This is a genomic window from Candidatus Poriferisocius sp., from assembly GCF_965214065.1.
Lineage (GTDB): Bacteria > Actinomycetota > Acidimicrobiia > Acidimicrobiales > Bin134 > Poriferisocius.
The window spans coordinates 1-57,017 of sequence record NZ_CBDCAT010000023.1 but is presented as its reverse complement, the minus strand read 5'-3'; the positions used below and the strand labels follow the sequence as shown (position 1 = coordinate 57,017).

The 57,017-nt window shown below is 66.4% G+C and carries 54 protein-coding genes (1 of these 54 running past the window's edge); 36 read left to right on the top strand and 18 right to left on the bottom strand.

What is annotated here, in order from left to right; genetic code table 11:
• Window positions 1-804: the final stretch of an ATP-binding cassette domain-containing protein gene (locus ACOOGG_RS01675; protein ID WP_420431634.1), read on the top strand. It extends 2,193 nt beyond the left edge of the window; only the last 804 of its 2,997 coding nucleotides appear in the window; the start codon falls outside the window, past its left edge; its stop codon occupies window positions 802-804.
• Between the two features lie 31 nt (window positions 805-835).
• Here the strand turns inward: ACOOGG_RS01675 and ACOOGG_RS01670 are convergent, their stop codons facing one another.
• Window positions 836-1,300 carry a nuclear transport factor 2 family protein gene (locus ACOOGG_RS01670; RefSeq protein ID WP_420431632.1) on the bottom strand — a complete coding sequence of 155 codons (465 nt, stop codon included), beginning with the start codon at window positions 1,298-1,300 and terminating at the stop codon, window positions 836-838.
• Between the two features lie 10 nt (window positions 1,301-1,310).
• Complete coding sequence (locus ACOOGG_RS01665; RefSeq protein ID WP_420431630.1) at window positions 1,311-2,321, bottom strand: NADP-dependent oxidoreductase; 1,011 nt, start codon at window positions 2,319-2,321, stop codon at window positions 1,311-1,313.
• A 73-nt stretch (window positions 2,322-2,394) separates the two neighbouring features.
• Here ACOOGG_RS01665 and ACOOGG_RS01660 point away from each other — a divergent pair, with 73 nt between their 5' ends.
• Both ACOOGG_RS01660 and ACOOGG_RS01655 read left to right on the top strand, forming a co-directional pair.
• Window positions 2,395-4,713, top strand: a complete 2,319-nt coding sequence (locus tag ACOOGG_RS01660; protein ID WP_420431628.1) for an arylsulfatase — start codon at window positions 2,395-2,397, stop codon at window positions 4,711-4,713.
• 171 nt (window positions 4,714-4,884) lie between these two features.
• Window positions 4,885-7,209 (top strand): arylsulfatase, encoded by a 2,325-nt coding sequence (locus ACOOGG_RS01655; RefSeq protein WP_420431626.1) that lies wholly within the window; start codon window positions 4,885-4,887, stop codon window positions 7,207-7,209.
• 213 nt (window positions 7,210-7,422) lie between these two features.
• Here ACOOGG_RS01655 and ACOOGG_RS01650 read toward each other — a convergent pair whose 3' ends face one another.
• Entirely contained in the window at window positions 7,423-8,907 is a 1,485-nt protein-coding gene (locus ACOOGG_RS01650) for a sulfatase-like hydrolase/transferase (protein ID WP_420431624.1), read from the bottom strand.
• A gap of 108 nt (window positions 8,908-9,015) precedes the next feature.
• On the opposite strand from ACOOGG_RS01650, the gene ACOOGG_RS01645 reads away from it, so the two are divergent.
• The 3 genes from ACOOGG_RS01645 to ACOOGG_RS01635 all read left to right on the top strand — a co-directional run bounded on the left by ACOOGG_RS01645 (window position 9,016) and on the right by ACOOGG_RS01635 (window position 12,952).
• Complete coding sequence (locus tag ACOOGG_RS01645; protein WP_420431622.1) at window positions 9,016-11,154, top strand: ABC transporter substrate-binding protein; 2,139 nt, start codon at window positions 9,016-9,018, stop codon at window positions 11,152-11,154.
• Window positions 11,155-11,232: 78 nt separating this feature from the next.
• Window positions 11,233-12,009: an ABC transporter ATP-binding protein gene (locus ACOOGG_RS01640; protein ID WP_420431620.1), complete on the top strand. Its 777-nt coding sequence runs from the start codon at window positions 11,233-11,235 to the stop codon at window positions 12,007-12,009.
• Window positions 11,996-12,952, top strand: coding sequence for an ABC transporter permease (locus ACOOGG_RS01635; protein ID WP_420431618.1), 957 nt, complete (start codon window positions 11,996-11,998; stop codon window positions 12,950-12,952). The genes ACOOGG_RS01640 and ACOOGG_RS01635 overlap by 14 nt, the downstream gene beginning before the upstream one ends.
• 62 nt (window positions 12,953-13,014) lie before the next feature.
• Here ACOOGG_RS01635 and ACOOGG_RS01630 read toward each other — a convergent pair whose 3' ends face one another.
• From ACOOGG_RS01630 to ACOOGG_RS01595, 8 genes are all read right to left on the bottom strand, one after another.
• Entirely contained in the window at window positions 13,015-13,221 is a 207-nt protein-coding gene (locus tag ACOOGG_RS01630; RefSeq protein ID WP_420431616.1) for a hypothetical protein, read from the bottom strand.
• Between the two features lie 48 nt (window positions 13,222-13,269).
• Window positions 13,270-14,655, bottom strand: coding sequence for a DNA-methyltransferase (locus ACOOGG_RS01625; protein WP_420431614.1), 1,386 nt, complete (start codon window positions 14,653-14,655; stop codon window positions 13,270-13,272).
• A 153-nt stretch (window positions 14,656-14,808) separates the two neighbouring features.
• Window positions 14,809-15,096 carry a hypothetical protein gene (locus tag ACOOGG_RS01620; protein ID WP_420431612.1) on the bottom strand — a complete coding sequence of 96 codons (288 nt, stop codon included), beginning with the start codon at window positions 15,094-15,096 and terminating at the stop codon, window positions 14,809-14,811.
• Between the two features lie 144 nt (window positions 15,097-15,240).
• Window positions 15,241-15,957, bottom strand: a complete 717-nt coding sequence (locus ACOOGG_RS01615; RefSeq protein ID WP_420431610.1) for a Uma2 family endonuclease — start codon at window positions 15,955-15,957, stop codon at window positions 15,241-15,243.
• A gap of 153 nt (window positions 15,958-16,110) precedes the next feature.
• Window positions 16,111-16,899, bottom strand: coding sequence for an ABC transporter ATP-binding protein (locus ACOOGG_RS01610; RefSeq protein WP_420431608.1), 789 nt, complete (start codon window positions 16,897-16,899; stop codon window positions 16,111-16,113).
• A 5-nt stretch (window positions 16,900-16,904) separates the two neighbouring features.
• On the bottom strand, window positions 16,905-18,803 hold the full coding sequence (locus ACOOGG_RS01605; protein WP_420431606.1) for an ABC transporter ATP-binding protein: 1,899 nt from the start codon (window positions 18,801-18,803) through the stop codon (window positions 16,905-16,907).
• A complete protein-coding gene (locus ACOOGG_RS01600; protein ID WP_420431604.1) occupies window positions 18,803-20,737 on the bottom strand; it encodes an ABC transporter ATP-binding protein in 1,935 nt (644 codons plus the stop codon). Before ACOOGG_RS01600 ends, ACOOGG_RS01605 begins: the two co-directional genes overlap by 1 nt.
• On the bottom strand, window positions 20,734-21,189 hold the full coding sequence (locus tag ACOOGG_RS01595; protein ID WP_420431602.1) for a MarR family winged helix-turn-helix transcriptional regulator: 456 nt from the start codon (window positions 21,187-21,189) through the stop codon (window positions 20,734-20,736). Before ACOOGG_RS01595 ends, ACOOGG_RS01600 begins: the two co-directional genes overlap by 4 nt.
• 62 nt (window positions 21,190-21,251) lie before the next feature.
• Here ACOOGG_RS01595 and ACOOGG_RS01590 point away from each other — a divergent pair, with 62 nt between their 5' ends.
• Genes ACOOGG_RS01590 through ACOOGG_RS01580 form a run of 3 tightly spaced genes read left to right on the top strand, consistent with a single transcriptional unit; the run spans window position 21,252 to window position 24,557 of the window.
• On the top strand, window positions 21,252-22,571 hold the full coding sequence (locus ACOOGG_RS01590; protein WP_420431600.1) for a hemolysin family protein: 1,320 nt from the start codon (window positions 21,252-21,254) through the stop codon (window positions 22,569-22,571).
• The gene (locus tag ACOOGG_RS01585; protein WP_420431598.1) at window positions 22,568-23,641 is read left to right on the top strand and encodes a hemolysin family protein; all 1,074 of its coding nucleotides are present in this window, start codon (window positions 22,568-22,570) and stop codon (window positions 23,639-23,641) included. The genes ACOOGG_RS01590 and ACOOGG_RS01585 overlap by 4 nt, the downstream gene beginning before the upstream one ends.
• A gap of 7 nt (window positions 23,642-23,648) precedes the next feature.
• The gene (locus tag ACOOGG_RS01580) at window positions 23,649-24,557 is read left to right on the top strand and encodes a TIGR03619 family F420-dependent LLM class oxidoreductase (RefSeq protein WP_420431596.1); all 909 of its coding nucleotides are present in this window, start codon (window positions 23,649-23,651) and stop codon (window positions 24,555-24,557) included.
• Between the two features lie 7 nt (window positions 24,558-24,564).
• Here the strand turns inward: ACOOGG_RS01580 and fabI are convergent, their stop codons facing one another.
• Window positions 24,565-25,332 (bottom strand): enoyl-ACP reductase FabI, encoded by a 768-nt coding sequence (fabI, locus tag ACOOGG_RS01575; protein WP_420431594.1) that lies wholly within the window; start codon window positions 25,330-25,332, stop codon window positions 24,565-24,567.
• A gap of 112 nt (window positions 25,333-25,444) precedes the next feature.
• Between fabI and npdG the strand changes: the two genes are divergently transcribed.
• The 4 genes from npdG to ACOOGG_RS01555 are packed head-to-tail and all read left to right on the top strand — an operon-like array spanning window position 25,445 to window position 28,012.
• Window positions 25,445-26,110: an NADPH-dependent F420 reductase gene (gene npdG / locus ACOOGG_RS01570; protein WP_420431592.1), complete on the top strand. Its 666-nt coding sequence runs from the start codon at window positions 25,445-25,447 to the stop codon at window positions 26,108-26,110.
• Between the two features lie 13 nt (window positions 26,111-26,123).
• Window positions 26,124-27,290, top strand: a complete 1,167-nt coding sequence (gene cysS, locus ACOOGG_RS01565; RefSeq protein WP_420431590.1) for a cysteine--tRNA ligase — start codon at window positions 26,124-26,126, stop codon at window positions 27,288-27,290.
• Between the two features lie 42 nt (window positions 27,291-27,332).
• Complete coding sequence (locus tag ACOOGG_RS01560) at window positions 27,333-27,590, top strand: CopG family transcriptional regulator (protein ID WP_420431588.1); 258 nt, start codon at window positions 27,333-27,335, stop codon at window positions 27,588-27,590.
• The gene (locus ACOOGG_RS01555; protein ID WP_420431586.1) at window positions 27,587-28,012 is read left to right on the top strand and encodes a type II toxin-antitoxin system VapC family toxin; all 426 of its coding nucleotides are present in this window, start codon (window positions 27,587-27,589) and stop codon (window positions 28,010-28,012) included. The genes ACOOGG_RS01560 and ACOOGG_RS01555 overlap by 4 nt, the downstream gene beginning before the upstream one ends.
• A gap of 32 nt (window positions 28,013-28,044) precedes the next feature.
• Here the strand turns inward: ACOOGG_RS01555 and ACOOGG_RS01550 are convergent, their stop codons facing one another.
• Both ACOOGG_RS01550 and thrS read right to left on the bottom strand, forming a co-directional pair.
• Window positions 28,045-28,548, bottom strand: a complete 504-nt coding sequence (locus ACOOGG_RS01550; protein ID WP_420431584.1) for an HIT family protein — start codon at window positions 28,546-28,548, stop codon at window positions 28,045-28,047.
• Entirely contained in the window at window positions 28,548-30,536 is a 1,989-nt protein-coding gene (gene thrS, locus ACOOGG_RS01545) for a threonine--tRNA ligase (RefSeq protein WP_420431582.1), read from the bottom strand. Before thrS ends, ACOOGG_RS01550 begins: the two co-directional genes overlap by 1 nt.
• Before the next feature lie 103 nt (window positions 30,537-30,639).
• On the opposite strand from thrS, the gene ACOOGG_RS01540 reads away from it, so the two are divergent.
• From ACOOGG_RS01540 to ACOOGG_RS01500, 9 genes are all read left to right on the top strand, one after another.
• Window positions 30,640-31,146: a hypothetical protein gene (locus tag ACOOGG_RS01540; protein ID WP_420431580.1), complete on the top strand. Its 507-nt coding sequence runs from the start codon at window positions 30,640-30,642 to the stop codon at window positions 31,144-31,146.
• A gap of 7 nt (window positions 31,147-31,153) precedes the next feature.
• The gene (locus tag ACOOGG_RS01535) at window positions 31,154-31,747 is read left to right on the top strand and encodes a CDP-alcohol phosphatidyltransferase family protein (RefSeq protein WP_420431578.1); all 594 of its coding nucleotides are present in this window, start codon (window positions 31,154-31,156) and stop codon (window positions 31,745-31,747) included.
• Window positions 31,744-32,763, top strand: coding sequence for a phosphatidylinositol mannoside acyltransferase (locus ACOOGG_RS01530; RefSeq protein ID WP_420431576.1), 1,020 nt, complete (start codon window positions 31,744-31,746; stop codon window positions 32,761-32,763). The genes ACOOGG_RS01535 and ACOOGG_RS01530 overlap by 4 nt, the downstream gene beginning before the upstream one ends.
• Window positions 32,760-33,881 (top strand): glycosyltransferase family 4 protein, encoded by a 1,122-nt coding sequence (locus ACOOGG_RS01525; protein ID WP_420431574.1) that lies wholly within the window; start codon window positions 32,760-32,762, stop codon window positions 33,879-33,881. Before ACOOGG_RS01530 ends, ACOOGG_RS01525 begins: the two co-directional genes overlap by 4 nt.
• The gene (locus tag ACOOGG_RS01520; RefSeq protein WP_420431572.1) at window positions 33,878-34,633 is read left to right on the top strand and encodes a M48 family metalloprotease; all 756 of its coding nucleotides are present in this window, start codon (window positions 33,878-33,880) and stop codon (window positions 34,631-34,633) included. The genes ACOOGG_RS01525 and ACOOGG_RS01520 overlap by 4 nt, the downstream gene beginning before the upstream one ends.
• 65 nt (window positions 34,634-34,698) lie before the next feature.
• On the top strand, window positions 34,699-36,021 hold the full coding sequence (locus ACOOGG_RS01515) for a DUF3048 domain-containing protein (RefSeq protein ID WP_420431570.1): 1,323 nt from the start codon (window positions 34,699-34,701) through the stop codon (window positions 36,019-36,021).
• Window positions 36,022-36,082: 61 nt separating this feature from the next.
• On the top strand, window positions 36,083-36,982 hold the full coding sequence (pdxS, locus tag ACOOGG_RS01510; RefSeq protein WP_420431568.1) for a pyridoxal 5'-phosphate synthase lyase subunit PdxS: 900 nt from the start codon (window positions 36,083-36,085) through the stop codon (window positions 36,980-36,982).
• Window positions 36,983-37,036: 54 nt separating this feature from the next.
• Entirely contained in the window at window positions 37,037-37,603 is a 567-nt protein-coding gene (gene pdxT / locus ACOOGG_RS01505; RefSeq protein WP_420431566.1) for a pyridoxal 5'-phosphate synthase glutaminase subunit PdxT, read from the top strand.
• Between the two features lie 9 nt (window positions 37,604-37,612).
• Window positions 37,613-38,362: a YebC/PmpR family DNA-binding transcriptional regulator gene (locus ACOOGG_RS01500; RefSeq protein WP_420431564.1), complete on the top strand. Its 750-nt coding sequence runs from the start codon at window positions 37,613-37,615 to the stop codon at window positions 38,360-38,362.
• Window position 38,363: 1 nt separating this feature from the next.
• Here ACOOGG_RS01500 and ruvB read toward each other — a convergent pair whose 3' ends face one another.
• Genes ruvB through ruvC form a run of 3 tightly spaced genes read right to left on the bottom strand, consistent with a single transcriptional unit; the run spans window position 38,364 to window position 40,502 of the window.
• On the bottom strand, window positions 38,364-39,398 hold the full coding sequence (ruvB, locus tag ACOOGG_RS01495) for a Holliday junction branch migration DNA helicase RuvB (RefSeq protein WP_420431562.1): 1,035 nt from the start codon (window positions 39,396-39,398) through the stop codon (window positions 38,364-38,366).
• Between the two features lie 7 nt (window positions 39,399-39,405).
• Window positions 39,406-40,008 carry a Holliday junction branch migration protein RuvA gene (gene ruvA, locus ACOOGG_RS01490; protein ID WP_420431560.1) on the bottom strand — a complete coding sequence of 201 codons (603 nt, stop codon included), beginning with the start codon at window positions 40,006-40,008 and terminating at the stop codon, window positions 39,406-39,408.
• Window positions 40,005-40,502 carry a crossover junction endodeoxyribonuclease RuvC gene (gene ruvC, locus ACOOGG_RS01485; RefSeq protein ID WP_420431558.1) on the bottom strand — a complete coding sequence of 166 codons (498 nt, stop codon included), beginning with the start codon at window positions 40,500-40,502 and terminating at the stop codon, window positions 40,005-40,007. The genes ruvA and ruvC overlap by 4 nt, the downstream gene beginning before the upstream one ends.
• A gap of 68 nt (window positions 40,503-40,570) precedes the next feature.
• Here ruvC and queA point away from each other — a divergent pair, with 68 nt between their 5' ends.
• The 8 genes from queA to hisS are packed head-to-tail and all read left to right on the top strand — an operon-like array spanning window position 40,571 to window position 49,729.
• Window positions 40,571-41,575: a tRNA preQ1(34) S-adenosylmethionine ribosyltransferase-isomerase QueA gene (gene queA, locus ACOOGG_RS01480; protein ID WP_420431556.1), complete on the top strand. Its 1,005-nt coding sequence runs from the start codon at window positions 40,571-40,573 to the stop codon at window positions 41,573-41,575.
• Complete coding sequence (tgt, locus tag ACOOGG_RS01475; RefSeq protein ID WP_420431554.1) at window positions 41,572-42,711, top strand: tRNA guanosine(34) transglycosylase Tgt; 1,140 nt, start codon at window positions 41,572-41,574, stop codon at window positions 42,709-42,711. The genes queA and tgt overlap by 4 nt, the downstream gene beginning before the upstream one ends.
• 55 nt (window positions 42,712-42,766) lie before the next feature.
• Window positions 42,767-43,054 carry a preprotein translocase subunit YajC gene (gene yajC, locus ACOOGG_RS01470; protein ID WP_420431552.1) on the top strand — a complete coding sequence of 96 codons (288 nt, stop codon included), beginning with the start codon at window positions 42,767-42,769 and terminating at the stop codon, window positions 43,052-43,054.
• 18 nt (window positions 43,055-43,072) lie between these two features.
• Entirely contained in the window at window positions 43,073-44,581 is a 1,509-nt protein-coding gene (gene secD, locus ACOOGG_RS01465) for a protein translocase subunit SecD (protein ID WP_420431550.1), read from the top strand.
• The gene (secF, locus tag ACOOGG_RS01460; RefSeq protein WP_420431548.1) at window positions 44,578-45,681 is read left to right on the top strand and encodes a protein translocase subunit SecF; all 1,104 of its coding nucleotides are present in this window, start codon (window positions 44,578-44,580) and stop codon (window positions 45,679-45,681) included. Before secD ends, secF begins: the two co-directional genes overlap by 4 nt.
• A gap of 21 nt (window positions 45,682-45,702) precedes the next feature.
• Entirely contained in the window at window positions 45,703-46,254 is a 552-nt protein-coding gene (locus tag ACOOGG_RS01455; protein ID WP_420431759.1) for an adenine phosphoribosyltransferase, read from the top strand.
• The gene (locus ACOOGG_RS01450) at window positions 46,251-48,464 is read left to right on the top strand and encodes a RelA/SpoT family protein (RefSeq protein ID WP_420431546.1); all 2,214 of its coding nucleotides are present in this window, start codon (window positions 46,251-46,253) and stop codon (window positions 48,462-48,464) included. The genes ACOOGG_RS01455 and ACOOGG_RS01450 overlap by 4 nt, the downstream gene beginning before the upstream one ends.
• Window positions 48,465-48,475: 11 nt before the next feature.
• Complete coding sequence (gene hisS, locus ACOOGG_RS01445; protein WP_420431757.1) at window positions 48,476-49,729, top strand: histidine--tRNA ligase; 1,254 nt, start codon at window positions 48,476-48,478, stop codon at window positions 49,727-49,729.
• Between the two features lie 29 nt (window positions 49,730-49,758).
• On the opposite strand, the gene ACOOGG_RS01440 is transcribed toward hisS, so the two are convergent.
• Window positions 49,759-50,580, bottom strand: a complete 822-nt coding sequence (locus tag ACOOGG_RS01440; protein WP_420431544.1) for an MBL fold metallo-hydrolase — start codon at window positions 50,578-50,580, stop codon at window positions 49,759-49,761.
• Between the two features lie 269 nt (window positions 50,581-50,849).
• Here ACOOGG_RS01440 and aspS point away from each other — a divergent pair, with 269 nt between their 5' ends.
• From aspS to mltG, 6 genes are all read left to right on the top strand, one after another.
• On the top strand, window positions 50,850-52,589 hold the full coding sequence (aspS, locus tag ACOOGG_RS01435) for an aspartate--tRNA ligase (protein ID WP_420431542.1): 1,740 nt from the start codon (window positions 50,850-50,852) through the stop codon (window positions 52,587-52,589).
• 46 nt (window positions 52,590-52,635) lie between these two features.
• Entirely contained in the window at window positions 52,636-52,887 is a 252-nt protein-coding gene (locus ACOOGG_RS01430; protein ID WP_420431540.1) for a hypothetical protein, read from the top strand.
• Window positions 52,887-53,135 (top strand): hypothetical protein, encoded by a 249-nt coding sequence (locus ACOOGG_RS01425; protein WP_420431538.1) that lies wholly within the window; start codon window positions 52,887-52,889, stop codon window positions 53,133-53,135. Before ACOOGG_RS01430 ends, ACOOGG_RS01425 begins: the two co-directional genes overlap by 1 nt.
• 10 nt (window positions 53,136-53,145) lie before the next feature.
• Window positions 53,146-55,722 carry an alanine--tRNA ligase gene (gene alaS, locus ACOOGG_RS01420; protein ID WP_420431536.1) on the top strand — a complete coding sequence of 859 codons (2,577 nt, stop codon included), beginning with the start codon at window positions 53,146-53,148 and terminating at the stop codon, window positions 55,720-55,722.
• The gene (gene ruvX, locus ACOOGG_RS01415; protein WP_420431534.1) at window positions 55,722-56,156 is read left to right on the top strand and encodes a Holliday junction resolvase RuvX; all 435 of its coding nucleotides are present in this window, start codon (window positions 55,722-55,724) and stop codon (window positions 56,154-56,156) included. Before alaS ends, ruvX begins: the two co-directional genes overlap by 1 nt.
• A gap of 34 nt (window positions 56,157-56,190) precedes the next feature.
• The coding region (mltG, locus tag ACOOGG_RS01410; RefSeq protein WP_420431532.1) for an endolytic transglycosylase MltG at window positions 56,191-57,017 on the top strand (827 nt) is incomplete at its 3' end.

The window sequence follows — 57,017 nt, the reverse complement described above, 5'->3', positions numbered from 1 at the left end:
GCTTTGCCCGGTTATGAGCAGGTCAAGCCCGTCCTTCGCGAGCTGCCCGAGCCCGGTGCCCGCAGCAGCGCTCAGGTCTCGCTGCAAGGAGATGTGCGCTTCGACCATGTCAGCTTCCGCTACCAACCCGACACGCCGCTGATCGAGGATGTATCGATCTCGGCGCGGGCGGGCGAGTTCGTCGCCATCGTGGGCGAGTCGGGCTCGGGCAAGAGCACTCTGATGCGGCTCGCGTTGGGCCTCGAGGATCCGACCTCCGGCAGCATCTACTACGACGGCTGCGACCTCGCCTCGCTCGACCGTCAGGCGCTGCGGCGCCAACTGGGCGTTGTCACCCAAGACGGCGCCCTCCAGCCGGGCAGCTTGCTAGACAACATCATCGGCATGGGCGACGATCTCACGATCGAGGACGCCTGGCGGGCCGTTCGCCAAGCCGACATCGAGGACGAGATCGCCGAGATGCCGATGCAGCTCCATACCGTTTTGACCGAGGGTTCGGCCACGGTCTCGGGCGGGCAAGCACAGCGTCTGCGGATTGCCGCTGCGCTGGTCCGCAATCCACGCGTTGTCTGGCTCGACGAAGCGACAAGCTGGCTTGACGCCCGCAGCCAGGCGCAGGTGATGCAGAGCATCGAGAAGCTTGCCGCGACCCGCATCGTCATAGCGCACCGACTCTCGACCATCCGCCACGCCGACCGCATCTATGTGATGCAGCGCGGCCAGGTAGTCCAAGTCGGCAACTTCGACCATTTGAGCGCCGTCGACGGCCCCTTCCGCAGCCTGGTCGAGCGCCAGCTCGCGTGAGCCGGTATCGGCCGACCCGCCAGTCGGAAGATCAGCCCGGGCGCTCTACGGGGAACACCCGATTCCCCTCGACCTCGATCCGCTGCCTCCGCAGCCGCAGCGTGGCGATCCGCCACTGACCGTCGTCGCACTTGCGATACGTCTCCTCGTACCAGCCCGTGCCCCACATCTGCCCAACGCCGCTCTCCGGCGGCCAGTCCAGGTGGTCTTCCATCGACCACACGGCCGAGGCGGTGTCCGGCCCGTCGATGCTGATCTCACTCATGTGGCCGTGATGGGTAGTGATGATCGGGGCCAAGATGGGCTCCAGATACACCCGGAAAGCCTTGTTGCCATAGATGTCGGAGTCGTCCCCGGTGTCGTCGGGGGTGGAGATCACCACGTCGTCGCAGAACACGTTTTCCCACTCGTCCCATCGCTTCTGGTCCATGAACCGGAAATACCGGGCCTTGAGCTGGCGAATGGCCTCAATTTCCACCAAGTCCTCAGGAGTCATGGCTGGCACGCTAGTCCCCCGAAACCCTCACAAGCTGCTTGCCGATGTTGCGGCCCTCAAAGAGCCGAGCCAGCGCTTGGGGCACGTTCTCAATGCCGTCCACCACATCCACCCGGTAGCGGATGCGGCCGTCGAGTACCCACTGGGCCAGGATGGGGAGCGCCTCGCCGAAGCGGTGGAAGTAGTCGGTGATGATGATTCCCTGCACCTTTAACCGCCGGAACAAGATATTGCGGAACAGCCGGGGCGACCACCAGTCGCCCTCCGCGTTGTAGGTGGAGATCAGTCCGCACACCACCACCCGGGCATGGTTGTTCACCTGGCCCAAGATGGCATCCATCACGTCGCCGCCCACGTTCTCGAAGTCCACGTCGATCCCGTCGGGGCACGCCTGTTGGAACTGCTCGTCGAGGTTTCCTGCCCGGTGGTCTACGCACGCGTCGAAGCCCAGTTCCTCGGTCACGAATCGGCACTTCTCCGGCCCGCCGGCCACCCCCACCACCCGGCAGCCCTGGATCTTGCCGATCTGGCCCGCCACCGAGCCGGTGGCTCCCGCGGCCGCCGACACCACCAGGGTCTCCCCCGGACGGGGCTCGCCGATGTCCAGCAGGCTCCAGTAGGCGGTCATGCCGGTGGGGCCTAAGACGCTAGTGAATGCCTCCAGCGGCAATCCCAGCTCCATAGGGATGCGCTCGGCCCGGTCCAGCAGCGAGTATTCCTCCCAGATCTGCCCGCCAGTGACCACGTCGCCGGGCTGGAAATCCGGATGGCGCGACTCGATCACCGTGCCCCAAGACCGTCCCCGCATGGGGTCGCCCACTTCGATGGGGGGCATGTAGGCGTCGATATCGCTCATCCAGATCCGATGGGTGGGGTCCATCGACAAGAATGCACTCCGCACCAGCAGCTGGCCCTCACCCGGCTTGGGCACAGAAAGCTCGGTCAGCTCCAAGTCGTCGGCGGTGATATCGCCCTCCGGCCGAGCCCGCAATACCCACCGCCGGTTTCGCTCGCCGCTCATATCGCTTCCTCACTCATCACCGGCACACCATACGACGTTGTATGTAGCCTCACGGGTCGAACAAGGAGTAGCGATGACCGATCAGCGCCAGCAGGAGCACTATCCCGGGTTCGAAGGGACAGTGGGCAAGATCATGGCCACCTCCGAGTCTTGGTGGCCGCCCCGCCCCGCTGCGCCGGATGGTGCTCCCAACGTGGTGGTCGTGCTGGCCGACGATCTGGGCTTCTCCGACGTGAGCTGTTACGGCTCAGAGATCGCCACTCCGGCCATCGACGAGCTGGCCGCCACCGGGGTGCGCTACACCAACTTCCACGTCACCCCGCTGTGCTCTCCCACCCGGGCGGCGTTGTTGACCGGGCTCAACTCCCATCACGTGGGGGTGGGGTTCGTGGCCAACGCCGACCCCGGCTTTCCCGGCTACGCCAGCGAGCTGCCCCACAACCAGTCGACGCTGGCCGAGATGCTCAAGGCCAACGGCTACGCCACCATGGCGGTGGGCAAGTGGCATCTGTCCAAAGAAACCGACTTGTCGATCGCCGGCGACAACCACTCGTGGCCGCTTCAGCGGGGCTTCGACCAGTTCTACGGATTCCTAGAAGCCCTCACCAACTTCCACCATCCCCACATGATGTATGAGGGAAACAGCCCGATCGACCTCGCCGAGTATCCCGAGGGCTACTACCTCACCGACGATCTCACCGATCGGGCCTGCCGCATGATCCGGGAGGTCAAGGCCACCGACTCGGACAAGCCGTTCTTCATGTACTACGCACACGGTGCGGTCCACGCCCCGCTGCACGCCAAGGCCGAGGACATCGCCCGCCACCGGGGCAACTACGACAAAGGCTGGGACCAGCTCCGCGAAGAGCGCCTCGCCCGTCAGATCGAACTCGGGGTGGTGCCGCCTGACACCGAGCTTCCGCCCCGGAACTTCGAGCCCGACGAGGACGTGCGGGCCTGGGACAGCTACTCGGAGGGCGAGCGCCGGGTCATGGCCCGCTACATGGAAGTGTACGCCGCCATGGTGGAATCCATTGACGACAGCGTGGCCCGCATCCGGGCCGAGCTGGAGGCCATCGGCCAGCTCGACAACACCATCTTCGTGTTCACCAGCGACAACGGCGCATCCCGTGAAGGCCGGGCCCAGGGAACCACTTCGTACTTCACCTACAGCAACCCCGGAGCGATGTCTTCGGCGGAGGTGGGCGAAGAGGAGATGAACGCCCTCGACGCCATCGGCGGCCCCACCACCTGGCCTCACTACCCCCGAGGCTGGGCCATGGCCTGCAATACCCCCTTCCGGCTGTACAAGATCACCTCCTATCGGGGCGGCCATTCGGTGCCGTTCGTGCTGTCGTGGCCGGCCCGCACCGCGGAGAACGGCGGGGAGCTTCGCAACCAGTACACCCACATCATCGACCTGCTGCCCACCCTGGCTGAGCTGTTGGAGATGGACATCCCCACTGAGCGCCACGGGCGGGCTTCCGACGCTCCCGACGGGGTGTCGTTCGCCGCCACCTTGGGCGACCCCGATGCCCCCTCCGACCACACCGAGCAGTATTACGAGTGCATCGGCCACCGGGCCTACTACCGCGACGGCTGGGCGGCCGCCGCCTTCCACGAGTTCATGACCCCGTTCAGCACCGACCGCTGGGAGCTGTTCAACCTGAACGAAGACCTCAACGAGCTGACCGACCTGGCCGAAGCCGAGCCCGAGAAGCTGGCCGAGTTGGTGCAGGCATGGGAGGAGGCCGCCTGGCGCAACCGGGTCTACCCGCTCGACGAGGGAACCGGGCTGTACCGCCTCCTGCGGCCCGCCGAGCACGACCTGCTCACCCGAGAACTGCGTATCCTGCCCGGCACCCCCACTGTGGAGCGCTACCGGGCGTCCCGGGTCATCGCCGGCGGCAACTTCACCGTCACCGTCGATCTGCACCACCGCCCCGGCGACCAGGGTGTGCTGGTGGCCCACGGTGGACAGGCCTCGGGCTATGTGCTCTACATCGAGCGCAGCGCTCTGCACTTCGAGGTCAACAGCGGCGGCCAGCCGATGGTGTTCGACCCCATGGACCTGCCAGGGGAGTGTCAGCAGATCGTCTTGGATGTCCAAGCCCCCGGCGGCCGGATCTGGAACATCACCGTGATCGCCGACGGCCGTACCGGCATCACCGCCACCAACATCCCCCAGATCTACGGCTTCATCCCCTGGGAGGGGATCGACGTCGGGCTAGACCGCCGCTCGCCGGTGTCGTGGCAGCTCCACCAGCGCCACGGCTCGTTTCCGTACTCCGGCACCATCCACCAAGTGACCTACGTCCCCGGCCCCCCCGCCCCCGACACCGAAGAAGTCCGCCTCGCCGAACTCCGCGAAATCGGAATGGGCTTGGAATAGAGAACAAAGCGCGCTGAATCCAACCGAGGCGGGGCGGCAGCCCGCAAAATGGGTCGTGGCGGGGGGTGGCCCGGCTCAGGGCGCCCGCCGCCACGACCCCGTCAAGTGAGCCCGCCGCCCCATCAAGGGATGGTTATCTATAGTGTCCGCCGCAGCCACAGGGGAGAACACATGACTGATCAGCGCCAGCAGGAGCATTATCCGGGGTTCGGGGGGAAGATCGGGAAGATCATCGCCACTTCAGAATCGTGGTGGCCGCCCAAACCCGTGCCGCCGGCCGATGCTCCCAACGTCGTGATTGTGCTGGCCGACGATCTGGGCTTCTCCGATCTGGGCTGTTTCGGCTCGGAGATAGCCACCCCGGCCATCGACGCCTTGGCCGCCACCGGGGTCCGCTACACCAATTTCCACGTCACGCCGCTGTGCTCGCCCACCAGGGCGGCGCTGCTGACCGGGCTCAACTCCCATCATGCCGGGATGGGGTTTGTGGCCAACGCCAATCCCGGCTTTCCCGGCTATGCCGGCGAGCTGCCCCACAACCAGTCGTCGCTGGCCGAGATGCTGCGGGACAACGGTTACGCCACTATGGCGGTGGGCAAGTGGCATCTGTGTTTGGAATCCGACCTCTCGGTGGCTGGTGACACGCACTCGTGGCCATTGCAGCGGGGTTTCGATCAGTACTACGGGTTCTTGGAGGCCCTGACTGATTTCCACTTCCCCCACCAGCTCTACGAGGGCAACAACCCCGTCCACATAGACGAGTATCCCGAGGGCTACTACCTCACCGATGACCTCACCGACCGGGCCTGCCGCATGATCCGCGACGTGAAGACCACTGATCCCGACAAGCCGCTCTTCTTGTATTACGCCCACGGAGCGGTCCATGCCCCGCTGCACGCCAAGGCTGAGGACATCGCCCGCCATCGGGGCAACTACGACAAGGGCTGGGACCAGCTCCGAGAGGAGCGCCTGGCCCGGCAGAAGGAGTTGGGCATCGTCCCGCCCGACGCCCAACTGCCCCCCCGCAACCCCGAGCCCAACGAGGATGTGCGGGCCTGGGACAGCTACTCGGAGGACGAGCGCCGGGTCATGGCCCGCTATATGGAGGTGTACGCCGCCATGGTGGATTCGATAGACGACAGCGTGGCCCGAATCCGGGCCGAGTTGGAGGCTCTCGGCCAGCTCGACAACACCATCTTCGTGTTCACCAGCGACAACGGCGCGTCGCGAGAAGGCCGAGCCCAGGGCAGCACCTCGTACTTCACCCACAGCGGCACCGGTGCCCGGCCCTCGCCGCCAGTGAGCGAATTCGAGCTGGAGGCCCTAGAGGCCGACGAAATCGGCGGCCCCACAACCTGGCCCCACTATCCCCGCGGCTGGGCCATGGCCTGCAATACCCCCTTCCGGCTCTACAAGATCACCGCTCACCGGGGCGGCCACTCGGTGCCCATGGTGCTGTCGTGGCCAGCCCGCACCGAGGCGGTCGGCGGGGAGCTGCGCCCCCAGTACACCCACATCACCGATCTGATGCCTACCCTGGCCGACCTGCTCGGCCTCAACGTCCCCACCGAGCGCCACGGGCAGGCTTCTGACGCTCCCGACGGGGTGTCGTTTGCCGCCTCCCTGGATGATCCCAACGCCCCCTCCGACCACACCGAGCAGTACATCGAGTGCATCGGCCACCGGGGCATCTATCGAGACGGCTGGTCGGCGGCCATTTTCCACGAGCATCACACCCCGTTCAGCTCCGACCGCTGGGAGCTGTTCAACCTGGCCGACGATTTCAACGAGCGAAACGACCTGGCCGACGCCGAGCCCGAGAAACTGGACGAGCTGGTGCAGGCCTGGGAGGAGGCCGCCTGGCGCAACCGGGTTTTCCCGCTCGACGAGGCATCTGGGCTGTTCCGCTCGTTGAAGCCCCCCGAACACGCCAAGCTCACCCGCGAACTGCGGATTCTCCCCGGATCGCCCACCGTGGAGCGATTGCGGTCGTCGCGGCTCATCGCCGGCGGCAACTTCACCGTCACCGTCGATCTGCACCACCGCCCTGGCGAGCAGGGCGTGCTGGTGGCCCACGGCAGCCAGGCGTCAGGCTATGTGCTCTACATCGAGAACGACGCCCTGTGCTTCGTGGTCAACAGCTCTGGTCGCTACCTGGCCGCCGATCCGGTGGCCCTGTTGGGGGAGTGCCGGCAGATGGTGCTCGACGTCCAAGCCCCCGGCGGGCGCATCTGGAACGTTTCTGTGGGTGCCGACGGCCAGGTCGGATCCACTCTCTTCGACATCCCTCAGATGATCGGCTTCTTGCCCTGGCAGGGCATCGACGTCGGCATCAACCGGCGCTCCCCGGTCTCGTGGGACATCTACCAGCGCCACGGCACCTTCCCCTACTCCGGCACCCTCCACCAAGTGACCTACACCCCCGGCCCCCCCGCCCCCGACACCGACGAAGTCCTCCAAGAACAATTCCGCGAATTCGGCATGGCCCTCGAATAGTAGAACCCCCCTCTCCCTCCCTCTTCCGATGGCGATCCCAACCGAGGTGTGCGGCGGGCCACAAAATAGGTCGTGGTGGCGGGTGGCCCGGCTCAGGGCGCCCGCCGCCCGCAGACCTGCGAGGACGGCGGGCTGGGCCGGGACAGGCCCCGCCACCACGACCCCATCAAGACAGCCCGCCGCACACCGGAGGATGGTCAAACCACAAATGCGCTATCCCCCGTACTCTGCTGCCTCCAGCTCCCTCAAGACCTCAAACCGCTCCCGCAGCTCGCGCCGCCGACTGCGATCATTCGCCAGATTCACCAATTCGTGCGGATCGTCGTCGTGGTCGTACCACTCATGATCGTGATCATCGAACTCGGCATCGGGCCCAAACAGCATTGAGTCGCCCAGCGACACCCCGAGGTTGCTCACCCCGCCCCCGATGCCGTAGTAGCGGCAGTATTTGTGGCGGCCGTCGAACACCCCCGAAGAGGCGTAGCGCACCTTCTCAACCCCCAGGTACCACGGCCACCGCTGGGCGAACAGGATGTGGTCGCGGATCACCGCCGATTGGTCGTCGAACAGCGGGCGCAGGCTCTGGCCGGGCAGGTCAGAGGCATCCACTCCGGCCAACTCCAGCACAGTGGCCGCCAAATCGGTGTGGCTGGTGAGCGACTCGGTGGCCGTGCCCGCGGCGGTCAGCCCCGGCGCCGACAGATACAGCGGGATCCTCATGGTCTCCTCGTAGTTCCACGGCCCCTTGGACCGCAACCCGTGGGAGCCGCACTGGTCGCCGTGGTCGGAGGTGAACACCACCACGGTGTTGTCCCACTGGTCGATTTCGTCCAGCGCGCCCAAGATCGTCCCCAGGCACTGGTCGCTTAGCTGGTGCAGCTTCACGTAATAGTCAAGCTGGCGCAGCCAGATGTCGTGGTCGCCGGGGTCCATCGGCCCCGGGGTGCTGTTGCGCTCCATCTCCAGCAACCACCGGCGGTGGACCTCGGGCTTGGTGTGCAGGTCGTCGTCGAAGTTCTCGGGCAGCTCGGTACACCACCGCTCGATCTCGTAGTCGAAGGCGGGCAGGTTGGTGGCCCGGCCCCACTTGCGCCGATCCAGCTTTTCACGGCTCTGGGCCACGTAGTCGGGCTCCTGCTCCCAGAACCAGGGCTGGTCGAGTGGGAACCACATGATGTCGTGAGGGTTCACCAGCCCCACGGTCAAGAACCAGGGCTGGGTGGAATCCCGCTGGTCTCGCAGCCAGGCGGCCGAGTCGGCCGCGATGGGCTCGTCAAACTCGGTGCCGCTGCCCGGCAGCCCCCAAAAGGCCATGTCGTTTCCGGTCCAATCCGAGAAGCCGTAGGCCTCCATGTCGGGCTCGGCTGAGGCTTCGAGGTGCCACTTGCCTTTGTAGGCGGTGCGGTAGCCGGCGTCTCGCAGCCGGGTGCCCAGGGTGGGGATGTCGGTGGAGAGCTCGGTGTTGTTGGGGTAGCTGGAGTTCTCGGTCACCCCGTGCTCGTCCATGTGCAGCCCGGTGAACAGCGTGGCCCGCGACGGCGAACAGGGCGAGGTGTGGGTGTAGTGGCGGCGGAACTCCAGCGACTGTTCCAACAGGCGCTGGCGGGCGGGCAGCGGCACTCCTGGCGGCAGCCAGTCCCGCTGGCGTTCCTGATCAGACACCAATAACAAGATGTTGGGCGGCTTCGTTTCCGACATTGAGGGGAGCGTAGCGGCGCAATTACCTGAGTTTCTTGCGCTTCCGAACATTTAGTGGTGAACTATCGCCCTGTACTTTGCGTACCCGCGCGAGTCCGAGGGGGACAAATGAAACGTTCTTGGCTCTTTTCACTTCTTGCCATCTTGTTGGCTTTCTCGCTCGTTGCCACCGCCTGTGGCAATGACGATGACGATCCCGGGGTCAGCGACGCCCCGTCGGCGCCTTCCGATGAGCCGAGCGACGAGCCATCGGAGGAGCCCGGCGATGCCCCATCCGACGAGCCGTCTGATGAGCCCGGAGATGCCCCTTCCAACGAGCCGTCAAATGAGCCTGGCGATGGCCCGGACGAGGACGCAGTTGTCATGGAGGAGATCGGCCCGCCTGAGGACACGGTGGTCACGGTGTGCGACGCGCCGTCGTTCACCCAGATCTATGCCAAGGTGATGGCCAATCAGGGCTTTGCCGAGAACAGGGGATTCGAGATCGACTTCGTGGCCTGCCACTCCGGTCCGGCTCAGGCCGCATCTCTGGTCTCCGGCCAGGTTGATATCGCGCTGAACACCCCCGACAACATGCTGGGAATCCGCAATGCCGATTTCGACGTTGTGATGTTCGCCCAGATCGTTGACAACCACTTCTTCGACATCGTGGTGTCCAACAACTTCGGCGAGATCGACTGTCCGCAGGGTGACTGGGAGTGCGTCATGGCTGTGCTCGACGGCACTCGCGTAGGTGTGGTGGCCCGAGGTGCCGCCGCCGAGCAGATCGCCCGCCAGCTCCTGGACTCCGCCGGATTCGACCCCGACGACACCACCTACATCGCCACCGGGTTGGCAGGCACGACGCTGGCCGCGCTGGAGTCCGACGAGGTGGACTGGGCAATCACGTTTGAGCCCGGCCTGAGTCGGGCCGAACTCGATGACATCGGCTACGCACCGTTCCGGCTGCGGAGCGGCGATGGTCCGACCGAGTTGGACTGGCCGTCTGCTGTAATGATCACCGCCCGCTCCTATTGGGATGCCAATCCCAATACCGTTTTGAATTACCGGGCGGCGATCCTGGAATCGATGGCGTGGCTGCGCGACCCCGCCAACCAGGACGCGGTCCTGGAAGAGCTGGACGCCCACCTAGGCCTCGAACCCGATGTCGCCCAGTACATATTCGACAACAACATCGGCTCGATGACCGTCACCGCTGAACTCGACCCAGTGCGGGTCACCAACAACGTCAACTACGCCGTGGGCCGAGGCATCCTTGGGGAAGCCCAAGCGTTCGGCGAATTCGCGGTAGGCCCCGGCATCGATGTGATCTTGCCGGAGGCCCTCGTGCCGGAGGCGACCAATGTTGGGATATGCACAGCCGCTTCCTTCAACGGCATGGTCGCCCACATCTCGGTAATCAAGGGCTTCTTGGCGGAGCGCGGGGTGGAAGGCGAGTTCATCCAGTGTCCCTCTGGTGCCGCCAATGCCGCCGCGCTGATCGCCGGAGAGGTCCAGTTCGTCATCAACACCCCCGACAACATGCTGGGGATCCGCAACGCCGGCTTCGACGTTGTGATGTTCCAGCAGTTGGCCGACAGGCACTTCTTCGACATCCTGGTCAGCAACAACTTCGGCCAGATCGATTGCGAGCAGGGCGACTGGCAGTGCACCATGGAGGCGCTTGAGGGCACCCGGGTGGGCGTGGTAGCCCGAGGCGTGGCGGCAGAGCAGATCGCCCGCCAGCTCATAGACTCCGCGGGACTCGATCCCGATGGCGCCACCTACATCGCCACCGGCCTGTCAGGCACCACACTGGCGGCGCTGTCGTCCGATGAGGTGGACTGGGCCATCACCTTCGAGCCCGGTCTGAGCCAGGGGGTAGTTGATGGAATCGCATACTCCCCATTTGCCCTGCGGGCCGGGGACGGGCCGAGCGAATTGGACTGGCCGTCGTTGGTGAACACCACCTCTCGCGAGTTTTTCGACAACAACCCCAACACGGTGGCCATCTACGCGCAGACGATGCGCAACACCATGGACTGGATGCGCAATCCAGCCAACCGTGCTGAGGTGCTGGAGGTAATGGATGACTTCCTTGGCGTGCAGGGCGAGCTGGCCGAGGCCATCCTCGACAAGAACATCGGGATCTTCTCGCTCAACGGTGCTCTTCAGCCCGCCCGGCTCCAGAACAACGTGGACTACGCGGTTGGACGAGGCATCCTCGAAGAGGCCCAGGACTTCAGCGAGTTCTCGGTTTCTCCGTAGCCAACTCTTCTTCCGGTCTGGCGATCGTTCAGGTCGCCCGACCGGAGGGGCTGGCTAAGGTATCGAGATGGTGGCGTTGTGAGCCCAGCGGTCGAATTGAAGGATGTCACCCTCATCTTCGGGGGCGATCACCCCAAAGACGAGCCGGTTCTTGCCATCCAAGACATCAACCTCTCCATCCCGGCTGGCCAGTTCGTGGCCGTGGTCGGGCCGAGCGGGTGCGGCAAGACCACCATTTTGAACATGCTGGCCGGGATCCTCAACGCCACCCGGGGATCGGTCATTCGCCACGGCCAGGAGGTCGACGGCCCCAGCGACGACATCGGCTACATGCTGGCCCGCTCGGGACTGAGCCCGTGGCGCACCGCCCGTCGCAACGTCGAGCTCGGCCTTGAGTTCCGGGGCGTGCCCCGAAGCGAGCGGCGTGAGCGGGCCATGGAGTTGTTGGCCAAGCTCCGCTTGGAGGGCTTCGCCGACTCGTTCCCCTCTCAGCTCAGCCAGGGCATGCGCCAGCGGGTGGCCATCGCCCGCACGCTGGCCATCGATCCCGACTTGTGGCTCATGGACGAGCCCTTCGGCGCCCTCGACGCCCAGACTCGCCTCACCGTCCAGTCGGAGTTCTTGGATATCTGGTATGAGACCCACAAGACGGTCATATTCGTGACCCACGACCTCGAAGAGGCCGTGCTTTTGGCCGACCGGGTGGTGGTCATGACTGCCCGCCCCGGCCGCATCAAGTCGGACACCATTGTCGATCTGGCCCGCCCCCGGGTGATCGACGAGCTCCGCTTCGACCCGGTTTTCCGGGAGACCGAGCACAAGATCTGGGAGGAGTTGCGCGGTGAGATCGTCTGACGTCGACGAGCCCAGGGAAGCCGACATGGCCGATCAGGCCGGGTTGGCTGATGCGCTCAGTCAAGAAGAAGTGGAGGCGCTGATCCCCCATGAGCCCATGTGGAAGTACCGCTTGCGCCGTCTCGACATCCCGGTTCAGATCTTGCGGATCGTCATCCTGTTCGGGATCTGGGCGCTGTGGCACTACGAAGTCGTGTGGAACGGCTGGGACGCGTTCTCGGTCTTCGGTATCCAGCCGTTCCCCGACGTGCCCGAGACGTTCCGGGCCAGCCCTGGCGAGACCTGGGAGTACTTCACCCAGATCTACCACGAGAAGCTCTTCTGGCAGGATCTCTGGGTCACGGTGAAAGAGGCATTGTTCGGCTTCGCCATAGGGTCGATTCTTGGGCTCCTCGTTGGGATAGTTCTCGGGCGCTTCCAAAGAGCCTCCAAAGCGGTGGGGCCCTTCATCGTGATCGTCAACGCCATGCCCAAGATCGCCTTCTTGCCGCTGATCCTGATCGTTTACGGCGTGGGCGAGACCTCCAAGGTGGTCTTGGCCGTAATCATCGTGTTCTTCATCGTGCAGGTGCCCACCCAGGCCGCGGTGGCGCTGGTCGATCCCGACCTCGACATGGTGGCCCGCACTATGGGCGCGTCCCAGCGCCAACTCTTCACCAAGGTCACGCTGCCCGGCATCACCCCGGCGGTGTTCGGCGCGCTGCGCCTGTCGGCGGTCATATCGGTATTGGCGGTGGTGTTCGGCGAGATCTTCTCCGCCCGCCGGGGCCTCGGCCAGCGGCTCATCACCGCGGCCAACCAGCTCTCCTACGGCGACACCTTCGCCATCGTGTTCATCCTGGCCCTGATCGCGCTCATAATGAATGGCGGAATCGGCTTCGCCGAGCGCAAATCCCTCCGCTGGCAAACCACCCACCAAGGCGGCCAAGTCATCTCGCTATAAGGATTGCCACTGCTCAGCGTCGCGAGACCTCAGCTCAACTCCAAAACGGTGCCAGTAGAGCCCTATGCGGCTTCGGCGGGTGGATTGATGCCCAGAGTGGTTTCGATACGGGCTAAGCGCTCACCGTGATTCTTGAGTTCTCCGCCGAGGTTGTCGACCTTTGATTCGATGCGGTCGAGCCTGGCGCCCATCATCCTCATGAACTGAAACAACAACGAGACGAACCCGGTACCCAATACTCCGATGAGTGTCGCTATGGCAGCTTGCATGATCTTTCCTCTGCCAAAATAGGTTACGGGGGAAGATTCCTCAGCAGCCTATTTCTGCCTCCGTTCACCAACAACCGATTCGCCTCCTGGTCCACCGCGGGCCAATTCGGCGAGACGAGCGGTGTCACTGGGATCGAGCATTCCAATCACAGCGAAGACCGGCTTGTCGGGGCCGGTGACCGCTTTGAGCGCCCGGTAGCCGGAGCTGTTGGGGGCTGGCTGGTCGGTGGTCAACAGCACCAGCGGGGCGGCACCGCCGGACGAATGCAACACCGAAGCTTTGCCCAGCGCCTTCCATAGGGTGTCGGTGCGGCGCAATCCAGGTCGTTGGGTGACGCTGAAAGCACCTGAGACATCGAATAGCCATCTATTGCCCTCCTCGTCGATGGCCTCGAAGTTCACCTCCACGCCGCAGGAGAACTTGACTTTCTCCCGGATATTGCGGAATCCACTCATCTTGAGAACTTCTCGTGCCATCTCCTGGGCCTTGCGGCCTTGTTGCCCAGCCCTGACCTGGAAGTCGTCGCTCCACTCGGGTTCTGCGCTGTTTGCCGATGGGGCGACGGTGACTTGCCAATGCGGCTTTTCGGCGGGCCGTTCGAGACGGTCTCGCTCGTCGGCGATGCGCTGCTCGGCCAAGGCGATGTAGGCGGCGTCGGTGTCGAAACCGACGTAGTGGCGCCCGGTACGGACTGCGGCCACTGCGGTCGTTCCCGCTCCCACGAAAGGATCCAGGACCAGATCGCCCCTGTATGTGTAGAGGTCGATCAACCGCTGGGGAAGCTCCACAGGGAACGGCGCGGGGTGGCCGACCCGTTTGGCCGACGCTGCCGGAATCTCCCACACATCGGTGGTGGCTTCCATGAACTCATCGACAAAAGAAGTTCCTTCTGAGGGAAGCCGCTGAGCCGCCCGTTCGGCTGGGGGAAGTGCCCGGTCGAAGCGCCCTTTGGAGGCGATCACCACCCGCTCGGTTACGTCCCGCAGTACCGGGTTTCCCGGACGCTGGAAGCTGCCCCATGCACAACTGCCCCCTGCACTATGAGCCTTTTTCCAGATCACTTCGCCTCGCAGCAGCAGTCCGAGACGATCCTGGAGAATGGAAGTCACATCGCCCGATAGGGATCGATAAGGGCGTCGCCCCAGATTGGCCACATTTACCGCTATGCGACCGCCCGGTTCCAGCTTGGCAACGCACTGGGCAAATGCCTCCTCCAGCATGTCGAGGAAATCCACATAGTCAGCGGGAATGTGGCCCTGGCCCACCGCTTCCTCGTACTCCTTGCCCACGAAATAGGGCGGGGAAGTGACCACCAGCGCCACCGAGTTGTCGGCCACCTCCCCGAAGACGTCCATCTTGCGGGCATCGCCCACCCAAAGCTGGTCACGACAAGTGGGTTCCACAACTTCGGAGTTGTCGCTTATCTCAGGCACTGGAAATCTGTTGTAGAACGCGGAAGCATCATGGCCCTCGCGTCGACCCACCCCGAAACTGGAAGTAGACGTCCCCTGCCTGCGCCGGGCAGATTCCATCTCTCGAAGTTACACCGCTGGTGCGACAACTTGGGGGACGAGAGATGGCCGCAGCTATTGGGGAGTGTCGGTTTCGGGCTCCGAGACTTCGGCTCGGCCCTCTAGGCGGCCCACTCTCCGACACAGGTCCATGACGACGTCGGTGAGCTTGTCCAGCCGGCTGTGGACTTGCTTGAAGCCGTCGTTCATGTCGTCGCTGATCTTGGCATTCTCGGCCCGCGCTCCCTTGAAACCTTCGTTGGTCTCGGTTCTGAGCTGCGCGATGTCGGCGCGGCGACCGCGGTCGAGGTAGAGCATCAGGGTGAGGATGATCCCCAGCATGGCGAGTATGGCTTGTTCCATGAGTTCTCCAAGGAGTTCTCAGCACATGGGGGAAGAGGAAGCCAGTTTAACAGCACGGACAACACCAGAGTCAACAGTTGGTGGTCCCTGGGTTTGGCGGAGGGCTGTTGCGGTGCTCGAGGGTTGGGGGGGACTCGAGGAGTCCTAGAGGCGGTGGCGCAGGGCGGCTAGCTGGGCTTCGGCGGCGTCGGCTCGGGCTTCGGCGGCGTCGGCTCGGGCTTCGGCGGCGTCGGCTCGGGCGGCTTCATCCTCGTGGTCTCGCAGCCAGGTGGAGGTGGCAGGGTGGTAGAGGCGCAGTTTGGGAGGGGCCCAGCACAGGTCCAGGCCGAGCACGTCGCTGTGGCCTCGTAGTTGAACGCCGTCGCTGATAGGCGATTCGACGGAGACGGCGATGGGCTCCCAGCGGTCCATTTGCCAACGCTCGCCGGCCAGCGGCGTATCGAGCAGGTCTCCGCCGGTGGGGTCCAAACGCCAGTATTCTGAGACGCCCAGGTCGGCGAACTTGGCCGGCTTTTCGTGCAGGTCCACCCTGTAGGTGTTGACCGAGGCGATCTCCAGCACGAAGGAAGGGATGGCCCCAGCTTCCCACACCTTGTAGGTGGACTTGTTCTCAACTGCGGGTATGTTCACGCCGAACGCTACGGCCACGTCGGGGGCCACCACGACCCGCGGGTCGCCCTCGCGGTAGTAGATGTTGATGTCGCAGCACACCCAGGCGTCGGGGTGATGTTCGGAAACCCAGCTGCGCAGTGCGACGGCCAGCTCGATCCGACGGCGCATTTGCATGTCGCCTTCGGGCACTTGGGGTCCTTCCGGATAGTAGACCTCGGCTCCCGGTTGGCGGTTCGCCAACATGCTCATCGGAGCGACTTTCTGAACACGTCGCCAACCCTACCATTTCTTGTCACTTATCACCGCCAGATTGACATGACAAACTATGAAATAGATGTAAAACTTCCTACTTGCCTCCGATAAAGGCAGTTATACACACAGTTGAGATGGCGGACAGCCGGGCTAATGGGCTTGGGAGTGCCAGCGACCGTTGCGGTGCTCTAGTTCTAGGGGGAGGCCGAAGCAGGCGGATAGGGACTCGGAGGTGAGCACTTCTTCCAGGGGGCCTTGGGCCAAAACCCGGCCATCGCGCAGCAACAGCACGTGGGTGAAGCCGGCGGGGATCTCCTCGGTGCGGTGGGTGACCATCACCAGGGGAGGGGCGGAGGGGTCGGTGGCCAGGCGAGTGAGGTCGGCTACCAGCATCTCCCGGCCGCCCAAATCCAGGGTGGAGGCGGGCTCGTCCAACAGCACCAGGCCAGGGTCGGTCATCAGGCTGCGGGCGATCTGCACCCGCTGACGCTCGCCCGACGACAGGGTGGCGATGGTGCGGGAACCCAGACCACCTGCTCCCACCTGCTCCAACAGCTTCTCCGCCCGCTCGCGGTCGTCGTCGGTGTAGTCGTGCCACCATGGTTCCAGGGCGCCATGGCGGGCAGTCATCACTACCTCTACCGCCCTCAGGTGGGGCCGCAGCATCTGGGCCAGCGCAGGGGAAGTGAAACCCACCCGGTGTCGCAGCCGGCGAACGTCCACCTGGCCCAACCGCTGTCCGAGCACATCGACGATCCCCGCAGTGGGGTGCTCGTAGAGCGCAGCGATCCGCAGCAGCGTGGTTTTGCCGCTGCCGTTGGCCCCCAGCACTACCCAGCGCTGGCCATCGGCCACCTCCCAGTCGACATCGGCGAGGATGGGCCGCTTGTCGCGGGTGAAACCAACTCCGGACAGCCGCAGCGCCAACGCCTCTGCCATCGTCTTCAGTTGGTGTGGGCCATCCAGGTGGCGTACATGTCGGCGTAGTGGCCGCCCATGGCCACCAGCTCGTCGTGGGTGCCGATCTCGGTGATTCGGCCGTCTTCCACCACCGCTATCCGGTCAGCCCGCATGGCGGTGGCCAATCGGTGGGCGATGATGATGGCCGTCCGCCCCTCCAGCACCACATCCAACGCAGCCTCGATCTTGGACTCCGAGCGTAAATCCAGGTTGGACGTAGCCTCGTCCAGCACCAGCACCCGGGGGCGGGCCAGAAAAGCCCGGGCCAGGGCCAGGAGTTGCCGCTCTCCGGCCGACAGCGACGCCCCCCGCTCATGCACCAGGGAGTTGACGTCGTCGGGCAATCGCTCCAATAGCTCGGTCAACCCGACCACCCGGCAAGCCTCCAGCACATCGGCCATCGACGCCTCGGGGCGGGCGAAGGCCACGTTGTCCCGGATCGAGCCATAGAACAAGAACGGCTCCTGGGGCACCACCCCAAGCTGGCGGCGAAGCGAGGCCAGCGTCACCGTCCGCAGGTCACAGCCGTCGATGCACACCGTTCCCTGCTGGGGGTCGTAGAACCGCGCGATCAACTTGGCCACGGTGGATTTGCCCGCCCCGGTGGGCCCGACCACGGCCAGGCTTTCGCCCGGCGCCAGCCGCAAGCTCACGTCGTGCAGCACAGGGGTGTCGTCGTCGTAGCCAAAACTCACCCGGTCGAAGGTGATCTCCCCTTCGATGGAGGGCAGGTTCACCGCATCGGGGGCCTCGGCCACCGAGGGCTCGTTCTCCAGCACCTCGCGCAGCTTCTTAGCCGATGCCTGACCCTGCTGGTAGCCGTTGTAGAGCTGGACAAGCTGCTGGATGGGGGCGAAGAAGAACGTCAGATAGAGAACAAAGGCGGTCAGCTCGCCGGGGGTGAGGCTGCCGTTGATCACCATGGTTCCGCCGATCACCAACAAGATGGCCTGGCCGATGATCACAATTGCCTCGGTGGTTGGCGCGTAGATGGACGCCGCCCGAACCCCGGCCAGATTGGCGTCTTTGTGCCGCCCCACCACGTTGGTGTGGTGCACCACGTTGTGGCGCCGGCGGTTGTGGGCGGTGATAACCCGGATGCCCGACAGGCTCTCCTGCAAATCGGCCAACACCTCGGCGATGCGGTCCCGAACCAGCCCGTAGTACAAATCGGACACCTTCCGGAACCAGATGCTGAGCAGGAATGTGGCCGGCACCACGATGAGCAAGGTCAGCACGGCCAGCAGCGGGTTCAGATAGAACAGCACGGCGGTGATCACGGTGAGCACCAGCCCCTGGACCGCGAAGTTCACCATGCCCTCTTGGAACAGCACGGTCAGGGCCTCGATGTCGCTGGTCATTCTGGTCATCAGAACGCCCGCCTTCTCCTTGGTGAAGAAGTCCAGCGAGAGGCGCTGATAGTGAGAGAAGACCCGCATGCGCAGGCCGTACATGAGCCGCTCGCCCAGCTTGCCGGTGTAGCGGATGCGTAGAGACGAGCTGAAGGCGTGGGCCACCACCGTGCTCAAGAACACCGCGGCCACGATCAACAGCACCCGCAGGTTGCTGGAGCTGACGCCGTGGTCGATGCCCAGTTGGGCCAGCAGCGGGCCCGACTGCATCATCGCCGACTCGATCACCACCAAAAGCAGCGCCACGGCAAGCTGTCTGCGGTGGGGCCACAAAAGGGTTCGCAGGGTCAGCGGCGGATCAGGGGGCTGGCGGTGGCTGAAGTCCACCTCCACGGGGGGATACTCAGGCTCGGTCCGCAGCACCTCTTCGACCTGAACCCGCAGGTTGCCGGGCACCCCGGCATGAGGCAAGCCGGCGTCGCGAGCCGCGCTCTGGGCCTGAGGCCCGCCGAAGTAACCGCCCCAACCCATCAGCCACCGCCCCCGAAGGTCCAGGGGTCGTCGCCGCTTCTGGGGAACCCGGGCAAATTGCTGTCGAACCCCTTGCCGACGCGGCCGTCGCCGTTGCCCGACTGGTCAGCAGAATCGCCGTCGCTATGGCGGGCCAGGATCTCCACGTAGTGGCGATCGGTGGCCAGCAGGTCAGCGTGCGTGCCCACGTTGGCCACCCGGCCCTGGTGCAGCACTACCACCCGCTCAGCCAGGCTGATGGTGGACAGGCGGTGGGCGATGATGATGGTGGTGCGGTTGGCCATGAGCCCTTGCAGCGCCTTGTGGATGGCCTCCTCCACGGTCACGTCGATGGCGCTGGTGGCATCGTCCAGCACCAGCACCTTGGGGTTGGCCAAAAGCGTCCGGGCGATGGCGATGCGCTGGCGCTGGCCGCCCGACAGGGTGTAGCCCCGCTCGCCGACAACCGAGTCATAACCGTCGGCCAGATCGCAGATGAACCCGTGGGCCTGAGCTGCGGTGGCCGCGGCCACCACATCGGCGCGAGAGGCAGTCGGGCGGGCGTAGGCGATGTTGTCGTGGACCGATGACGAGAACAAGAACGGCTCGTCCAGTACCAGTCCCACGGTGTGGCGCAGGCTGCGCAGGGTCACATCCCGCACGTCGGTGCCGTCGATGCGCACCGATCCGCCGTCAACGTCATAGAACCGGTCCAGCAATCGGGCCACCGTCGACTTGCCGCTTCCGGTACTGCCCACGATGGCCACCCGCTCACCGGGTTCGATACCCAGGGTGAAGCCGTCCAGCACCGGGACCTCGGGGTCATAGCCGAAGCGGACGTTGTCGAAATCCACCTGTCCTCGGGGCTCGACAATGTCCACCGCCGTGGGGGAGTCGATGATCTCAGGAACCTCGTCGAGGATCTCGTAGATCCGCTGGGCGGCGGCCCCAGCCCGTTGGCCTTGCATCAGCACGAACCCGGCCATGCGGAAGGGCACCTGAAGCATGATCACATAGGCGCTGAACGCCAGCAGCGTACCGATCGAAACCACTCCCTCGATGGCCAGCCAGCCGCCATATAGCACCACCATGGCAGTGCCCAGCCGGGGCAGCGACTCGATGATGGGGTTCCAGCGAGACCGGCTGTTGGCGATCTCCACGTTGGTCCACTGGATTCGCTGCGCCGACCGGCCCAGTAAGGCGATCTGGCGCTTCTCAGCCGCGAACGACTTCACCACTCGGGTGCCGTTCACGTTCTCATCCACGATGGTGGCCAAATCGGCCATGCGGGCCTGAGTCACCCACGACAGCGGGAACACCTGATTGCGGAACTTGAGACCGAACCAGTAAACCCCGGGCAGCGGAGCCAGTGCCACCAGCGCCAGCCAGGGGTGAATGTAAACCATGAAACCCAGCGCCATTACGAACATCAGCACGTTCATGCTGATGAGCGGTCCAAAGGCCAGCAGGAGCTGCACCGATCGGATATCGCTGTTGGCCCGGGAGATGACCTGACCCGACTGGGTGCGGTCGTAGTAGGAGAAAGACAGCCGGGTGAGGTGCTCGTACATGATGGCCCGCAGATCGGTCTCCACGTTCCAGCCCAGCTTGAACAGATAAAACCGATACACCCCGCCGAAAACCAGCCGTCCGATGCCGAATACCGCAATGAGCACCGCCACAATCCACAGTGCCTGGCGATCCCCGGTGATGGCCGCGTCTACCGCCGAGCGGGCCGCCGCGGGCACGGCAACCTGAGTGGCCAGCGCGAACACGCCGGTAACCACCCCGATGACCAGAGTCCGCCGGTGGGCCCGAACCAGCGGCAACAGCCGTTTCATCCAGCCCTTGGTCTGGTCGGGGTCGATGCCTGCTGTCGGTGGGGCGTATTCGGCCCTTGCTGCGACCGGTTCGAATTCGGGAGTGTCGACTGGTCCTACGTCAACTGCGGTCACGGCCGGGGCTCCTGCCCGCCCCGGACCAAGGTGAGCGCCTCGTTCCACAGCGCCAGCCCCTCCAGTGCCTGGTCAGCCTGGTCAGCTTCGAGATGGGCGACGATCCCGGAGATCCGATCGGCTACCGCCTCATCGGCCGCGGCCAGCACTTGCCGTCCGGCTTCGGTCAGCTCGTGGGCAACCTTACGGCGGTCGGATGGATCGCCCTGCCGTTGGAGCAGGCCTCGCTTTTCCAACCCGTCGGCCAGCGCAGTCACGCTGGGCCGGCTCACCGCCAATCGCCCGGCCACCGCCGATGCGGCGGCGTTTCCTTCCGATAAGAACAACAGCAGGCGATACTGTGAGGGTGACAGGTCTAAGTCTCCCAGCGCCACCGCCACTTGGCGGGCAAGGCGGGTCGCCGCCCGAGCCGCTTCCAAAGCGGTTCGAGAAGGTGATTGTTTGAGACTCATATGTTTAGTCTCCCTAAAGATCATGGATGATGCCAAGCCCAATGCCGGGTAGTTGACCGCCGATGAGCTGGACCACCGTTCTCGGCCTGGTTGCTGCCGCGCTGTTGATTGCGGCCAACGCGGTATTCGTGGCAGTGGAGTTCGCCTTGGTGGCGGTGGACCGGATCCGCGTCGAGCGGCTGGCTGGCGAGGGGCGGCGGGCGGCTCGGGCCACCCTGTCGCTGCTCAAGTCCCTGTCCTTCCAGCTGTCCGGGGCCCAGTTCGGCATCACCGTCACGTCCCTGGCGTTGGGCTTTATCGCCCGGCCCTCCATCGCGGCCGCCCTGGAGCCAGTAGCTGATCGAATCGTCGGAGGGGCCGCGGAAGGGCTTTCCATTGCCGCCGCACTGGCCATCGCGGTGATAGTCCAGATGGTGCTCGGCGAGCTGGTGCCCAAGACCCTGGCTATTGCCCGCCCGTTGCCCACGGCGATGAGACTGGCCGCTCCCATGAGGGGCTTCGGGGCCATAGCCGGGCCGTTCATCCGCCTATTGGACAGCTCGGCCAATAGGGTGGTGACCCGGCTGGGGATCGATCCCGCCGTAGAGCTCAGCGAAGCCCGTTCCCGCGAGGAGCTGGCCTGGCTAATCCGGTCCTCGGGGCAAGAGGGAGCGATGCGGCCGGCCCGAGTTCGCCTGCTGACTCGGGCCATCCGCTTCGCGGAGCGCGACGCCGCCGATGTGCTGGTCCCCCGGGTGTCGGTGTGCCCCATCGAGCACCACCAGTCGGTAGCCGAGCTGGTCTCCCTGTCGAGTGCCACCGGATTCTCCCGCTTCCCGGTGATCGGCGCCGACATCGACGATGTGGTGGGCGTGGCCCTCGTCAAGAACGTGTACCAGGTGCCGGCCGAACAATGGGCGGCCACCCCGGTAACCGAGATCATGATGGTGCCGCTCATCGTCCCCGAAACCCGGACCCTGCGCTCCCTGCTGCTGGACATGAGATCGCAGCGCAGCCCGCTGGCGGTAGTCATGGACGAGCACGGTGGCACCGCGGGCATCGTCACCCAGGAAGACCTGGTGGAGGAGATCGTGGGCGAGATCGCCGACGAGCACGACGACACCGAGCCCCTGCCGGTGGCCCGCGACGCCGGGGAACTGGTGGTCCAGGGAGGAATCCATCCCGACGAGCTGGAGGACATGACCGGGCTCCGGGTGCCCGATGGCGACTATGAGACCTTGGCCGGTTTCATCTTGGCCCATCTCCAGCGCCTCCCGGCCGTCGGCGAGGTGTTCCGCTACCAGGGCTGGGAGTTCCAGATCGAGTCGGTGGATCGGCGCCGCATCGACACCGTGCGCCTGCGCCGGGTGGCCTCGATTCCCCATGAGCGAGCAAACCGATGACTGCGCTATACATCGGCGTCGCAGTGGTGCTGTTGTTGGCCAATGCCGGCTTCGTGGCAGTGGAGTTTGCGCTCATCGCCGCCCGACGGTCTCGTCTGGAGCCCCTGGCCGAAGCCGGTAACCGCCGGGCCCGGTTGGCTCTGGCGGCCATGAGCGATCTCAACCGGCAATTGGCCGGCGCCCAGCTCGGTATCACCATGGCGTCGTTGGGATTGGGCTTCGTGGCCGAGCCCGCGGTGGCCCGTCTCGTCGAGCGGGCGGTGGAGTCATTCGTCCATCTGCCCTCCGGTGTGCTGCACACCATCTCGTTCGCGGTGTCGCTGGCCTTGGTGGTCTACCTGCACATGGTGCTGGGGGAGATGGTCCCCAAAAACGTCGCCTTGGCCGGGGCCGAGCGCACCGCCATGTGGCTGGCCCCGGTGAACCGCCTCTACGCCATCGTCTTCGGCCCGCTCATCGGGTTGTTGAACTGGCTCAGCCGGGGGATAGTCCGCCTGTGCGGCGTGGAGCCCGTCGACGAGCTGCCCACGGCCCGCACTCCCCAGGAGTTCGCCGCCGTTGTCGAGCACTCCGCTGCCGAGGGGTTCTTGGACGAATTCGACCGGTCGCTCCTGTCCAGCGCGCTGGAGCTAGCCGGCCGACCGGTGCACACCGTAATGGTGCCTCGCGAACGCATCGTGGCGGTAGAGCGAGAGGCCACACTGGCCGAGGTGCTCGACGTGATGAACGCCAGCGGCCACTCTCGAGTCCTGGTCCAAAACAGCTCCATCGACCAGGTGGTGGGGTTCATCCACGCCAAGGACCTCCTCGATGCAACCGGTATCAGGGCAAGCCAACCCCTCAGTGACGACCTGATCCGGGTGGTGCCCGCCATCGAGGAGGAAACCCCGCTCGAAGGCGCGCTGGCGCTGATGCGGGGAAGCCGACGACATCTGGCCGTTGTACGCCAGGGCGCCCGTCAGCGCACCGTCGGACTGGTCACCCTGGAGGACGTGCTGGAGGTACTGGTGGGCGATCTAATCGATGAGACCGACCCAACCGGACCCGCCGTGTCGAACCATAGGACATAATGGCGCCATGAAATTCTGGTGCGTTACCGCGTTCATGAAGAGCACCGAGCTGGTGCCTATCGCTCAGATGGTGGATGAGGCCGGCTATCACGGAATGGTGCTCTCCGACCACATCTTCTATCCCCAAGAGCTCAGCAGCCCCTACCCCTACTCGCCCTACGAAGACGGCCGACCCATCTGGGACCCGGAGACGTCTTGGCCTGACACCTGGGTGACCATAGGAGCCATGATCGGGGCCACCGAGCAACTCCACTTCTCCAACAACATCTACATCGCCCCCAATCGACCCATCCTGGCGGTGGCCAAGCAGGTGTCCACTGCCGCGGTGATCTCCGACAACCGGGTGGCGCTGGGCATGGCCGCAGGCTGGATGCGCGAGGAGTTCGAGCAGATGGGCCAAGATTTCGACAACCGCGGCCCCCGCACCAACGAGATGATTGAGGCGCTGCGGGAGCTGTGGAAGCCGGGCTGGGTGGAGTTCCACGGCGACTACTACGACATCCCGCCGATGATGATGGGCCCGGCCCCCGACCAGCCCATCCCCATCTACACCGGGGGACACTCGGGACCGGCGCTGCGCCGTGCGGCCCGCCATGCCGACGGCTGGGTGGGCAATGCCTACGACTGGGACACACTGGCCGGCATCGTCGCCCGCCTGCGGACGCTCTTGGCCGAAGAGGGCCGGGCCGACGAGCCATTCGACATCATCTCCGGCTTCTATGAGCCGCCCTCGGTAGATCTCTACCGCCGGGCCGAAGAGGAGTTGGGCATAACCGGGTTGTACGCCCTTCCCTGGGCCGAGCTCGAAGACGTCAGCTCCGACAACCGGCAAGGCCTTTTGGAAAACGCATCGGCCTACCGGGATGCCATAAACCGCTTCGCCGAAGACTTCGTCCACCCCCTGGCCGAGGGATAGCAGCCAACTACGCGCCCATGGCGTGGTAGCCGCCGTCCACGTGGACCATCTCGCCGGTGGTCATAGGGAACCAATCCGATAGCAGCGCGACAGCGGCCTTGGCCACCGATGAGCTGTCCTTGACATCCCACCCCAGGGGGGCCCGATCAGCCCAGGAGTCCTCGAACGCCTCGAAGCCGGGAATGGAGCGGGCAGCCATGGTGCGGGCCGGCCCGGCGGCCACCAGGTTCACACGGATGCCCTGGTTGCCGAGCGAGCGGGCTAGGTAGCGGGCGGTGGACTCGAAGGCGGCCTTGGCCACCCCCATCCAGTTGTAGTGCGGCCAGGCCACGGTGGCATCGAAGTCCAGTCCCACGATCGAACCGCCGTCGTCCATGAGCGGCACCACCACCTCGGCCAGGGTCTTGAGTGAATAGGCCGAAATCTCCAACGCCACCTTCACGTCGTCCCACCCGGCGGCCATGAAGTCGTCGCCCAAGCACACCTCGGGGGCGAAGCCGATGGCGTGCACGGCCCCGTCCACTGATCCCCACCGATCAGCCAGGTCGTCCCGCAGGGCGGCGGGGTGGTCGGGGTCGGTCACGTCGAAGGCCAGCACCGACGGCGAGCCCGGCAGCTTGCGTGCGGTGCGCTCGGTGAGGCTCAGGCCCCGACCGGCGCCGGTCAGCACCAACTCGGCCCCCTCATCAGCGGCTAGAGAGGCGATTCCGAAGGCCAACGAGGCGTCGGTCAGCACGCCGGTGACCAGAATCCGTTTCCCGTCGAGGAGTCCCATGATCGTTCGAGGCTAGTCGCGGTGGGGCGGCTGGCATTGTCGGTGGCCCTGCCCTATGTGGGATCGGAGTCCTATGTGGGATCGGTAGTGCACCTCCTATACCGTTATGCCGATGCAGATTGGGATTCTCGGAGGCACAGGACCGGCGGGCAGCGCTTTGGCTGTCCGGCTGGCATCGGTGGGATTCGACACGGTGATGGGGTCGCGTTCCGCCGAGCGGGCCTCCGAGATCTGCGACCGCTTGAAGGGCGAATGGCCCGACCACCAGCTCCCCCTGTCCGGCGCGGCCAACCCTGGCGCCGCGGCCTGCGAAGTCGTGGTGGTGGCCACCCCGTGGGACGCCGCCGCTTCCACCGCGGCCACGGTGGCCGATGAGCTGGCTGGCAAGGTGGTCATCAGCATGGCCAACGCCCTGGCCAAGATGAGCCGAGAGTTCCAGCCTCTGGTGCCATCCCGAGGTTCGATTGCCGCCGCGGTGCAGGCCGCGGTGCCCCAGGCCCTGGTTTCTGGCGCGCTGCACCATGTGCCGGCCCATGATCTGGGCGACCTCAATCGGCCGGTGGACTGCGATGTGCTGGTGTGCTCCGACCACCCCGAGGCCACCACCACCACCATGGAGATCATGAACAAGCTCCCCGGCGCCCGAGCCCTCGACGCCGGTGCGCTGTCTTATGCCAGCCCGGTGGAAGCTTTCACCGCGGTTTTGCTGCAACTCAACGTCCGCTACAAAACCCGGGCGGCGGTCCGCTTCACCGGCTTGGGCCTCGAAGACGGCTGAGCCCTCAGCGGCCATGCCTCCCACCACCCCTCCTGCCGCATCCTCAGCCGGGCCGATGCGCCTCTACGACACCGCCCGCCAGGCGGTGGTGCCATTCGAGCCGGGACCGGTGGCCACCATGTACACCTGCGGCATCACCCCCTATGACGCCACCCACCTGGGCCACGCCGCCACCTATGTGGCCTACGACGTGCTCCAGCGGCGGCTGCGCGACCGGGGCCACGACACCCGCTGCGTGCGCAACATCACCGACGTTGACGACGACATCCTCCGCAAAGCCCGGGAGATCGGCGTCCACTATCTGGATCTAGCTGCCGCCGAGACCGCTCGGTTCGACTCCGACATGGTGGCTCTCGACATGCTGCCGTGCTGGTCGGAGCCCCGGGCCACCTCGGCCATCGCCGACATCCGCAAGATGATCGGGCTGGTGCTCGACCGAGGCCACGCCTATCAATCGGGCGGGTCGGTGTACTTCGACATCTCCACCTTCGACCGCTTCGGCCAGGTCAGCCACCTGAATCGAAACGCCATGTTGGCGTTGGCCGCCGAGCACGGGGGCAACCCCGACGACCCCAACAAGCGCGACCCGCTCGATTTTGTGCTGTGGCAGAAATCGGCCCCCGACGAGCCCGCCTGGGACTCCAAGTGGGGACCGGGCCGCCCCGGCTGGCACATCGAGTGCTCGGCTCTGGCCATGCGGGAACTGGGCGAAACCGTCGATCTCCACGGGGGCGGGACCGATTTGGTCTACCCCCACCACGAGTGCGAAGCCGCCCAGTCGGAGGTGGTCACCGGCAAACAGTTCGTCCGCCACTGGATGCACCAGGCGATGGTGCGCATGGACGGCGCCAAGATGTCCAAGTCGCTGGGCAACCTGGTGTTCGTCTCCGACCTGCTCAAGGAGTACGACCCCCGGGCTGTCCGCCTGGCCATCGTGGCCCACCACTACCGCGATTCCTGGGAGTGGAACGACTCACTAATGCCCGCTGCCGCCCAACGCCTCGAAGCCTGGCAAGCCGCCCCCGCCGGCACCCTCGACGCCACCGAAGAGGCTCTAGACCAAGTCCGTTCCCACCTAGACAACGACCTAGACACCCCCTCAGCAGTAGCCGCCATAGACCAATCCGCGTCAGCCGGCGCAATCAAACCAGCTGCCGCACTACTGGGCATTCACCTATAGAAACATCTTGACATCAAATAGATTAGGCATCAAGATGCCTATATGAGGACTACATTGACCCTCGACGACGATGTGGTTGACGCCTTGAAGGAACGGGCCCAGCGGCTTGACCAGTCGTTCAAGCAAGTGGTCAACGACGCTTTGAGACGCGGCCTCTCTCCGGTGGCTGCTGAGTCGCGGCCTCCCTATCGGGTAAGCCCGCATCACAGTGGGTTCAGGACCGGAGTCGATCCGCTCCGACTCAACCAGCTCAACGACGAACTCCAAGCCGACGGGTTCGTATCCGAAGAGCCCAAGTGATCGTTCCCGACCTAAACCTGCTTGTCTATGCCCATAGCGACGGAAGCCCGCTCCACGAGCCAGCTCGCCAGTGGTGGGAGGATGCAGTCAACGGTGTCGAACGAGTCGGTATGCCTTGGATCGTGACTGCGGGATTCGTCCGACTTCTCACCCATCCCAGTGTGTTGATCCATCCAGCAACTCCTGAGGGTGCCGTCGATCTGGTGGCAGAGTGGTTCCGCTCGCCCAATGTCGTGCCCTTGAACCCCGGCGGGCAGCACTTGGCGTTATTCCGCAGAGCGCTCGCTTCTGCCGGCGTGGGCGGGAATCTGGTTACCGATGCTCACATAGCTGCTTTGGCAATTGAAAACCAGGCTGAAGTCCACTCCAACGATCCTGATTTCGGCCGATTTCCCGGCCTTAGATGGCGCAATCCACTCTGAGAGGGGAGTCTGGGTGCCCATCGGTGTGGTCTCTAAGCCTCCCAGGCGTTTCTCAGCTTGGACCATGACTCGGCTAGGGGTTCGGGGAGCACACGGGTTTCGGCAGCAGTGGTCATGAAGTTGGTGTCGCCCCGCCAGCGGGGCAGGCAGTGGACGTGAAGGTGGCCGGGTATGCCGGCGCCAGCGGCCGCTCCCAGGTTGAGGCCCACGTTCACGCCGTCGGGGTTGTAGGCCCGGCGGATGGCGGCCACCGCGGCCTGGGTCGCGGCCCACAGCTCATGGCTCTCGGCGTCGCTCAGGTCGGCCAAATCGGCCACAGGACGGTTGGGCACCACCATCAGATGGCCGCTGCCGTAGGGGTAGGCGTTGAGCACTGCGAAGCAACTCTGACCCCGCCACAAGATGCCAGTCTCCTCATCGGGTTCAGACGCGTCCAAGATCTGCTCGAAAAGGGTGGTCTCGCCCGGCTCTGCACCCGTCGCGGGCAGACCCGACACATAGCGGCTGCGCCACGGGGCCCACAAGCGTTCGAGCATCAGCGGTGGGCGTCCACTTCTTCGCTCAGTCGATTGGCGAAGTCTCCCAACAGGACGCCCCGCTCATCGCCGTCGCTGCCCCGGGCGTTGACCCCCACCGTGCCGTGGGCCACGTCGTCGTCGCCCACCACCAGCACATAGGGCAGTTTCTGGAGCTTGGCCACCCGGATGCGTCGGCCCAGCGGCTCCTCAGCGGGCACCACCTCGACTCTGAATCCTTCTCGGCTCAGATGGGCCGCCACCTCGGCGGCGTACTCGCCGTGAGAGGCGGCCACTGGCAAGATGGCGGCTTGGGCCGGGGCCAGCCAGGCCGGAAACGCACCGCTGTAGTGCTCGATGAGCACGCCGAAGAACCGCTCGATAGACCCCATAAGGGCGCGGTGGATCATCACCGGGCGGTGGCGATTGCCGTCGGAGCCCACATATTCGAGGCCGAATCGCTCGGGAAGCTGGAAGTCCACCTGGAGGGTGGAAAGCTGCCAGCTCCGCCCAATGGCATCGCGCACGTCGATGTCGATCTTGGGGCCGTAGAAGGCGCCGCCGCCCTCGTCCAACTCGTATTCGAGCCCGGAGGCCTCCAGCGCCTCCCGGAGAGCGTCGGTGGCCAAGTCCCACTCGGCATCCTCGCCGATCGACTTCTCCAGCGGCCGAGTGGCTAGCCGGGCGTCGAACTCCTCGAATCCGAAGGCCCGCAGCACCGACAGCACGAACGCCACCAGCGAGGCGATCTCGGCGGGAGCCTGCTCCCGGGTGGCGAAGATGTGGCTGTCGTCCTGGGTGAATCCCCGGATGCGCATCAATCCGTGGACCGCCCCCGACAGCTCGTAGCGGTACACCGTGCCCAGCTCGAACAGTCGAATGGGCAGGTCGCGATAGGAGCGCTGGCTGCTCTTGTAGATCAGCACGTGGAAGGGGCAGTTCATCGGCTTGAGGTGGTAGGAAGTGCCGTCCAACTCCATGGGCGGGTACATGGATTCCCGGTAGAAGTCCAGGTGCCCGCTGGTCTCCCACAGCTCCGAGCGGGCTATGTGGGGGGTGACCACTGACTGGTATCCCCCCTCGTCGTGGCGGTTGCGGCTGTAGTCCTCGATGACGCGGCGCACCGCAGCCCCCTTGGGGTGCCACACCGCCAGCCCAGGTCCCAGCTCGGTGGGCCACGACAGCAGGTCGAGCTCGCGGGCCAGGCGGCGGTGGTCGCGCTTTTCCGCCTCGGCCAGCCGGTGCAGGTGGGCGGCCAGGTCCTTTCGGGTTGCCCAGGCTGTGCCGTAGATGCGCTGCAAGGAGGGGCGGCCAGCGTCGCGCCGCCAGTAGGCGCCAGCCACGCTCATCAGCTTGAAGTGCCCCAGCCGCCCGGTGGACGGCACATGGGGCCCCCGGCACAGGTCGATGAAGGAATCAGAGTTGCGGTAGTAGCTGATCTGGCCGTCGCCGGCCACCTCATCGGCCAGCTCATCACCCGACTGCCCGGCACTATCGGCTGCGGGGGCCAGGGCCACCGTTTCGATGATCTCCCTCTTATAGGGGTGGTCGGCGAACAGCTCGAGCCCCTCGGCGGCCGACACCTCGTGGCGCTCGAATGGCTGGTCGGCTTCGATGATCGCCCGCATTCGGGCTTCGATGGCCTCGAGGTCGTCGTCGCTGATGGTGGCTCCATCAGGCAGATCGAAGTCGTAGTAAAAGCCGTCTTGAATGGGCGGCCCGACCGCATACGTGGCGCCGGGGTACAACTCCAGCACCGCCTGAGCGAGCACATGGGCAGTGGAGTGGCGCAGCGTTTCCAGGCCGGCCTCGCTGTCGGCAGTGATGATCGCCACCTGCTGGCCGTCGGCCAACGGCACGCTCAAGTCCACCTCCACATCGTCGACGGTGGCGATGAGAGCGGCCTTGGCCAGACCAGGGCCAATGTCAGCCGCGAGGTCGCCCGCGGTGGTCCCCGAGCCAATCGAGCGCGTGCTGCCGTCCGGGAGAGTCACGTTGATCTCAGCCATATCGAGACAACCCTAGAAGCTCACGCCCCCTGAAGCTCATGCAATAATGCCGTTCACCACCCCTTATGTCCTGTGCGCTGGAGCCAGCCAGTAGCCTCGTACCGTGTCCGATGCGGAGATCACCGATGAGCTTCCCCAAGAGCTGAACGTCAGCGAGTACGTCGGGCCCTACCTGTTTCCCAATAACAGCCGGCGGCGGATTCCAGCCATCATCTACTTGTCGGCGGCGGTGGTGTGTGCGGTGGTTTGGGCGGTGGCGGCCGACAGTCCGCTGGTCAACGGGGGGATCCTGGGCGCGGCCATCGGTTTGGCTGCCTTTGCCGTCTATGGCTTCGTGTGCGGCAAGGAGCTGAAGGTCGACGAGTCCGACGCATTGGTGATCGCCGTCGGCGCGGTGGGCTTTCCCGTGGGCCATGCATCGGCCCAGATGGGGTGGCGAGGCTGGTTCAGCCGCCCCACTTGGCGCATCCTGCTCTACTCCAACGAGCCCCAGCCCGACCAGCGGGGACTGGTGTTCGTGGACGGCATCAGCGGCGAGGTGATCGACCAGCTCGTGCAGCCCAATCCCGAAGACTGGGGTGACCTCTCATCTGGCCCAGAAGTAGAGTAGTGGCCACATGTTCGACGGGAATTGGCGCTCGGCGGTCAATCGAGGGCTTGATCCCATCGGTTCCGTCCTGTGCCGGATGGGCATCAGCGCTGATGCGGTTACCGCCTTCGGCATCGCCATGGCCGCGGTGGCCGCGGTGGTCATCGGCCGCGGCCATCTGATCTTAGGCCTGGTCTTTTTGATCCTCACCGGGCTTCCCGACGCCCTCGACGGACCCATCGCCAAAGCGGCGGGCACCAGTTCGGACCGGGGCGCCTTCTTCGACTCAGTCAGCGACCGGGTTTGCGACGCCCTTTTGTTCGGCGGGGTGGCCTGGTACCTGGGCGCCAACGAGCCCGGCCAGATATTCATGCTCCCGGTGGCACTCATGGCCACGGCCTCGGTGGTCTCCTATCAGCGGGCTAAGGCCGAGTCGCTGGGGCTCGACGCCAAGGGCGGCCTCATGGAGCGGGCCGAGCGGTTCGTGGTGCTGGGCGCCGGACTGGCCTTCAGCTTTGTACTGATACCCGTACTGTGGGCCATGCTGGGCCTAACCGCGGGCACCGCCTTGTTCCGATTCGCCAAGGTCTGGCGCCAGGCCGGTTCCCTTACCTCGCTATGACCGACACCGCCGAGCAGGCCGCTCCTCAACCGCCGTTGGCCAGAACCCGCCGCCTGTCGTCCGACGTTGCGTTGTACCGCAGCGGCGCCGCTTTGGCCCGCCGCCTGCCCCAGCCCGTGGGCGCCGCACTCACCCGGGCCATCAGCCGCACCGCATATCGGCTGTTGCCCGAGCGCCGCTTCATCACCGAGCGACGCCTCCAGAGGGTCTGCGGCCCAAACCTAGAGGGCGACGCCCTGGCCGAGGCCGTGAAAGCGTCGTTCGAGTCGTACGCCCGGTATTGGTACGACGGCGCCAGAATCGGCGACTTGGACGACGCCGAAGTGGCGGCCGGTTTCACCCACCAGGGGTTTCACCATGTCCAAGAGGCCATCGACACTGGCACCGCCCCTATCTTGGCCCTACCCCATCTCGGTGGCTGGGAGTGGGCCGGAACGTGGATGGCCCGCATCGCCGGCTACCCGGTGATCTCGGTGGTCGAGCCGCTCAAGCCGGCTCGGCTGTTCGACTGGATGGTGGAGGAGCGCCGCCGCATGGGCATTGACATCGTGGCCCTGGGACCGGACGCTGTCTCGGCGCTAATCAAGTCGCTGCGGGCCAAGCAGGTGGTGTGCCTGCTCGCCGACCGACAGGTGGGCCGCGGGGGAGTAGAGGTGGAGTTCTTCGGCGAGCGCACACTGCTGCCCGGTGGCCCGGCCATGCTCGCCCTGCGCACCGGAGCGGCGATTTTGCCCACCGCGGTCTACCAAGACGGCCCCAACCACCGGGGCGTGGTGATGCCCCCGGTGCCCGCTGAGCGCCAGGGCCGCCTTCGGGCCGATGTGACCCGGGTCACCCAAGACCTGGCGCTGGCCCTCGAAGAGCTGATCCGCGCCGCCCCCGAGCAGTGGCACCTCATGCAGTCCAACTGGGCGAGCGACGAAGAAGCCCTCACGAGGTTCCGCCAACAGCGCCGGGGTCTCGACCGCCAGCCCCGCCAAGATGAGCCCTCGGCCCAGCAGAAGGTGTCCCGATGAGGGTCGGGCTTGTTTGCCCCTACAGCCTCACCATCCCCGGCGGAGTCCAAGGCCAGGTCATGGGACTGGCCCGCTCCCTGCGCCGGATGGGGGTGGAAGCCCGGGTGCTGGCGCCGTGCGACGGTCCACCCCCCGACGAGTCGGTCACGCCGCTGGGCAACAGCCTGCCCACCGCGGCCAACGGCTCCATCGCCCCGTTGGCCCCCGACCCCCCGGCCCAGCTCCGCACCATCCGGGTGCTGCGCGACGAGCAATTCGACGTGATCCACCTCCACGAGCCTCTAGCCCCCGGCCCCACCAACACGGCCGCGGTAATGAAGTCGGCACCGCTGCTGGGCACCTTTCACCGGGCCGGCCACAGCACCGCCTACCAGTATCTGCGCCCCTTAGTACGAGCAGTGGCCAATCGCCTGGACCATCGCTGCGCGGTATCCGATGACGCCCGTCGCTTGGCCCAGGGGGAGCTGGGCGGTGAATACGAGCTGGTGTTCAACGGCGTGGAGTTGGAGGCCCCCTCGGCCGAGCCGATTAAGACATCACAGCCCACCATCTTCTTCGTGGGTCGCCACGAACCCCGCAAAGGGCTGGGCATCCTCATCGAAGCCCTTCACCACCTACCGCCCGAGGTGCAGCTGTGGGTGGGAGGCGACGGCCCCGAAACCGATGCCCTGAAGGCGCAGACCGGTAACGACCCCCGGGTGGAGTGGCTGGGCCGGATCTCCGAAGCGGAGAAGCAGGCCCGCCTCCAGGGCGCCGATGTGTTCTGCGCCCCGTCTTTGTTCGGCGAGTCGTTCGGGGTAGTACTTCTGGAAGCCATGGCTGCCCGGACTCCGATCGTGGCCTCCGATCTGGACGCCTACGCCATCGTGGCCCGACCAGGACGCGACGCGCTGCTCTCAGAGCCCGGCAATGCCGCCGCACTGGCCGTAGCCCTCAAGCGAGTGCTGTTCGACCCCGACACGGCGGGCTCCCTGGTGGAATCGGGGTTGGACCGGGCCCAGCAGTTCTCCATGGACAAGCTGGCCGGTCGCTACGCCGAGATCTATGCCGATTTGGCCGCCCGTCGCCGGGTCCGAGCCCCGAAACGCGAGACCAGCCCGAACAAGGGGGAATTGTGAGCCCCGGACCACGTAGATCCGCTTTTGCCCTCGGCTTGCTGGGCGTGGTTGCCGGGGCGGTCGTTCTGGTAGCTCTCGCCCTTGTGGGTCTGCCCTGGCTTGTCGCGCTCGTCATCGCGGTGGTCGCGGGCGCGGCTGTCGTGGGTGGGCTGCGCCTGACCGCTTGGCGGTTGCTGCTGCGCCTCACCGGCAGCCAGACCCCCGACGGCGCGGCTGAGGAGATTCTCGCCAATGTGCTGGAGGGTCTGTGCATGAACCACGGCATTCCCACTCCCGAGCTGCGCGTCATTCGATCCGACTCCATCAATGCCCTCGCCGCGGCCCGCACCCCCGCCCATGCCGCCATCGTCGTCACCACCGGCGCGGTCGAACAGCTCGACCGCATCGCTTTGGAGGGACTGCTGGCCCATCATCTGTGCCGCATCCGCCGAGGTGATGCCGCATTCGAAACCCTGGTCGGGATCCTCTTGGCCTGGCCGCTGGGGGCGGCTGGCTGGTTGCGCCGCCGAGTGATGAGTCGGGTACTGCCGGCTGGCCGAAGTCTTCAAGCCGACTTCGAAGCGGTATCGCTGACTCGGTATCCGCCTGGTCTGCTGTCTGCGCTGATGACACTTTCTGGCCAAACCGCTCAAGTACCATCGTCCACAGTGGCTGCGTTGCACATGTGGATCGATGAGCCCGATTGGGGAACCGTCGACTACATCCGCCATCCCCGGCTGGAAGCCCGCATCGCTGCGCTGAACGAACTCTGATGGGAAGCCTGTCCGCTGCTCGACGCGCCTCTTGGCGCTTGAAAATAGTTGTCCCGCTGCTGGCCGTGGTTCTGGCGATCGCTGCCTGCGGCGGTTCGAGCGAAGATGACCCCGCCAACGGGGCGGCGGGAACAAGCACCGCCGCGCCAGACTCGGAGGCGACAGGCGCACCCACCGGGGATGGGACGACGGACGTCCAAGGCGAGACCACCGCCGCCCCATCTGGCTCCGAACCCGACGGCACCGAACCGTCCGGCACCGAACCGTCCGGCTCCGAACCCGACGGCACCGAACCGTCCGGCTCTGAATCCGACGGCTCCGAACCCGATCCTTCTGCAACCCAGGGGCCGGGAGAAGACGGCGCCCCCGATGCCGGTCCGGCCACCCCCACCCCTCGACCGAGCCCCGCCGCGCCGCTCACCGGGGAGCCACTGGAGAATCCCTCCATCATGGATCGGCCTGCTTTGGCGGTGAAGATCGGCACCAGCAGCGTGGGCCGTCCGCAGACCGGCATCAACCAGGCCGATGTGCTCATCGAGGCCCGGGTAGAGGGGATCACCCGGCTGATGGCCGTTTTCCACAGCCAGGAGGCCATCCCTCTGGGCCCGGTCCGGTCGGCCCGCAGCTCTGATCCCGACATCCTGGCCAACTTCGGGCAGCCGATATACGGCCACTCCGGGGCCAATCCGGGCGTGCTCCGGGAAATCTCCCAGGGCCAGGCCAACAACAAGCTCTATGAGCTGCGCTGGGACAACCTGCCCAGCGACTACTGGCGGGTGGGTGATCGAGTGCCGCCGTGGAACCTGTACACCACCACCTCAGCCATCTGGAATGCCGCCCCCAGCTATCTGGAAGCGCCCGAACCGCTGTTCGAGTACCGCCAAGCAGGGGAGAGCCTCCCGTCAAGCGCTCAGCCGGTGCCCGGCGTGGAGATCCGCTATCTGAGCGGCAGCGGCGGTCTCGGTCTGCTGGCTCAGTTCGCCTGGGACGAGGAGCTGGACGGCTGGGCCCGCTGGCAAGACGGAACCGCCCATGTGGACCAGCCCCGCCGTCCCGACGGAACCCCCAATCCCGATATCGACCCCGTTCAGGTGGCGCCGGCCAACGTGGTGGTACTCCAAACCCGCTACACCGGCAGCGCTGCCGACCCCCGAAGTCCTGAGGCCATCACCGTCGATGCCAATGGTGGCGTTGCCCTGGTGTTCACCGACGGCCACCTGATCCGGGGCCAGTGGACCCGCCCGTCGGCCAGCCAGCCGTGGCAGGTGACCGACGGCGACGGCAATCCAGTGCGGCTTACTCCCGGCCAGACCTTCATCGCCCTGCCGGGGGGAGATGTCCTGGTGATGGTGGAAGACTTCACCGAGAACCTGCTCAAGAAGCGATAGCTCGGGACCATGCGGAAAACCGACACCGCGTTTTCAATGCCGGAAGCCATAGAATGCAGCCATGACCGCTGAGTCGATGTCAGGCCGCGAGACGGGGACCGCTTTGGTCAAGCGGGGACTAGCCGAAATGCTCAAGGGCGGCGTGATCATGGACGTGGTGACCCCCGAACAGGCCAAGGTGGCCGAGGACGCCGGGGCGGTTGCGGTGATGGCGTTGGAGCGGGTTCCCGCCGACATCCGCCGCGACGGCGGGGTGGCCCGGATGAGCGATCCCGAGATGATCACCGGCATCCAAGAGGCGGTCACCATCCCGGTCATGGCCAAGGCCCGCATCGGCCACTTCGTGGAGGCCCAGATTCTGGAAGCCCTCGATGTGGACTACATCGACGAGAGCGAGGTGCTGACCCCCGCCGATGAGGCCCATCACATCGACAAGTGGGCGTTCACCGTGCCGTTCGTGTGCGGGGCCACCAATCTAGGCGAGGCCCTGCGGCGCCTCTCCGAGGGGGCGTGCATGATCCGGTCCAAGGGCGAGGCTGGCACCGGCAACATCGTGGAGGCCGTTCGCCATCTCCGCTCGATCATCGGCGACATCCGCAAGATCACCCAGGCCGATTCCGCTGAGCTGTTCGACTGGGCCAAGCAACTGCGGGCCCCGCTGCCGCTGGTGCGGGAGGTGGCCGAGACCGGCTGGCTGCCGGTTCCCATGTTCTGTGCCGGGGGCATCTCCACGCCGGCTGATGCCGGGCTGGTTATGCAACTCGGGGCCGAGGCGGTATTCGTGGGCTCAGGGATCTTCAAGTCCTCCGACCCGGCGCCCCGGGCCAAGGCCATTGTGGAGGCAGCCACCAACTACCGCGACGCCCACATCTTGGCCAAGGTCAGCCGCGGCTTGGGCGAGCCCATGCCCGGCCTGGAAATCGACGGCCTCGAAACCCGGCTGGCCGACCGCGGCTGGTAGCAAGGCTGAACGTGCAGCAGACCGAAGCGTCACCCCGAGACTTGGAGCCCCCGGGTGAAGGTCGGGGTCTTGGCCCTTCAGGGCGCATTCGGCCTGCATGAGCGGGTTCTGAACCGGCTGGGAGTGGCCGCGGTCCAAGTCCGCACTCCCGAAGAACTGGCCGAAGTAGACCGACTGGTCATTCCCGGCGGAGAATCCACCGCTATCTCCAAGCTGCTGGACGCCAACGGATTGGCCGACCCACTGGCCGATCGCTTGGCCCACGGCCTGCCGGTGCTAGGGACCTGCGCGGGGATGATCCTTCTGGCCGCAGAGGTGGCGGATGGCTATCCCGGCCAGCGTTGTTTCGGTGCCGTCGACGTGACGGTGATGCGCAACGGCTACGGCCGCCAGTCCGATTCTTTCAGCGCACCGGTCGCCGTCCAAGGCTGGGACTCGGCCTTCCCCGGCGTGTTCATCCGGGCCCCGGTGGTCGAGTCAGCCGGCGCGGGGGTGGAGGTTCTGGCCGAATTGGACGGGGTGCCAGTGCTGTGCCGCCAAGGCGGGGCAGTGGTTTCGTCGTTCCATCCCGAGTTGGCCGACGACGATCGAATCCACCGTTGGTTTGTGGAGCAGGAATAAGGAGAGCGGATGTCAGGACACTCCAAGTGGGCCACCATCAAGCACCGCAAGGGTGCGGCCGACAAGCGGCGGGGCAAGCTGTTCGCCAAGCTCATCCGCCAAGTGGAAGTGGCCGCCCGCGAGGGAGGCGGCGACATCGACGCCAACCCCACGCTTCGCACCATGTTCCAGAAGGCCAGGGACAACTCGGTGCCCTTGGACACCATCGAGCGGGCCATCAAGCGGGGCACCGGCGAGCTGGAAGGGGTCTCCTACGAGTCGGTCTACTACGAGGGATACGCCCCTGGCGGAGTGGCTTTGTACGTGGAGACACTCACCGACAACCGCAACCGCACCAGCTCGGAGGTGAGGACGCTGTTCACCCGCAACGGCGGGTCGCTGGCCGAGCCCGGCGCGGTGGCCTGGCAATTCGAGCGCAAAGGGGTGGTGATTTTGGACCGATCCGTGGACGAGGACGAGCTGATGATGGCCGCCCTCGACGCCGGGGGCGAGGACTTGGCCGACGAGGGCGACACTTGGCGGCTCACCTGCGACCCCACCGACCTCTCGGTCATGCGCGATGCCTTGGCTGAAGTGGAAATCGCCTTCATGTCAGCGTCTTCCACCATGCTGCCAACCTCAGTAGTGGGCGTCGACAGCACCGAAGCCGCCCGGGCCGTGCTCCGCCTCATCGACGCCCTCGACGACCACGACGACGTCCAAGACGTCTACGCCAACTTCGACATCCCCGACGACATCCTCCAAGCCGCCGCCAGCTGACTCAGTCGAACAGGTTGGATTGGTCTGCGGCGCTGGCGGGCGCGGCCAAGCCCAGGTGATGCCAGGCGGTGGTGGTGGCCACTCGGCCTCGGGGGGTGCGCATCAAAAGGCCTTGTTGGATGAGGAAGGGCTCATACACGTCTTCCACCGTCTCGGCCGGCTCGCTGACGCTGATGGCGAGGGTGGACAGGCCCACCGGACCGCCCCCGAACCGCTCGCACAGGGCCGACAGGATGGCCCGGTCGATCTTGTCGAGGCCGGCGGGGTCCACGCCGAACACCTTCAAACCCGCGGCCGCGGTGGCGTGGTCGATGACGCCGTCGGCCCGGACCTCGGCGTAGTCGCGCACCCGGCGCAGCAGTCGGTTGGCGATGCGCGGGGTGCCCCGGGCCCGTCCGGCGATTTCGGCGGCCCCGGCCTGGTCGACCCGTATGTCGAGGATCCCGGCCGCCCGGGCCACGATGGCCTCCAAGTCGGCGGCGGAGTAGTAGTCGAGCCGCGAAACCAGCCCGAACCGGTCCCGCAGGGGTCCGGTAATCAGGCCGGTACGGGTGGTGGCCCCCACCAGGGTGAACTTGGCCAGATCTAGGCGGACCGACTGGGCCGCCGGTCCCTTGCCCAGCACGATGTCGACGTTGAAATCCTCCATGGCCGGGTACATCACCTCTTCGACGATGCGGGGCAGTCGATGGATCTCGTCGATGAACAGCACATCGCCGTCCTCCAGCTTGGACAAGATGGCGGCCAGGTCGCCGGCGCGCTCCAGCGCCGGGCCCGAGGTGATGTGAAGTCCGGCGTCCATCTCCTTGGCCACGATGTGGGCCAGCGTGGTCTTGCCCAAACCCGGAGGTCCGGCGAACAGCAGATGATCGGCCGGCTGCGACCGAGCCCGGGCCGCGCCCAAGATGATGTGAAGGTGCTCTTTCAGCTCCGCCTGGCCCACGAACTCGTCCAGCCGGGCCGGCCGCAATCCGGGCTCGGCCGCGGCGTCTTCGGGAAGCGGGGTCCCCGCCAGCAGCTCCTCCCTCTCGCTCATGGCCGGCTCACACCCCGGAGGCCAGATGGCGGAGGGCTGCTTTTAGCAGGGCAGAGGAGTCGTCGCCCGGGGGCAGGGCGGCGATGGCGGCGCGGATCTCCTCGGCGCTGTAGCCCAGCTCGCCCAGCGCCTGGCGGACCACGCTGCGGGCATCGACCGGCTGGTCGCCCGCCGGCTGTCCCGATGCCACCGCGGAGGTCACATCGCCGATGTCGAGTCGTGATTTGAGCTCCACCAGCAGGCGGGCCGCGGTCTTCTTCCCCACTCCGGGCACCAGGCACAAGGCGTTGATGTCGTCGGTGGCCAATATTCCGGCCAGCTCTGAGGGCCCGAATACCGACATGATGGCCATGCCCATCGCCGGCCCCACGCCGTGAGCCGAGATGAGCCCCTCGAAGACCCGGCGCTTTTCGGGGGTGTCGAACCCGTAGAGGGTCTGAGCGTCTTCTCGGATGTGGTGGTGGATGTGCAGCAGCACCTCGTGGCCCAGCTCTCCCAGCTCGGCCGACGTGTCGGGCGAGACGGCCACTCGATAGCCGACGCCGGCGGTCTCCACGATCACCTCGTCGGGGTCCCGCAGGGCCAGCGTGCCCCGAAGCAGCCCGATCACATCGCGGCCTGGATCCGGGAGGCGGCGGGAGCATGGGCCAGATGGCAGAGGGCCACCGCCACCGCGTCGGCGGCGTCCACCGGCCTCAGCGGCTGGGGAAGGCCCAGCAGGGTCTGCACCATCCGCCCCATCTGCTCTTTGTCGGCGCCGCCCCAGCCGGTGACGGCTTTCTTGATCTGGGTGGGGGAGTATTCGAACACCTCGGCGCCCGCCCCCACGCCGGCGGCCATGGCCACCCCGCTGGCCTGGCCCACCCCCATGGCGGTGCGCACATTCACCTGGAACAGAACCTGCTCGATGGCCACTGCATCGGGGCGATAGGAGTCCATCAGCTCGGCCAGCTCGACTTGGAGCTCATACAGCCGCTTCGGGACGGGATCGTCTTTGTCGGTGCGGATAATCCCGGCGGCCACCGCCTCGGTGACGCGGCCCTTCTGGCGGACCACGCCATAGCCGCAGCGAGACAAGCCGGGGTCGATCCCCATCACCAGCATCAGCCCCAAACTACCGGGCAGGGGTGACAGTTTTCGGGATAAGCGCGCCAGTCGGGTAGAAACAAGGCGTGCGGACCGCAGAGTTGGATTATGAACTGCCCGATGCCGCTATCGCCCAGCAGCCAGCCGACCCCCGGGACAGCTCTCGGCTGCTGGTGGACCAGGGTCCGTCTGCTCCGCCCGAGCACCGACTCACTCGGGATTTGCCCGAGTTGCTGAGCCCCGGCGACGTGCTGGTGGTGAACAACAGCCGGGTCATGGCAGCCCGGCTGCGGCTCCGCAAGGCCACCGGGGGCCGGGTCGAGGTGCTGCTGCTGGAACCGGGCGACGACGGCTGGTGGAGTGCGCTAGTACGCCCTGGCCGCCGGGCACCGCCAGGCACTGAGCTGTGGATGGGCGGGGAGCCGGTGGTGGAGGTGGGGGAGCGGGTCGGCGATGACGGCCGGCGCTGGGTGAGGCCCACTGGCGACCCCACCGCGCTCATGGACCGGATCGGGGAGGTGCCACTGCCCCCCTACATCACCGAGGATTTGGCCGACACCGAGCGCTATCAGACGGTCTATGCCGATCGGCCGGTGTCGACCGCCGCCCCTACCGCCGGACTTCACCTCACCGAGGCGGTGCTGGACCGCTGCCGGGCCGTCGGGGCTGAGGTGTGCGAACTGGAGCTGGCCGTGGGCACGGCCACCTTCACCCCGGTCATGGCGGACAACCTCGACGACCACGCCATGCACACCGAGTCTTATCAGATCCCCGAGGCCACTCTGGCCGCCTGCGTCCGAGCGGAGCGGGTGGTGGCGGTGGGCACCACCGTGGTTCGAGCCCTGGAGTCGGCCGCGGCCACCGGATCGGCCTGCGCACAAACAGATCTGTTCATCAAGCCGGGGCACCGGTTCGCGGTGGTGGACGCCATGCTGACCAACTTCCACCTACCCCGGTCCAGCCTCCTGGCCCTGCTGGCCGCGTTCGTCGGCCCCCGCTGGCGAGACCTCTACACCGCCGCGCTGGCCGAGGACTACCGTTTCCTGTCGTTGGGAGACGCCATGTTCTGCACCAGAAGCCCCCGCCAGTGACCCTCCAAATCGATGTGCTGGCCCGGGACGGGCAGGCCCGTACCGGCCGTATCACCACCCCGAGGGGCTCCTTCGCCACCCCGTGCTTCATGCCGGTGGGCACCCGGGCCGCAGTCCGCACCCTCGACACCGCCGACCTCGAAGCCCTCAACCCGCCGGTGGTGCTGGCCAACACCTACCACCTGATGATGAGGCCCGGCCCCGAGGTGGTGCAGCGCATGGGCGGCGTCCACGGATTTACCGGCTGGTCGGGCCACGTGCTCACCGACTCGGGGGGTTACCAGGTGTTCTCGCTCGACCCCAAGGTGGACGACGACGGCGCCACGTTCCAATCCACCTACGACGGCTCCACCCATCGCTTCACCGCCGAGCGGGTGGTGGACGTGCAGCTCCAGCTCGGATCCGACATCCAGATGGCCTTCGACGTGTGCCCGCCCGCCGATGCCCCCGCGCCCGTCCAACGCCAGGCCGTGGACCGCACCGCCGCCTGGGCGGCCCGGGCCCGCCGCCGCTTCCTGGAGCAGAGCGGGCACCAGGCCAGCGCCAGCCAATTCGGCATCGTCCAGGGCGGTTTGGACCCCGACTTGCGAGCCGAGAGCGCAGCGCGGACCATCGAGGTGGGCTTCGACGGCTACGCAGTGGGCGGACTGTCGGTGGGGGAGCCCCAAAACCAGATGTTGGCCGCGCTGGCCGCCACCGTCCCCCAGCTGCCCGCCGACAAGCCCCGCTACTTCATGGGTCTGGGCGACCCGGTCGGGCTGGTGGAGTGCGTGGCGCTGGGGGTGGACATGTTCGACTGCGTGCTCCCCACCCGGCTGGCCCGCCACGGCACGGCCCTCACCGGCGAGGGCCGCATCAACATCACCAACGCGTCGTTCGCCGCCGACGACCACCCCGTCGACCCCCAGTTTCCGGCCAGCCCGATCGCCCGATACTCCCGGGCATATATCCGCCACCTGTTCAACGTGGACGAGCCGTCGGCCGCCCGTCTGCTCACCCTCCACAACGTGGCCTGGCTGCTGGCCCTCATGGATGCCGCCCAAAATGCCATCGCCGCCGGCACGCTAAACCGGCTTCGCCAGCAGGTAGCCGAGGCGTGGTCCCGCCCCTCCGCGGATGGGCAGCCAGGGCGGTGACGGCCCGCCCCGCCGAGTCGTCTCCCAGCTAGGACTTCCGGTAGAGTTCAGAGCCTTGGAGATCCTCCCGCTTCTGCTTTTGATGTTCGTAGCCATGTACTTCTTCATGGTGCGCCCCCAGCAGCGCAAAGCGCGCGAGCAGCGCGCCCTGCTCGACTCTCTTGAGGTGGGCGACGAGGTAATCACCGCATCAGGCCTGTACGGGATGATCACCGATTTCGACGGCGGCACCGTATTCATTGAGATATCTGACGGTGTCGAGATCAAGATCAGCCGCGAGACCATCGCCAATAAGATCGTGTATTCCGACATCGACGTCGATGGCGACGACGCTGGCTCCTAGCCCCCACATCCAGCGTCAATGAGCCGCCGATCGCTGGTTTCCCTTGCCCTCATCGTGGCCGCGGCCGCGGGGCTGTTGGCGGCCTCGCTGGCCGTGGGCAACCGGCCGCTTCTCGGGCTCGACCTCAAGGGCGGGGTCGAGGTGGTGCTGGTGCCGGTCGACGACCCCGACCGCCCGGTGGCTATAACCGAGGGCGATCTGGATGTCGCGGTCAACATCATCCGCGACCGCATCGACGGGCTGGGCGTGGCCGAGCCCGACGTGACCCGCCAGGGCAACCGGGTGGTGGTCCAGCTTCCCGGCATCAGCGATCAGCAGCGGGCCATCGACATCGTGGGCCAAACTGCCGAGCTGCGCTTCCGCCCGGTGTGCACGCTGCTCGACCCCGTGCCCGCCTCTGGCGAAGAGGCCGAGTCGCCCCCGGAGCTGCCCGTCCCCGCGCTGGACGACCGGGGCTTGGCCCCGTGCCCCACGGGGATCGACGTCTCGGCCCTGCCTACCACCAGTTCATCTGATGATCTTCTCGACCGCTTTGTGGTCCTGCCCCACAAAGACGGATCGAGGCGCTACCTGCTCGGACCGTCCTCGCTCACCGGCGCGGGCCTATCCGGGGCCGACAGCCGGTTCACCAACGAGTATGTGGTCGAATTCAACCTGAAGGGGGGCGACGAGGGCGCGGACAAATTCGATGAAATTGCCGCCGCGTGCAACCCGCCATCCGATTTCTGCCGCACCGCCCAGATTGCCATTGTGGTAGACGGCACGGTGGAGTCGGCCCCGGTAGTGAACGAAGCCCGATTCGGGGGCAGCGGAATCATCTCCGGCAACTTCTCCGAGGAAGAGGCCGAAGACTTGGCCCTGGTGCTGCGCTACGGCGCCCTGCCCATCGAGTTCCAAGACCCCACCGACCCCCAGAGCGACAGCACCAGCCGGGCGGTTTCGGCCACCATCGGGGGCGACTCCCTGCGGGCCGGAATCATCGCCGGCATCGTCGGGCTGGCCCTGGTGTTCTTGTACATGGTGGGCATGTACCGGCTCTTGGGCGTGGTCGCCATGCTGAGCCTGGGCGTGTCGGCCACCCTGCTGTGGGTGATCGTGGCCTGGCTGGGCGAAACCCAGGATCTGGCGCTGACGCTGGCCGGGGTCACCGGCCTCATCGTGGCTATCGGCGTGTCGCTCGACTCCAACGTGGTCTACTTCGAGCACCTCAAAGAGGACGTGGCCACCGGCCGCATGCTGCGGTCGTCGCTGGAGCAGTCCTTCTCGGCGGCGTTCCAGACCATCTTCAGGGCCAACTTCGCGTCGCTCATCGCCGCGGTCATCTTGTACTGGCTCTCGGCCGGCTCGGTTCGGGGCTTCGCCCTAATGCTGGGTCTGGCCTCGGTGCTCGACCTGGTGGCCACCTACTTCTTCTTGCGGCCCTGCGCTCAGTTGATGGCCCGGTCTCCCAGCCTGATGGCCCATCCCCACCGCCTCGGCCTACCGACTCGGGAAGAGGCCATGCCTGGGGGAGTCGAGGCATCATGAGCCGCCTCCAGCGCCTGTGGCGCAACCAGACCAAGGTGGACTTCCCCGAGGCGTGGAAGACCGCCCTGAAAGTGTCCGCCGCCTTGGTCCTCATCAGCGTCGTGGCCCTTTTGGTGCGGGGTGTCAATCTGGGCATCGAGTTCGAGGGCGGCACGGTGTGGGAGGCCTCGGCGCCCGATGTGTCCACCGCGGAAGTGCGCGACGCCCTGAGAGGCGTGGACCAGGCTGACGCCAAGATCCAGTTTGTGGGCGGCGACGTGCTGCGGGTGAGGGCCGAGTTGGACGCCACCGACGCCTCCAGCGTGGCCGAGGTGTCGCTGGCTCTGGCCACCCTCACCGGCCAGAGCCTCGACGACATCAGCTTCAATTCCATCAGCGCCTCGTGGGGCGATGAGATCACCGACAAGGCCATTCGGGCGCTGATCGTGTTCTTCATCGTGGTGGCCATCTACATCACGTTGACGCTGGAGTGGCGGATGGCCGTGGCCGCTCTGCTGGCGGTGGCCCACGACATAGTCATCACCGTGGGCATCTACGCCCTGTTCCAGTTCGAGGTGACTCCGGCCACCGTCATCGCCTTCCTCACCATCATGGGCTACTCCTTGTACGACACCTTGGTGGTGTTCGACAAGAACCGCGACTACCAGCGCCGCTCGGCCCTGGTCGGGCGGGCCACCTACACCCGGATCATGAACTCGGCGCTCAACACCGTTCTCCTGCGGTCGGTGAACACCACCATCACATCAGTATTGCCGGTGCTGTCGATGCTGATCATCGGCACGCTGGTGCTGGGTGCGGTGACCTTGGCCGAGTTCGCCGTGGCCCTGCTAATCGGCCTTTTGGTGGGAACCTATTCGTCGCTGTTCGTGGCCGCGCCGGCCGCGGCCTGGTTGAAGGAGCGCCAGCCTGAGTTCACCGAGCTGCGCGACCGCCTCGAGGCCCGGGCACAGTCCCGCGGCACCACGGTGCACAATGTCGAGGACGTGGCGGTCGGGCCGCCCTCGCGGCAGGCGGCGCCCCCTGCTGACGGAGCGTCCCGCCGGCCCCCACCCACCGGAACGGTCATCCCCCCACGCCCCCGAAAGCGCAAGCGGCGGTAGCCCACCGGGCTCACGGGTAGGATTGGGACAGTGGAGTCCGGCTGGCCTGCGAGCCTTATCAGGGATGTCCCTGATTTCCCCACACCAGGGATCCTGTTCAAGGACATCACCCCGCTGCTCGACGATGCCGAAGCGTTCCGGTGGGCGGCTGACGAGCTCGCCGACCGCTTCAGCGACACCCCGGCAGACCGCGTAGTGGGCGTCGAAGCCCGGGGGTTCATCCTGGGAGCGGCGGTGGCCTACCGCCTCGGACTCGGATTCGTGCCCGTTCGCAAACCGGGAAAGCTGCCCTACGACACTCGGACGGTCGATTATCAGCTGGAGTACGGCACCGCTTCTTTGGAGGCCCATACCGACGCTTTGTCCCCCGGCCAGCGAGCGCTCATCGTCGATGATGTGCTGGCCACGGGGGGCACGGCAGCCGCCGCGGTGGAGCTCGTCAGTTCCGGGGGCGCGGCGGTGGCCGGCGTGGGCTTCCTAATAGAGTTGGGCTTTCTGAGCGGTCGGGAGAAAATAGAAATAGACGCCGACTGTCCGGTGATCTCGCTGTTGTGCTTCGGGGGTGACGGATGACGCTGACAGAGCGCACATCGCCCTGGTTGGATCAGCCCGAACCCGACGTAGACCTATTGCTCGACGCCTACCTCGAGCGCCACCCCAACGACACGGCGGAACGCGTCGAGATGGCCTATCGCCTGGCCGAGGAGGCCCACGCCGGGCAGGCTCGCAAATCCGGCGAGCCCTACGTGTCCCACCCCCTGGCCGTGGCCCATATCGTGGTCGAGCTGGGGCTGGACGACGTGTCGGTCATCGCCGCTCTGCTGCACGACGCCATCGAGGACACCGCCATGGACTTGGCCGACGTCGAGCAGCATTTCGGAGGCGAGGTTGCTTCGATCGTCGACAGCGTCACCCGGCTGGACCGGCTCAAGTTCAACACCCAAGAGGAGGAGCAGGCCGCCTCCATGCGCAAGATGCTGGTGGCCATCGCCAAGGACCTGCGGGTACTGGTGGTCAAGCTGTCCGACCGGCTGCACAACATGCGCACGCTGGCCGCGCTGCCGCTGGCCAAGCAGCACCGGGTGGCCCGCGAGACCATGGACATCTACGCCCCGCTGGCCAACCGCCTGGGGATGCAGGACATGAAGCTCCAACTCGAAGACCTGGCCTTCGCCGCCCTCCACCCCAAGCGCTACGCCGAGATCGACCGCATGGTGGCCACACGGGCGCCAGAGCGCGACTTGTACCTCACCCAGGTGCTGTCCAGCGTGGACGCCCGCTTGGCCGAGCTGGGCATCCAAGCCCAGGTCACCGGCCGCCCCAAGCACCTTTGGAGCATCTACGAGAAGATGATGGTCAAAGAGCGCAGCTTCGACGAGATCTTCGACTTGGTGGGCATCCGGGTAATCGTCGACTCGGTGCGGGACTGCTACGCCGCGCTGGGCTCCATCCACGCCACCTGGAAGCCGGTGCAGGGGCGGTTCAAGGACTACATCGCCATGCCCAAGTTCAACCTCTATCAGTCGCTTCACACCACGGTGGTGGGGCCGGGGGGTAAATCGCTGGAAGTGCAACTCCGCACCAACGAGATGCACGCCCGAGCCGAGCAGGGGGTGGCTGCCCACTGGGACTACAAGGAGGGGGCCACCACCGACGATCTGGCCTGGCTGAGCCGCATCATCGACTGGCAGCAGGAAACCTCCGACGCCGCCGAGTTCTTGAGCAACCTCAAGACCGACCTCGACCACGACGAGGTGCAGGTGTTCACCCCCAAAGGCGAAGTGGTATCGCTGCCCATGGGGGCGATACCCATCGACTTCGCCTACTCCATCCATACCGAGGTGGGCCACGCCTGCATCGGCGCCCGGGTCAACGGCCAGCTCGTCCCGCTGGACCGAGAGCTGCGGCCCGGCGACATGGTGGAGATCTTCACCTCCAAGGTGGCTGACAAGGGGCCGTCGCGCGACTGGCTCGGGTTGGTGGCGTCCCACCGGGCCCGCAACAAGATCCGCCAGTGGTTCGCCCAGGCCCGCCGAGAGGACGCCATCAAGGCCGGCCGCGACACGGTGGCCGCCGCCCTGCGCCGCGAGCGCCTTCCGGTGGCCAAAATCCTGTCGGGCGATGAGATGGTGCAGGCGGCCCAGGACATGAACTACCGCGACCTCGACACCTTGTTCGCCGCGGTGGGCGAGCGCCATGTGTCAGCCCAGGCGGTGGCTGAGCGGGTGGCCGGCTTGCGGGTGGAGCCTACCGCTGACGAGGACTTGGAGGGCGATGTGGTGGTCGCCCCCACACCGTCGGCGCTGCCCCGCCGCACCGATCAGCCGGTGGAAGTGGAAGGCCTCGACGATGTGCTGGTCAACCTGGCCCGATGCTGCAAGCCGGTTCCCCCCGACGAGATCATCGGCTTCGTCACCCGGGGCCGGGGGGTGTCGGTCCACCGCACAGAGTGCGCCAACGCCGTGTCGCTGTCGTTCGAGCAGGGCAATCGCCTCATCGACGTGGACTGGAGTGCCGAGCGCATCGGCGCCTACTGCGTGACCATCGAGGTCAAGGCATTCGACCGCACCCGCCTGCTGCGAGACGTGGCCAACGCCCTGTCCACCGGCTCGGTTAACATCCTGGCCTGCGAGACCCGTACCGGCGCCGACCAGATCTCTATTATGCGGTTCGACTTCGAGCTGATCGACAGCACCCACCTCAACGCCCTCCTCCGCACCATCCGCGGCATCGACTCGGTCTACAGCGCCTACCGAGTCCTCCCCACCGCCACTGGCTCGTAGTCGTGGCTGAGATGTTCCAGGCGCCGAAGGGGACGCGCGACATTCTGCCGCCGGAGTCGGACCGCTGGCAGGCGCTGGTTGCGACATTTGCCGAGGTGTTCGGACAGGCTGGCTATGGGCTGGTGCAGAATCCCATGTTCGAGGACATCGGGGTGTTCCAGCGCCTGGGCGAGGGCACCGAGGTGGTGCGCAAGGAGATGTACGACTTCTTAGACAAGGGCGACCGCCATCTGGCCTTGCGCCCCGAGGGCACTGCGTCGGTGGTCCGGGCGTTCAACCAGCATCGGCCCACCGTGCCGTGGAAGGTGTGGTACCTCACCCCGTGCTTTCGCTACGAGGAGCCCCAGGCAGGGCGGTTCCGCCAGCACCATCAGGTTGGGGCCGAGGCCATCGGCTCGGCCGACCCCGACCTAGACGTGGAGGTCATCGGCCTCCAGCACGATTTCTATCGGGCCATCGGGTTGAGCCGTTTGTCGCTGCGGCTCAACTCCATGGGCAGCCCCGGCGACCGCCAGGCCTACGCAGAGCAGTTGGCCGTCTGGCTGGACCGGAGGTTGGGGGAGCTGGACGAGGCCGATCGGGCGAACGCCGTCAACCATCCGCTGCGGGTTCTGGACTCCAAACGGGAGCGCACTGTGGCGGTGGTGGCCGACGCTCCCCTGATTATCGACTGCCTCTCAGACGAGGCCGCGGCCCACTTCGACCGGGTGCAAGCCGGGTTGGACGCCCTCGGAGTGGCCTATGAGATCGACCCCCGGCTGGTGCGGGGGCTTGACTACTACACCCACTCCACTTGGGAGTTCGCCGCTGGTTCATTGACCTCGGCTCAGAACGCGGTGGGAGGCGGCGGGCGCTACGACGGGCTGGCCGAAGCACTGGGCGGCAAGCCCGCCCCGGGCGTGGGGTTCGGCGCGGGCATCGAGCGCATCCTGCTGGCCGCCGACGCCGAGGACGCCCTCACCGAAACCGCCAGGGGGGTGGACGTGTTCGTGGTCGACGTGGCTGGCGGTGACACCGGGCGTGATCTCACCTTCGAGTTGCGCCGCAACGGGATGTCGGCCGACCGGGCCTTCGACGCCCGCTCAATGAAGGCCCAGATGAAGGTGGCCGATCGCTCAGAGGCCCGGTTCGCCCTCCTGGTGGGGCCAGACGAGATGGCCGCGGGCACGGTCACTTTGCGCGACCTGCGCTCGGGAGCGGGCCAAATTGCGGTAGCTAGGGCCGACGTCGTTGCCGAAGTGGCCGCCAGGCTGGAGAGCGAGTGAAGCTGCTTCGGAGGCAAGAGTCCCCGCGGTCAGATAGACACAGAGGTCAGGTCGTCGCCGATGATGATCTCGCCGGCGAAGTGCTCGGCTGCCATTGCTACCCATTCCGGATACTGATCGGGCGAAGGGCCGGGAGCCATGTGCGTCAACACCAGCCGCTTGGCGCCGACTCGGGCCGCGGTTTGAGCCGCCTCCGCCACTCCTGAGTGGTAGTCGAGGATGTCTTGGATCATGTCTATGGGGATGGGCCGGATCAGGTCTTGGCGGATCACCGTTTGGACATAGGCGTCGGCCCCTGACGCCAGGGCGTCCACGCCCGGACAGGGCAGGGTGTCGCCCACGATGGCCGCCGTCGACCCTTCGTGCTCGAGGCGGTAGCCGATGGTGGGCCGCACCGGCGCGTGGTCGGTGGCCGCGGTGGTGACGGCCACGTCTTTGACGGCGAAGGCATCGCCGGGGGCGAGCTCGGTTACCTCAACCTGAGGGCCTTTGGTGAGCGCCTCGTGGTGCTCGATCCGGTAGCCGATGTCGGCTTCGAGCGCGTGGATCTGCCGGTCGACGAACTGCGCGGTGCCCGGAGGCCCATAGATGGCAAGGGCACTGTTGCCCTGGGCCATTACCCAGTGGGTGGTGATCACATCGTTGAGAGCGCAGATGTGGTCGCTGTGCAAGTGGGTGATAAGCACGGCGCTGAGCAGGCCGGGCAGCGACCCTGCGCCGGCCATTCGCATCACCACCCCCCGACCGGCGTCCACCAAGATGTGGGTGCCACCCGCCTTGACCAGGGTGGACGGCCCAGCCCTATCAGCGTCGGGCACCGGGTTGCCGGTCCCAGTCAAAACAATGTCCATGGCCCCTCCTCAGCGGTGCGCAGCCACCCGCCCAAAAGTTACTGGCTCCGTTGCCGAAGTAGTCGGCAAGTCCCCAATCCGCGCCATGCGCTCCAATCAGAAGGGGGCGCCCCACCGGGTGGTGGGGTTTGGGATGGCCGGGGGGATGGGGAGCACTCACATGGCGGCGGTAGCATCGGTGATCGTGCATGTTTTGCGCCAAGCGCTCGAAGGGATGAGATGGACCCCATGAGACAGAACCGGATTTGCAGCTGTGGGCGAATCGCGCCATGAGAACTGACTATTGCGGCGAGTTGCGGGCCGATGACATTGGGCGGGAGGTGTCGGTTTGTGGCTGGGTGGATCGGCGCCGAGAGCACGGGGAGCACTTGGCGTTCATCGACCTGCGGGATCGCACCGGGGTGATCCAGTGCGTGGTTGACGAGCGCCACGATCTGCGCTCGGAGTATGTGGTGCGGGTCACCGGCACCGTGCGGGCCCGCCCCGAAGACACGGCCAACCCCAAGCTGGCCACGGGCGAGGTGGAGATCGGCGATTGCGGGGTTGAGGTTCTCTCAACGGCCGAGCCTCCGCCATTCCCGCTGCACTCCCGCACCGAGGTGGACGAGAGCGTGCGCCTGCGCTACCGCTACGTCGACCTGCGAGGCGAGCGCCTCCAGCGCAACCTCGAGCTGCGGGCGAAGGTGAACAGCGCCATCCGCCGCTCAATGGAGGCTCAGCGCTTCACCGAGATCGAGACCCCGATGCTGGTGGCATCCACCCCCGAGGGAGCCCGCGACTTCGTGGTGCCATCGCGCCTGCACCCCGGCCGGTTCTACGCCCTGCCCCAGTCGCCGCAGATCTTCAAGCAGCTTTGCATGGTGGGCGGGCTCGACCGCTACTACCAGATCGCCCGCTGCCTGCGCGACGAAGACCTCCGCGCCGACCGGCAGTTCGAGTTCATGCAGCTCGACGCCGAGGCCAGCTTCGCAAGCCAAGACGACGTGATGGCCTTTATCACCGAGGCGGTGGCCGCCGCGGTGGAAGCGGTTACCGGCGCCCGCCCCGCCGAGCCGATCAACATGACCTGGACCGAGGCCATGGAACGCTACGGCTCCGACAAGCCCGACGTGCGCTTCGCCATGGAGCTGGTCGAGCTGACCGGGCTGTTCGAGGGCACCGAGGCCAAGGTGTTCCAGGTGGAATGCGTCAAGGGCATAAACCACAAGGGGGGCGGTCAGAGCTTGGGGCGCAACGCCATCGACGAGCTCACCCGCAAGTGCCAGCAATGGGGGGCCAAGGGGCTGGCCTGGTTCCGGGTGGGCGACGACGGCGCCCTCGACGGCGCATTGACCAAGTTCATGTCCGCAGACGAGCAGGCTGCGCTCGGCCCGGCCATGGGCGCGGAGCCCGGCGACTTGTTGCTGTTGATCGCCGACCGCCGCCAGAAGGTGCGCGACGTTCTCGGCCTGCTCCGCTTGGAGCTGGGCCGACCGCCCATCACCGAGGGCGGGCTGAATTTCATTTGGGTCACTGAGTTCCCGCTGTTCGAGTCAATCGATGATCAGGGCCGGCCGATATCAGCCCACCACCCGTTCACCATGCCCCACCCCGACGACGTGGGGCTGCTGGGCGGCTCGGGGGAAGACCTGCTTGAGGTTCGCTCTCAGGCCTACGACTTGGTGCTCAATGGCTGGGAGCTGGGCTCGGGAAGCGTGCGGATCCACCGCCCCGACATCCAGCGGGCCGTATTTCGAGCCCTGGGCATCGAAGACTCCGAGGCCGAGGAGCGGTTCGGCTTTTTGCTGGATGCCTTCCGATACGGCGCCCCGCCCCACGCCGGATTCGCCTTCGGCATCGACCGGTTGGTGGCCATCTTGGCCGGCGAGGAGAACATCCGCGAGGTGATCGCCTTCCCCAAGACCCAGTCGGGCGCCGACCCGCTGTCCAACTCGCCCACCCCGATTGCCGACCGCCACCTCGACGAGCTCGGCCTGCGCGTTCTTCCACCCCCTGCCTCCGCCAGGTAAGCGGATGGAGCGCAGCAGCCGGGCCAGGTGGCAATGAGCGACGACCATGAGCACCGGCAGCGGCGAGGTGCCCGCCCACCTGCGCGATGCTCACTATCAGGGGGCGGCCGGTCTAGGGCACAGCGCGGGCTACGTGTATCCTCATGATGATCCCCAGGGCTGGGTGAGCCAGCAATATCGCCCCGACCGCTTTGAGGATCGCCGCTACTACCATCCCTCTGAACACGGTGCCGAAAAGGAGATTCGCCAGCATATGATGGGCCGCCGAAACGACAAACCCGGGAGCGAGACCGACTGATGGCCAAGCGACTCGTATGGTTTGCCGCCGGGGTGGGCGCCGGCGCGACCGGGGCCTCCTACGTGCGCCGCAAGCTGCGCCAGGCCACCCGGCGACCGGCCCCCAGACCACCGGGCACCGACGCCGGTGCGCGGGCCAAAGCGGCCGTTTCCGAGGCCCGAGCGGCGCTGGCCGAGGGCACCGCCGCGGTCCGGCGCTACCGGGCCGAGATCGCCCGCCGGGCACTCGAGGATCCCCCCGGCCGGTGAAGGCGGCAGCGTGACCCCCAAGCGAGCCCAGGAGATCCGCACCGCGTTCACCTCCTTCTTCGGCGAGCGGGACCACGCCGTTTTGCCGTCGGCCAGCCTGATACCCCGCGACCCCACGGTTTTGTTCACCGTGGCCGGCATGGTGCCGTTCAAGCCCTACTTTTTGGGCGAGGAGGCCGCCCCCCATCGCCGGGCGGTCACCGTCCAGAAATGCGTGCGAGCCGGGGGCAAGCACAACGACCTCGACGAGATCGGGCGCACCCGCCGCCATCTCACCTTCTTCGAGATGCTGGGCAATTTCAGCTTCGGCGACTACTTCAAAGAAGAGGCCATCGGCTGGGCGTGGGAGTTCGTCACCGAGGGCCTGGGGTTCGATCCCGACCGGCTGTGGATCACCGTCCACCTCTCCGATGACGAGGCCGCCGAGATCTGGCGGGACGCCGCCGGAGTGGCCCCCGACCGCATCCAGCGGATGGACGAGGACAACTACTGGCGCATGGCCGACACCGGTCCGTGCGGCCCCTGCTCGGAGATCTTCTTCGACAAGGGCCCGGAGTTCGGCGGCGACGGCGGTCCGGCCCACGGGGGCGACGAGCGGTTCCTGGAGTTCTGGAACCTGGTGTTCATGCAGTTCGACCAACAACCCGACGGCCTGGTCCCGCTGCCCAAGCCCAGCATCGACACCGGGGCCGGGCTAGAGCGCATCCTCACGCTGATCCAGGGGGTGGAGTCGGTGTTCGACATCGACGAGATGGCCGAGCTGGTCGGGGAGGCCAGCGCGGTGACCGGGGTGAAGCTGGGGGCAGCCGACCACAGCGACCTCACCCTGCGGATTCTGGCCGAGCACGCCCGCACCATGACCTTCCTCATATCCGACGGGGTGTTCCCCTCCAACGAGGACCGGGGCTACGTTCTGCGCCGCATCATGCGCCGGGCCATCCGCCGGGCCTACCTGCTCGGAGTCACCGAGGTCGTCACCCCCAAGCTGGTGGACAAAGTGGTCGACATCATGGGCCACGACTACCCCGACATCGCCGCCAACCGCAGCTTCGTACGGGACGTGGTGGCCCGAGAAGAGGAGGGCTTCCGGTCGACCCTGGCCCAGGGATCGCAGATCCTCGACGATGCCATCGACCATCTCGGCGAGGGCGAGGCGCTGTCTGGGGATCTGGCCTTCCTTTTGCACGACACCTACGGTTTCCCGTTCGAGGTCACCGAAGAGACGGCCCGCGAGCAAGACGTGGCCGTGGACCGGGCCGGCTTCGACCAGCTCATGGAGGGCCAGCGCTCCCGGGCCCGGGAGGACTTCGATGCCCGGCACGCAACTTCGGCCGATGTCTCGGCCTATTTTGCCCTGGTCTCCGAGCACGGCCCCACCGAGTTCACCGGCCGCGACTTCGACACCGCCGAGGCCGTGGTGTTGGCCGTCACCGATGACGGCATCATCTTGGACCGGACCCCGTTCTATGCCGAGGCCGGCGGCCAGGTGGGCGACACCGGAACCATCACCTCTCCCACCGGCTCAGCCCGGATAACCGACACCACCTATGTGGTGCCCGAGCTGCACTTGCATCACGCCACGGAGATCGACGGCGAGATCTCCGTGGGCCAGACGGTGATCGCGGCCATCAACGCCGACCGACGGGCCGCCATCCGGCGCAACCACACCGCCACCCATCTGCTGCACTGGGCGTTGAAAGAGGTGCTGGGCGACCACGTCAAGCAGCAGGGCTCGCTGGTGGCCGACGATCGGCTGCGCTTCGACTTCACCCACTTCGAAGCCGTCGGCGCCGACCAGATCGACAAGATCGAGCGGCTGGCCAACGCCGACATCTTGGACAACCCCCCGACCCGCAACTACGAGACGTCAATGGCCGAGGCCACCGAAGCCGGGGCCATCGCCTTCTTCGGCGACAAGTACGGCGAGAGGGTGAGGGTGCTGGAAGCCGGCCCGCACTCCATCGAGCTGTGCGGCGGCACCCACGTGCGGGCCCTGGGCGACATCGGCCCGGTGAAGATCGTGTCGGAAGGATCGATAGGGGCCAACATCCGCCGCATCGAGGCGGTGACCGGCACCCGGCCGGTGGAGATGCTCACCGAGCAGGAGCGGGTGGTGGCCCAGACTGCCGAGCGCCTGGGCGTCCCCGCCGAACAGCTGCTGGCCGGGGCCGACAAGCGCATGGCCGAGATAAAGAGCCTCCGGGCCGAGCTAGCCGAGCTGCGCCAAGCGGCCTCATCGGACCAGTCGGCGGTATTGGCCCAGCAGGCCGTCGACGGGGTGGTGGTGGCGCTGGTTGAGGGCGTCGACCGAGGCCAGCTGCGCGACCTGGCCATCGCCACCCGAGACCGGCCCGACGTGGCCGCGGTGGTGCTGGGGGCCGCCCCCGAGGGCGGGGGCGCGGCCCTGGTGGCCGCGGCCACCGCCGACTGCGACCTGCACGCCGGCGAGCTGATCGCCGAGGCGGCAGCCACCATCGGCGGCGGCGGAGGCCGAGACGCCAAGCTGGCCATCGCCGGGGGCCGTGACCCGTCGCGCTTGGAGGAGGCTCTGAGCCAGGTGCGGGTAGCTGCTGGCATCGGGAGCTGATGGCTGCGAGGGCACTGGGCATCGACCTCGGTGAGCGCCGCATCGGCGTGGCCGTATCCGACGGCGAGGGACGGCTGGCCACCCCGCTGACCGTGATCGAGCGCTCGGGCAGCGCCAAGGGCGACCACCGCCAGATCGCCGAGCTGGTGGCCGAATACGAGGCCGAGGTGGTGGTGGTGGGCCTGCCCCTGTCGCTGGACGGCACGTCCGGTGTAGCCGCCCGCGGCGCCGAGAGCGAGGCCGAGCAGCTCAAGGCCGCACTGGATGTCCCGGTGCTGACCCACGACGAGCGGCTGACCACCGTCATCGCCGAGCGGGCCCTGGCCGAGTCGGGCCTCAGCGGAAAAGCTCGCCGCAAGCGGGTCGACATGGTGGCCGCGTCGGTAATCCTCCAGGGATGGCTGGATGCGACCAGACGGGATTCGCAGCCATGACCGGCGGCGCCTTCCAGGGTCGGATGGACTTCTCATGACCGACGAAGATCCCCAAGACTGGGACTGGTTGCCCCGCCGGACCTCCACCCTCACCCGGGTGGCCATAATCTTGGCCTCATTGGGCGTGGTCATGCTGATCGCCGGGCTGGTGATCAAGGGCTGGATCGACGATCGCCTCGACCCGCCCGGCGACGAGGGCCCAGAACTGGTGGTCAACATCCCCCAGGGCGCGTCCATCAACGACATCGCCCGCATCCTTGAAGACGGCGGCGTGGTGGCCAACTCCACGGTGTTTCGCTACTACCTGCGCTACAAGGACGCCGGCGACTTCCAGGCCGGCACCTACCTATTGAACGAGAACATGTCGGTATGGCGGGCCAAAGACGTGCTGTTGGCCGGTCCCTCCTCCGGACCTGTGGAACAAGACTTGAGGGTGCTGGTGCCCGAGGGCCTCACGCTGGCCCAGATGCAAAGCCAGATGTTGGCTCAGCTTCCCACTTTCGACGCCGATGAGCTGGCCCGGGCAATGGCCTTCCCGCCCTTGAGGTCCGACTTCCAGCCGCCGACCAGCACATTGGAGGGGATGCTCTTCCCCGACACCTACCTGCTCGATTCGGCTACCGCCGGAGACGAAGCCGCCCTTGTCGTCCGCATGATCAATCAGTTCGACACGGTGGCCGCCGAAGTGGGTTTGGATGCCGCCCCCGACACGGTGGGGATAAGCCCGTACGAAGCCGTCATCGTGGCCTCTCTGATCGAAAAGGAGGCCCTCATCGAAGAAGACCGGGCCAAGATCGCCCGGGTAATCTACAACCGATTGGGCCAGAACATGCCGCTCCAGATCGACGCCGCGGTGCGCTA

Coding starts and splice junctions, on each gene's coding strand:
- ACOOGG_RS01550 (WP_420431584.1), bottom strand. CDS start 28,548: ATGCTCGAACGCTTGTGGGCCCCGTGGCGCAGCCGCTATGTGTCGGGT.
- ACOOGG_RS01665 (WP_420431630.1), bottom strand. CDS start 2,321: ATGAGCGGCGAGCGAAACCGGCGGTGGGTATTGCGGGCTCGGCCGGAG.
- ACOOGG_RS01525 (WP_420431574.1), top strand. CDS start 32,760: ATGAGGGTCGGGCTTGTTTGCCCCTACAGCCTCACCATCCCCGGCGGA.
- ACOOGG_RS01645 (WP_420431622.1), top strand. CDS start 9,016: ATGAAACGTTCTTGGCTCTTTTCACTTCTTGCCATCTTGTTGGCTTTC.
- pdxS (WP_420431568.1), top strand. CDS start 36,083: ATGACCGCTGAGTCGATGTCAGGCCGCGAGACGGGGACCGCTTTGGTC.
- fabI (WP_420431594.1), bottom strand. CDS start 25,332: ATGGGACTCCTCGACGGGAAACGGATTCTGGTCACCGGCGTGCTGACC.
- ACOOGG_RS01560 (WP_420431588.1), top strand. CDS start 27,333: ATGAGGACTACATTGACCCTCGACGACGATGTGGTTGACGCCTTGAAG.
- ACOOGG_RS01620 (WP_420431612.1), bottom strand. CDS start 15,096: ATGGAACAAGCCATACTCGCCATGCTGGGGATCATCCTCACCCTGATG.
- ACOOGG_RS01655 (WP_420431626.1), top strand. CDS start 4,885: ATGACTGATCAGCGCCAGCAGGAGCATTATCCGGGGTTCGGGGGGAAG.
- ACOOGG_RS01450 (WP_420431546.1), top strand. CDS start 46,251: ATGACGCTGACAGAGCGCACATCGCCCTGGTTGGATCAGCCCGAACCC.
- ACOOGG_RS01605 (WP_420431606.1), bottom strand. CDS start 18,803: ATGGGTTGGGGCGGTTACTTCGGCGGGCCTCAGGCCCAGAGCGCGGCT.
- ACOOGG_RS01630 (WP_420431616.1), bottom strand. CDS start 13,221: ATGCAAGCTGCCATAGCGACACTCATCGGAGTATTGGGTACCGGGTTC.
- ACOOGG_RS01430 (WP_420431540.1), top strand. CDS start 52,636: ATGAGCACCGGCAGCGGCGAGGTGCCCGCCCACCTGCGCGATGCTCAC.
- npdG (WP_420431592.1), top strand. CDS start 25,445: ATGCAGATTGGGATTCTCGGAGGCACAGGACCGGCGGGCAGCGCTTTG.
- ruvX (WP_420431534.1), top strand. CDS start 55,722: ATGGCTGCGAGGGCACTGGGCATCGACCTCGGTGAGCGCCGCATCGGC.
- ACOOGG_RS01440 (WP_420431544.1), bottom strand. CDS start 50,580: ATGGACATTGTTTTGACTGGGACCGGCAACCCGGTGCCCGACGCTGAT.
- ACOOGG_RS01585 (WP_420431598.1), top strand. CDS start 22,568: ATGACTGCGCTATACATCGGCGTCGCAGTGGTGCTGTTGTTGGCCAAT.
- ruvC (WP_420431558.1), bottom strand. CDS start 40,502: ATGCTGGTGATGGGGATCGACCCCGGCTTGTCTCGCTGCGGCTATGGC.
- ACOOGG_RS01500 (WP_420431564.1), top strand. CDS start 37,613: ATGTCAGGACACTCCAAGTGGGCCACCATCAAGCACCGCAAGGGTGCG.
- secF (WP_420431548.1), top strand. CDS start 44,578: ATGAGCCGCCTCCAGCGCCTGTGGCGCAACCAGACCAAGGTGGACTTC.
- ACOOGG_RS01425 (WP_420431538.1), top strand. CDS start 52,887: ATGGCCAAGCGACTCGTATGGTTTGCCGCCGGGGTGGGCGCCGGCGCG.
- ACOOGG_RS01595 (WP_420431602.1), bottom strand. CDS start 21,189: ATGAGTCTCAAACAATCACCTTCTCGAACCGCTTTGGAAGCGGCTCGG.
- hisS (WP_420431757.1), top strand. CDS start 48,476: ATGTTCCAGGCGCCGAAGGGGACGCGCGACATTCTGCCGCCGGAGTCG.
- aspS (WP_420431542.1), top strand. CDS start 50,850: ATGAGAACTGACTATTGCGGCGAGTTGCGGGCCGATGACATTGGGCGG.
- ACOOGG_RS01590 (WP_420431600.1), top strand. CDS start 21,252: ATGAGCTGGACCACCGTTCTCGGCCTGGTTGCTGCCGCGCTGTTGATT.
- ACOOGG_RS01650 (WP_420431624.1), bottom strand. CDS start 8,907: ATGTCGGAAACGAAGCCGCCCAACATCTTGTTATTGGTGTCTGATCAG.
- ACOOGG_RS01660 (WP_420431628.1), top strand. CDS start 2,395: ATGACCGATCAGCGCCAGCAGGAGCACTATCCCGGGTTCGAAGGGACA.
- ACOOGG_RS01610 (WP_420431608.1), bottom strand. CDS start 16,899: ATGGCAGAGGCGTTGGCGCTGCGGCTGTCCGGAGTTGGTTTCACCCGC.
- ACOOGG_RS01535 (WP_420431578.1), top strand. CDS start 31,154: ATGTTCGACGGGAATTGGCGCTCGGCGGTCAATCGAGGGCTTGATCCC.
- ACOOGG_RS01670 (WP_420431632.1), bottom strand. CDS start 1,300: ATGACTCCTGAGGACTTGGTGGAAATTGAGGCCATTCGCCAGCTCAAG.
- ACOOGG_RS01580 (WP_420431596.1), top strand. CDS start 23,649: ATGAAATTCTGGTGCGTTACCGCGTTCATGAAGAGCACCGAGCTGGTG.
- secD (WP_420431550.1), top strand. CDS start 43,073: ATGAGCCGCCGATCGCTGGTTTCCCTTGCCCTCATCGTGGCCGCGGCC.
- ACOOGG_RS01615 (WP_420431610.1), bottom strand. CDS start 15,957: ATGAGCATGTTGGCGAACCGCCAACCGGGAGCCGAGGTCTACTATCCG.
- cysS (WP_420431590.1), top strand. CDS start 26,124: ATGCCTCCCACCACCCCTCCTGCCGCATCCTCAGCCGGGCCGATGCGC.
- ruvB (WP_420431562.1), bottom strand. CDS start 39,398: ATGAGCGAGAGGGAGGAGCTGCTGGCGGGGACCCCGCTTCCCGAAGAC.
- ACOOGG_RS01530 (WP_420431576.1), top strand. CDS start 31,744: ATGACCGACACCGCCGAGCAGGCCGCTCCTCAACCGCCGTTGGCCAGA.
- thrS (WP_420431582.1), bottom strand. CDS start 30,536: ATGGCTGAGATCAACGTGACTCTCCCGGACGGCAGCACGCGCTCGATT.